General features: G+C 72.1%; 50 protein-coding genes and 1 pseudogene (1 of these 51 only partly in view). 19 read left to right on the top strand and 32 right to left on the bottom strand.

The window, feature by feature from the left end:
• The 3 genes from IEY17_RS10650 to IEY17_RS10640 all read left to right on the top strand — a co-directional run.
• Positions 1-874: the 3' portion of an ABC transporter permease gene (locus tag IEY17_RS10650; protein ID WP_229680022.1), read on the top strand. 116 nt of this gene lie to the left of the window's left edge; only the last 874 of its 990 coding nucleotides appear in the window; its start codon lies beyond the left edge, outside the window; its stop codon occupies positions 872-874.
• A gap of 111 nt (positions 875-985) precedes the next feature.
• Positions 986-1699, top strand: a complete 714-nt coding sequence (locus IEY17_RS10645) for a thioesterase II family protein (protein WP_229680021.1) — start codon at positions 986-988, stop codon at positions 1697-1699.
• A gap of 128 nt (positions 1700-1827) precedes the next feature.
• Positions 1828-4491 (top strand): sugar-binding protein, encoded by a 2664-nt coding sequence (locus IEY17_RS10640; RefSeq protein ID WP_229680020.1) that lies wholly within the window; start codon positions 1828-1830, stop codon positions 4489-4491.
• Positions 4492-4751: 260 nt separating this feature from the next.
• On the opposite strand, the gene IEY17_RS10635 is transcribed toward IEY17_RS10640, so the two are convergent.
• Entirely contained in the window at positions 4752-5096 is a 345-nt protein-coding gene (locus tag IEY17_RS10635) for a hypothetical protein (RefSeq protein ID WP_188987176.1), read from the bottom strand.
• 28 nt (positions 5097-5124) lie between these two features.
• On the opposite strand from IEY17_RS10635, the gene IEY17_RS10630 reads away from it, so the two are divergent.
• A complete protein-coding gene (locus IEY17_RS10630; protein WP_188987175.1) occupies positions 5125-5307 on the top strand; it encodes a hypothetical protein in 183 nt (60 codons plus the stop codon).
• A 223-nt stretch (positions 5308-5530) separates the two neighbouring features.
• Here the strand turns inward: IEY17_RS10630 and IEY17_RS10625 are convergent, their stop codons facing one another.
• From IEY17_RS10625 to manD, 5 genes and pseudogenes are all read right to left on the bottom strand, one after another.
• Entirely contained in the window at positions 5531-6553 is a 1023-nt protein-coding gene (locus IEY17_RS10625; protein WP_188987174.1) for an L-idonate 5-dehydrogenase, read from the bottom strand.
• Complete coding sequence (locus IEY17_RS10620) at positions 6550-7926, bottom strand: MFS transporter (protein ID WP_188987173.1); 1377 nt, start codon at positions 7924-7926, stop codon at positions 6550-6552. The genes IEY17_RS10625 and IEY17_RS10620 overlap by 4 nt, the downstream gene beginning before the upstream one ends.
• Positions 7871-8341 carry a mannitol dehydrogenase family protein gene (locus IEY17_RS25780; RefSeq protein WP_268240322.1) on the bottom strand — a complete coding sequence of 157 codons (471 nt, stop codon included), beginning with the start codon at positions 8339-8341 and terminating at the stop codon, positions 7871-7873. Before IEY17_RS25780 ends, IEY17_RS10620 begins: the two co-directional genes overlap by 56 nt.
• 37 nt (positions 8342-8378) lie before the next feature.
• Positions 8379-9452 (bottom strand): mannitol dehydrogenase family protein, encoded by a 1074-nt coding sequence (locus IEY17_RS25775; protein WP_268240321.1) that lies wholly within the window; start codon positions 9450-9452, stop codon positions 8379-8381.
• A 13-nt stretch (positions 9453-9465) separates the two neighbouring features.
• Positions 9466-10677: pseudogene (gene manD, locus IEY17_RS10610) on the bottom strand (D-mannonate dehydratase ManD).
• Positions 10678-10804: 127 nt separating this feature from the next.
• Between manD and IEY17_RS10605 the strand changes: the two are divergent.
• On the top strand, positions 10805-11515 hold the full coding sequence (locus IEY17_RS10605) for a GntR family transcriptional regulator (RefSeq protein WP_188987172.1): 711 nt from the start codon (positions 10805-10807) through the stop codon (positions 11513-11515).
• Between the two features lie 123 nt (positions 11516-11638).
• Here IEY17_RS10605 and IEY17_RS10600 read toward each other — a convergent pair whose 3' ends face one another.
• From IEY17_RS10600 to IEY17_RS10585, 4 genes are all read right to left on the bottom strand, one after another.
• Positions 11639-12835, bottom strand: coding sequence for an NAD(P)/FAD-dependent oxidoreductase (locus tag IEY17_RS10600; protein ID WP_188987171.1), 1197 nt, complete (start codon positions 12833-12835; stop codon positions 11639-11641).
• Positions 12832-13032 (bottom strand): ferredoxin, encoded by a 201-nt coding sequence (locus tag IEY17_RS10595; protein ID WP_188987170.1) that lies wholly within the window; start codon positions 13030-13032, stop codon positions 12832-12834. The genes IEY17_RS10600 and IEY17_RS10595 overlap by 4 nt, the downstream gene beginning before the upstream one ends.
• Before the next feature lie 358 nt (positions 13033-13390).
• Entirely contained in the window at positions 13391-14152 is a 762-nt protein-coding gene (locus tag IEY17_RS10590) for an SDR family NAD(P)-dependent oxidoreductase (RefSeq protein ID WP_188987169.1), read from the bottom strand.
• Positions 14153-14365: 213 nt separating this feature from the next.
• Entirely contained in the window at positions 14366-14809 is a 444-nt protein-coding gene (locus tag IEY17_RS10585) for an SRPBCC family protein (RefSeq protein WP_188987168.1), read from the bottom strand.
• Positions 14810-15150: 341 nt separating this feature from the next.
• Here IEY17_RS10585 and IEY17_RS10580 point away from each other — a divergent pair, with 341 nt between their 5' ends.
• Complete coding sequence (locus IEY17_RS10580; protein WP_188987167.1) at positions 15151-16020, top strand: glycerophosphodiester phosphodiesterase; 870 nt, start codon at positions 15151-15153, stop codon at positions 16018-16020.
• Between the two features lie 87 nt (positions 16021-16107).
• Positions 16108-16959, top strand: a complete 852-nt coding sequence (locus IEY17_RS10575) for a LysR family transcriptional regulator (RefSeq protein ID WP_188987166.1) — start codon at positions 16108-16110, stop codon at positions 16957-16959.
• A gap of 84 nt (positions 16960-17043) precedes the next feature.
• Here IEY17_RS10575 and IEY17_RS10570 read toward each other — a convergent pair whose 3' ends face one another.
• On the bottom strand, positions 17044-18342 hold the full coding sequence (locus tag IEY17_RS10570; protein ID WP_188987165.1) for an MFS transporter: 1299 nt from the start codon (positions 18340-18342) through the stop codon (positions 17044-17046).
• Between the two features lie 341 nt (positions 18343-18683).
• Here IEY17_RS10570 and IEY17_RS10565 point away from each other — a divergent pair, with 341 nt between their 5' ends.
• From IEY17_RS10565 to IEY17_RS10555, 3 genes are all read left to right on the top strand, one after another.
• A complete protein-coding gene (locus IEY17_RS10565; protein WP_188987324.1) occupies positions 18684-19424 on the top strand; it encodes an NPP1 family protein in 741 nt (246 codons plus the stop codon).
• Positions 19425-19554: 130 nt separating this feature from the next.
• Entirely contained in the window at positions 19555-20598 is a 1044-nt protein-coding gene (locus IEY17_RS10560; protein ID WP_188987164.1) for an alcohol dehydrogenase catalytic domain-containing protein, read from the top strand.
• A gap of 357 nt (positions 20599-20955) precedes the next feature.
• A complete protein-coding gene (locus IEY17_RS10555; RefSeq protein ID WP_188987163.1) occupies positions 20956-23709 on the top strand; it encodes a sensor domain-containing protein in 2754 nt (917 codons plus the stop codon).
• A gap of 130 nt (positions 23710-23839) precedes the next feature.
• Here IEY17_RS10555 and IEY17_RS10550 read toward each other — a convergent pair whose 3' ends face one another.
• Positions 23840-25276, bottom strand: coding sequence for an amino acid permease (locus IEY17_RS10550; protein WP_188987162.1), 1437 nt, complete (start codon positions 25274-25276; stop codon positions 23840-23842).
• Positions 25273-25962, bottom strand: coding sequence for a FadR/GntR family transcriptional regulator (locus IEY17_RS10545; protein ID WP_188987323.1), 690 nt, complete (start codon positions 25960-25962; stop codon positions 25273-25275). The genes IEY17_RS10550 and IEY17_RS10545 overlap by 4 nt, the downstream gene beginning before the upstream one ends.
• A 585-nt stretch (positions 25963-26547) precedes the next feature.
• Here IEY17_RS10545 and IEY17_RS10540 point away from each other — a divergent pair.
• Both IEY17_RS10540 and IEY17_RS10535 read left to right on the top strand, forming a co-directional pair.
• Positions 26548-27642 (top strand): hypothetical protein, encoded by a 1095-nt coding sequence (locus tag IEY17_RS10540; RefSeq protein WP_188987161.1) that lies wholly within the window; start codon positions 26548-26550, stop codon positions 27640-27642.
• A gap of 198 nt (positions 27643-27840) precedes the next feature.
• Positions 27841-28338, top strand: a complete 498-nt coding sequence (locus tag IEY17_RS10535; protein ID WP_188987160.1) for a TspO/MBR family protein — start codon at positions 27841-27843, stop codon at positions 28336-28338.
• A 101-nt stretch (positions 28339-28439) separates the two neighbouring features.
• On the opposite strand, the gene IEY17_RS10530 is transcribed toward IEY17_RS10535, so the two are convergent.
• Complete coding sequence (locus IEY17_RS10530) at positions 28440-29000, bottom strand: hypothetical protein (protein ID WP_188987159.1); 561 nt, start codon at positions 28998-29000, stop codon at positions 28440-28442.
• A gap of 322 nt (positions 29001-29322) precedes the next feature.
• Here IEY17_RS10530 and IEY17_RS10525 point away from each other — a divergent pair, with 322 nt between their 5' ends.
• Entirely contained in the window at positions 29323-30078 is a 756-nt protein-coding gene (locus tag IEY17_RS10525; RefSeq protein WP_188987158.1) for a dienelactone hydrolase family protein, read from the top strand.
• A gap of 362 nt (positions 30079-30440) precedes the next feature.
• Here the strand turns inward: IEY17_RS10525 and IEY17_RS10520 are convergent, their stop codons facing one another.
• The 7 genes from IEY17_RS10520 to IEY17_RS10490 all read right to left on the bottom strand — a co-directional run bounded on the left by IEY17_RS10520 (position 30441) and on the right by IEY17_RS10490 (position 37906).
• A complete protein-coding gene (locus IEY17_RS10520) occupies positions 30441-30599 on the bottom strand; it encodes a hypothetical protein (protein ID WP_188987157.1) in 159 nt (52 codons plus the stop codon).
• A gap of 454 nt (positions 30600-31053) precedes the next feature.
• On the bottom strand, positions 31054-31404 hold the full coding sequence (locus tag IEY17_RS10515) for a DoxX family protein (RefSeq protein ID WP_188987156.1): 351 nt from the start codon (positions 31402-31404) through the stop codon (positions 31054-31056).
• Between the two features lie 92 nt (positions 31405-31496).
• Complete coding sequence (locus IEY17_RS10510) at positions 31497-32966, bottom strand: xylulokinase (protein ID WP_188987155.1); 1470 nt, start codon at positions 32964-32966, stop codon at positions 31497-31499.
• A gap of 171 nt (positions 32967-33137) precedes the next feature.
• A complete protein-coding gene (locus IEY17_RS10505; protein WP_229680019.1) occupies positions 33138-33986 on the bottom strand; it encodes an SAM-dependent methyltransferase in 849 nt (282 codons plus the stop codon).
• Between the two features lie 221 nt (positions 33987-34207).
• Positions 34208-34432 (bottom strand): hypothetical protein, encoded by a 225-nt coding sequence (locus tag IEY17_RS10500; protein ID WP_188987154.1) that lies wholly within the window; start codon positions 34430-34432, stop codon positions 34208-34210.
• Positions 34433-34995: 563 nt separating this feature from the next.
• Positions 34996-36516 (bottom strand): molybdopterin-dependent oxidoreductase, encoded by a 1521-nt coding sequence (locus tag IEY17_RS10495; protein ID WP_188987153.1) that lies wholly within the window; start codon positions 36514-36516, stop codon positions 34996-34998.
• Positions 36517-36640: 124 nt separating this feature from the next.
• On the bottom strand, positions 36641-37906 hold the full coding sequence (locus IEY17_RS10490; protein ID WP_229680018.1) for a cytochrome P450: 1266 nt from the start codon (positions 37904-37906) through the stop codon (positions 36641-36643).
• Positions 37907-38153: 247 nt separating this feature from the next.
• On the opposite strand from IEY17_RS10490, the gene IEY17_RS10485 reads away from it, so the two are divergent.
• Positions 38154-38663: a MarR family winged helix-turn-helix transcriptional regulator gene (locus tag IEY17_RS10485; RefSeq protein ID WP_188987151.1), complete on the top strand. Its 510-nt coding sequence runs from the start codon at positions 38154-38156 to the stop codon at positions 38661-38663.
• A gap of 197 nt (positions 38664-38860) precedes the next feature.
• Here IEY17_RS10485 and IEY17_RS10480 read toward each other — a convergent pair whose 3' ends face one another.
• From IEY17_RS10480 to IEY17_RS10445, 8 genes are all read right to left on the bottom strand, one after another.
• Complete coding sequence (locus IEY17_RS10480) at positions 38861-40609, bottom strand: ABC transporter ATP-binding protein (protein ID WP_188987150.1); 1749 nt, start codon at positions 40607-40609, stop codon at positions 38861-38863.
• Positions 40606-42243, bottom strand: a complete 1638-nt coding sequence (locus tag IEY17_RS10475) for an ABC transporter ATP-binding protein (RefSeq protein ID WP_229680017.1) — start codon at positions 42241-42243, stop codon at positions 40606-40608. The genes IEY17_RS10480 and IEY17_RS10475 overlap by 4 nt, the downstream gene beginning before the upstream one ends.
• Positions 42244-42315: 72 nt before the next feature.
• Positions 42316-43347 carry an iron-siderophore ABC transporter substrate-binding protein gene (locus IEY17_RS10470; protein ID WP_188987149.1) on the bottom strand — a complete coding sequence of 344 codons (1032 nt, stop codon included), beginning with the start codon at positions 43345-43347 and terminating at the stop codon, positions 42316-42318.
• A 183-nt stretch (positions 43348-43530) separates the two neighbouring features.
• Complete coding sequence (locus IEY17_RS10465) at positions 43531-43815, bottom strand: DUF1540 domain-containing protein (protein WP_188987148.1); 285 nt, start codon at positions 43813-43815, stop codon at positions 43531-43533.
• A gap of 111 nt (positions 43816-43926) precedes the next feature.
• Positions 43927-44298, bottom strand: a complete 372-nt coding sequence (locus tag IEY17_RS10460; protein WP_188987147.1) for a CBS domain-containing protein — start codon at positions 44296-44298, stop codon at positions 43927-43929.
• Between the two features lie 93 nt (positions 44299-44391).
• Entirely contained in the window at positions 44392-45045 is a 654-nt protein-coding gene (locus tag IEY17_RS10455; RefSeq protein WP_229680016.1) for a phosphoribosyltransferase, read from the bottom strand.
• Positions 45046-45130: 85 nt separating this feature from the next.
• Entirely contained in the window at positions 45131-46360 is a 1230-nt protein-coding gene (locus IEY17_RS10450) for a diguanylate cyclase domain-containing protein (protein ID WP_188987146.1), read from the bottom strand.
• 92 nt (positions 46361-46452) lie between these two features.
• Entirely contained in the window at positions 46453-47841 is a 1389-nt protein-coding gene (locus IEY17_RS10445) for an alpha-amylase (RefSeq protein WP_188987145.1), read from the bottom strand.
• Between the two features lie 379 nt (positions 47842-48220).
• Here IEY17_RS10445 and IEY17_RS10440 point away from each other — a divergent pair, with 379 nt between their 5' ends.
• Together IEY17_RS10440 and IEY17_RS10435 are read left to right on the top strand one after the other, a co-directional pair.
• The gene (locus IEY17_RS10440; protein ID WP_188987144.1) at positions 48221-48982 is read left to right on the top strand and encodes a DeoR/GlpR family DNA-binding transcription regulator; all 762 of its coding nucleotides are present in this window, start codon (positions 48221-48223) and stop codon (positions 48980-48982) included.
• A gap of 85 nt (positions 48983-49067) precedes the next feature.
• Positions 49068-50579 carry a glycoside hydrolase family 32 protein gene (locus IEY17_RS10435; protein WP_188987143.1) on the top strand — a complete coding sequence of 504 codons (1512 nt, stop codon included), beginning with the start codon at positions 49068-49070 and terminating at the stop codon, positions 50577-50579.
• A 51-nt stretch (positions 50580-50630) separates the two neighbouring features.
• On the opposite strand, the gene IEY17_RS10430 is transcribed toward IEY17_RS10435, so the two are convergent.
• Together IEY17_RS10430 and IEY17_RS10425 are read right to left on the bottom strand one after the other, a co-directional pair.
• Entirely contained in the window at positions 50631-51815 is a 1185-nt protein-coding gene (locus tag IEY17_RS10430) for a site-2 protease family protein (RefSeq protein ID WP_188987142.1), read from the bottom strand.
• Positions 51816-51863: 48 nt separating this feature from the next.
• Positions 51864-52313, bottom strand: coding sequence for a universal stress protein (locus IEY17_RS10425; RefSeq protein ID WP_188987141.1), 450 nt, complete (start codon positions 52311-52313; stop codon positions 51864-51866).
• Between the two features lie 92 nt (positions 52314-52405).
• Between IEY17_RS10425 and IEY17_RS10420 the strand changes: the two genes are divergently transcribed.
• Positions 52406-52822 carry a universal stress protein gene (locus tag IEY17_RS10420; protein ID WP_188987140.1) on the top strand — a complete coding sequence of 139 codons (417 nt, stop codon included), beginning with the start codon at positions 52406-52408 and terminating at the stop codon, positions 52820-52822.
• Positions 52823-52825: 3 nt separating this feature from the next.
• Here the strand turns inward: IEY17_RS10420 and IEY17_RS10415 are convergent, their stop codons facing one another.
• A complete protein-coding gene (locus tag IEY17_RS10415) occupies positions 52826-54184 on the bottom strand; it encodes a glutamate-cysteine ligase family protein (RefSeq protein ID WP_188987139.1) in 1359 nt (452 codons plus the stop codon).
• Positions 54185-54670: 486 nt separating this feature from the next.
• Between IEY17_RS10415 and IEY17_RS10410 the strand changes: the two genes are divergently transcribed.
• A complete protein-coding gene (locus IEY17_RS10410; protein ID WP_188987138.1) occupies positions 54671-56089 on the top strand; it encodes a selenium-binding protein SBP56-related protein in 1419 nt (472 codons plus the stop codon).
• Between the two features lie 690 nt (positions 56090-56779).
• Positions 56780-56958: adenosylhomocysteinase (locus IEY17_RS10405; RefSeq protein WP_188987137.1), on the top strand; the 179-nt coding region annotated here is incomplete at its 3' end.

The following is a 56958-nucleotide window of genomic DNA, read 5'->3' as shown; positions in this document are numbered from 1 at the left end:
GCCGGTCGCGCCACAGCAGCCACCGGCCCGCTCCGGCCCGCCTCCGGCGGCGCCGCGCCGCGCCGAGCCACCACCGAAGCCGTCGCGGCTGCGGGAGGTGTCCGGCCGCGTCGGGCCGCGCGCGATGCTGCGCCACACCGGGGCCATCGCGCGGCGCAACCTGCTGCAGGTGGTCAACGACCGCGGCGCGATCCTGGACGCCACGTTGATGCCGATGATCTTCACGTTGATCTTCGTGTACGTCTTCGGTGGCGCCATCGCCAACGACCAGAACGACTACAAGCAGTACCTGCTGCCCGGGATCATGGTGCAGACGGTGTCGTTCGCGTCCAGGCTCACCGGGGTCACGCTGAACGTGGACGCCAGCCGCGGCGTGATGGACCGGCTGCGTTCACTGCCCATCGCCCGCTCCGCGGTGCTCACGGCGCGGATCTCCGCGGACATGTGCCGGATGCTGCTTGGCCAGCTGGTGATGTTCGTGTTCGCACTGATCATCGGTTTCCGGGTGCAGACCGACGTGGTGTCGGCGCTGGCGGCGATCGGGGTGCTGCTCGCCTACGGCTTCGCGCTGTGCTGGATCTCGGCGTTCATCGGCCTGGCCATCAAGAGCCCGGAGACGGTGCAGTCGGTGGGGTTCATCTGGACGATCCCGCTGCAGTTCGGCAGCTCCATGTTCGTGCCGCTGGACACGATGCCCGGCTGGCTGCGGGCGTTCGCGCAGGTGAACCCGACGACGCTGGTCACCGACACGTGCCGGGCGCTGTTCGTGGGCGGCCCGGTCGCGCCGTCGGCGCTGGGGGCGTTCCTGTGGATCGGCGGGATTGTGGTGGTGTTCGTGCCGCTGTCGGTGTGGAAGTACCGCCGGTACACCTAGTTCGCGGGCTGGCTTGCGGGTCTTGTGGCGAAACCGCGGATACCGTCTCGCTGCGCGAAGCCCGTTCCATGGCGTTGGTCGCGACCGGGAGCCGGTCGCGAGGAGGGAGTTGTGGTGCAACAGATCCGGCTGTTCTGCTTTCCGCACGCCGGCGGCGGCCCGTCCGCCTACCGGGGGTGGGTGGGCGCGCTGGGCCCGGAGATCGAGGTCGTCCCGGTGCCGCTGCCGGGGCGGGAGGCGCGGATCGCCGAACGCCCGCACCACCGCATGGACGAGCTGGCCGAGCAGATCACCCGCGAGCTGGCGCCGTCCCTGGACCGGCCGTACGCGTTCTTCGGACACAGCATGGGCGCGGGGCTGGCGTGGGAGCTGGCGCGCCGCACCGCACCGCTGGGCGTGATCGCCTCGGCCCGGCGCGCCCCGCACCTGCCCACCCGGCGGCGGCGTATGTCGGAGCTGTCCGACCAGGAGTTCGTCACCGAGCTGGGACGGCTGGACGGCACCCCGCGCGAGGTCCTGGAGAACCCGGAGTTGGTGGAGCTGTTCCTGCCCACGCTGCGGGCGGACTTCGCGCTCAGCGAGAGCTTTCTCGCTCCGGCGGGCCGCCGGTTGCACTGCCCGGTCGTGGCCCTGGCGGGGGAGGGCGACGCCGAGGTGGACCGGGAGGAGCTGGCGGCGTGGGCGGAGTCGACCACCGGGCCGTTCCGCAGCCGGTGGTTCCCCGGCGGCCACTTCTACCTGTCCGGGCCGAACCCCGAGGTCCTGGCGGAGGTCCGCGCCGCCGTCCTGGAGTTCGCGGCGCACCAACCGTCCGCGCTTCGCTGACCCCTGGCCGGACCACGGCGGCACAACGGGCCGCGCAGGTCGGCGTGGAGCTCGCGGCAGTGCCTTGAGTGGTGGAGCTGCGGTCGTGCCATCCTCGGCCCTGCAGTCGATCTTGCGAGGAGAGTGCGGTGGGACCACTGCGACGCGGCGGACCGGCGCTTGCGCTGGCGGCGCTGCTGGGCTTCGGGATCCTGACACCCACGGGATCGGCGCAGCCGGCCGATCCGGATCTGGACGTGCTGTTCGTCGGCGCGCACCCGGACGACGAGGCGTCGCTGCTGTCGACCTTCGGCCAGTGGCAGCACGACCATCAGGTGCGCATCGGGGTCGTGACCATCACCCGCGGCGAGGGCGGCGGCAACGCGGTCGGCCCGGAGGAAGGGCCGGCGCTCGGGCTGCTGCGGGAGAGCGAGGAGCGCCGCGCGGTGGGCGCCCTCGGCGTCTCCGACGTGTACAACCTGGACAAGCCGGACCTGTACTACACGGTGAGCGCGCCGCTGACGGCATCCGCGTGGAACCACCACGACGTCCTGGCGAGGCTGGTCCGCGTCGTCCGGCAGACGCGGCCCGAGGTGGTCGTCACCATGGATCCCGCGCCCACGCCGGGCAACCACGGCAACCACCAGTACGCCGCGCGCCTCGCGCTGGAGGCGTACCGGGCGGCGGCCGATCCGGCGGTCTTCCCCGAGCAGATCGGCGACGAGGGCCTGGCGCCCTGGTCGGTGCGCCGGGTGCTGTCCAACGCCGCCGGTGCCGAGGAGGAGGTCCACGGACCGGACTGCGAGCAGCGCACGACACCGGCGGAATCGCCGGGGCCGGAGTACTACGCGTGGGGTGGCCGCACGGCCCCGGGCGGGATGAGCTGGGAGCAGCGGGAACGGCTCGCCGAACGCGAGTACCGCACCCAGGGCTGGGCCGGTCGCCCGGACATCCCCGATGACCCCGCGCGGATCGGCTGCGACCATCTCACCGAACTGGCCAACCGCGCGCCGCACGCCCCGGGCGCGCAGGGTCCGGACGCACCGCTGCTGGGCGCACTGCTGCCGATCCCCGGCGGTCTGCCGGTCGGCACCGGCCTGGCGGCGGTGGCCGACCGGGCGCGGGTCGTTCCGGGCGAGGTCGTGCGGGTCGGCGTCGAGGTGACCGCTCCGGCGTCAACGCCGCTGCGCGCCGGGCGGATCGAGCCGGAGGTGCCGCCGGGGTGGGAGGTCCGCGGCGACGGCGCGTTCGGTCCGGTGGAACCGGGCGCGACCGCGCGGGCGGAGTTCGACATCGCCGTGCCGCCGGGCCGCGAACCCGGGCGGGTGCCGCTGCCGGTGCGGGTGCGATCCGCGCAGGGCGAAGGCGAAACCGAGCTGCGGGTCGACGTCGTGCCACCGGTCGTGGCGGAGCAGGCTCCGCTGCCCGGCGTCGCGGAGTTCCAGCGGTGGGCGTCCGCGGCGGGGCTGCCGTTGCTGCTGGACGCGGTGGACCCGGTGCAGACCGTTCCGGCGCTCGGTGCACGCGATGTCCAGGCGGTGGTGCGCAACAACAGCGCCACCGCGCGGTCCGGGACGGTGCGGTTCGAACCGCCGCGGGGCTTCGAAGTCGCGTCGGCGGAGCAGCAGTTCCCGGACCTCGCTCCGGGCGAGACCCGGGTCGTGGACTTCCGGGTGCGCAGCACCGATCCGCGGATGCCCACCGGAACGCAGGGCGGTGACCACCCGTATCAGCTGACCGTGCGAACCACCGATGGCACGACCCGGACGAGCACGGCCGCGCTGGAACTGGTCCCGGCCACGACGATCCCGCGGGCCGCCGCGGAACCGGTAGTGGACGGCGAGGCCGGGCCGGGCGAATACCCCGGTGCGGTGCTGGATGCGTCCGCGCTGTGGGAGGGCGAGCAGTGCGCCCCACCGGACTGCGCCGCCACCGCGCGGCTGTCCTGGCACGGCGACGCCCTGCACGTGCTGGTCGACGTGGTGGACGACCAGCGGGGCACGCCGCTGGCCCCGGAGGACTGCAAGCGGCACTGGCGCACGGACGCCGTCGAGATCGCCATCGACCCGAAGGGTGACTCCGAGAACACCTCGAGCACGTTCAAGCTGGCCGTGCTGCCGACCACGCGGGGCGACGGGCCCCCGTGCCATGTCCGGGACGCCGACAACCACCAGGGCCCCGGCGAGCAGACCGCACCGGGCGTCACGGTCGCCTCGAAGGTGCGTGCCGACGGGTACGCGGTGGAGGTGTCGATCCCGCTGCGGGTGCTGCCCGGCTCGGTGGACCCGCTGCGGATGGGTTTGGACGTGCTGGTGTACGACTCCGACACGCAGGACCAGACCGGCCAGTCGCGGATCGGCTGGTCCACGTGGGCAGGCGTGCAGGGCGACCCGTACCGCTGGGGTCGCGCGGTGCTGGCGGACCACCCGGCGGGCGATCCGGTCCCGCCGCCCGCCGCGGTCCTCCCGCTCGACGCGCTGTCCTCCGTGGACTCCGTGGAGTCGGTGGCGCAGGCGGTGCGGCTCGGTACCTCGCTGGGCGGGGCACCGCCCGCCGGTGCCAGGGCCACCCGGCTCACCGGTGCCCGCGCGGAGCAGGGTGAGGTCCTTGCGGGTCTGGCGGTGCACGGCCCGGGTGTGGTGCACCTGTTCGTCGTCGACCCGGGAGGTGCCGTGCTGGCCGAGCAGCGGATCGAGGTGGACGGCCACGGGAACCGCGAGGTCCGGCTGCCGGTGGCGGGAACCCCCGCGCGGCTGCTGGCGGGATTCGGCACACCGGCGGGTGCCACGGCGGCCTCGGCCGCAGATCTCTAGCGGGTCCGCCGGCACCCCACTTCGCCCCAGAGACCACCCCCGACACCAACTTTCGGAAAACCCCACCCAACACGCGAGGGCGTGTCGGTCTCCAGGTTTCGGCAAACCTGGGGGCTCGTTGTGGCGCGTGTGGGTGTGTGGGTTCAAGACTTCCGGGGGTTTGCCGCCTCGGCGTGCGTATCTCGGGACGTCATCGGGTGTCCATAGTGGTCGCGGCAGCCCGGTCTCGTGGGGACTGGTTCGTGGGTGCGGTGCCGCGGTCAGGATTCGGCAGCCAGTGCGAGCGCGGACTCGACGGTGTCGTCCAGGAAGGCGAGGGTGTCGCGGCGGCGGGCCAGCGGGTTGCGGTAGCTCCGGCGGCCCTCGGTGCCGCCGGTGCGCAGGTGCAGGCTCTCGGCGATGCGCCCGGCGGCGCTGGTGGGGCGATCGCGTGAGCAGCGCCGACACCGTGCTGACCGACTCCGGCCCGCTGCTGCCGCGCCGCTGAGCCCGCCGGCATCACCGCTGGTGGAAGCGTCAACCGCCCCCCGGTTGCGCGGGTTCGGGCGCGACGGGCCACACTGGGAAGGGCCGCGGCGGAACGCCGCGCGCCCGCTCGCGTTCAAGGATCAAGTCTCATTCGGGGAGACGACTGTGTCCAACGAGATCGACTTCGACGCGCACGAGACCATGCCCGCGCCGGTGGTGGGCGGGCGGGCCTGCCGGGTTCCGGTCGACGCGCTGGCGCCGCGCGGCCCGTGGGGCATGCGCCGGCCGAAGCGGGTCGTCGCCTCGACCGGTGTCGTGTCCGCCGACGTGGTGGTCGAGCCGGTCTGAGAGCTGTCTGCGGAACCCGTTCTGCGTATCCGCGGCGTCGGGCCTCCCCAGTCGATGTCCGAGAACCCGACCGGTGGTCACCCCGCGGGATGAGCGGCCACGCGCCGTGAAGATCGACAGCCCTCGGCGTCCACAGAGGACGCCAGATGAACGCGCCGGTCACCTCCGGGCGGACGCGCGTGCGGAACTCCGCGGGCGAGTTCCGCCCACCTGTTCGCCGCGGTCAGCCGCCGAGGCGCAGCAGCACCTTGCCGCTGCCGGCCCCGGGATCGGCGGCGACCCGCATCGCCTGCTCCGCCTCGTCGATGCCGAAGGTGTGCGTGATCAGCGGCCCCACGTCCAAACCTTCGGCGAGCGCCGCGATGGCGTCGTCGATCTCCTCCGCGAACCGGTAGGACCCGATCCAGGTCAGTTCCCTGGTGACCAGGTCGCCGAGCGCAGCCGGCGCGTCGGTCCCGGGGAGGTTACCGACCTGGACGACGGTGCCGCCCTTGGCGGTCGCGCGCAGCACCGACCCCAGCGCCCGCGTCACCCCGGACGCCTCGAACGAGATGTCGGCGTCCGCGGGCAGCAGCTCATCCGATCCCACGTTGACGGTGCGGTCGGCGCCCATGGCGCGCGCCACGTCCAGCGAAGCCGCGCGGACGTCCGCGGCGATCACCGCACCGGCCCCGGCGAACTTCGCCGCGGCCACCACCAGCGACCCGATCGCGCCGCACCCGTTGACCAGCACGGTGCGCCCGCGCACGTCCCCCGCCCGACGCACCGCGTGCAGGGCGACCGCGAGCGGTTCGGCGACCGCCCCGTGCCGGGTGCTCACCCCACCGGGCAGCGGCCGGACCTGGTCGACCGGGACCGCCTTCAGCTCGCAGAACCCGCCGTCGGTGTGCGGATCGGACGCCGCCGAGCCGAAATAGCGCACCTCCGGATGCAGGTTGCTGCGCCCGGCGAGGTGCTCCGGCAGCGGACCGACCAGCTTGGCCGGATGGAACGTCACCGGCTGGCCCGGCTCCAGACCCGTCACCCCGGCACCGAGCTCGCGGATCCGCCCGGCGACCTCGTGGCCCAGCACCATGGGGTGACGCAGCACCGCGGTCCCGGTCGACCCGTGCTTCCAGTACGACAGGTCGGATCCGCAGATCCCGCCCCACTCCATGGCGACCAGCACCTCGCCCGGGGCGGGCCGGGGATCCGGGCGCTGCTCGACTCGCAGGTCTCCCGCTCCGTGCACGACGACTGCCTTCATGCAGCATCCTCCAGTCGGACCAGATCCCGGCCGCGGACCTCCGGGGAGACCACCGCGGACACCAGGGTGATGAGCGAGTAGACCACGAGCATCGCGGCGATCGGCCACCAGTGACCGGTGAGCTCGGTGAACGTCGCGGCCAGCACCGGGCCGGTCGCCGTCGCGAGGATCCCGCCGAGCTCCTTGGCCAGGCCGAGCTGAGTGAACCGGGTGCGCGCGCCGAACAGCTCGGCCATCGTCACGCTTTCCAGCGAGAACAGCGCCAGCACGCCGATGTTGAGCCCGACCACCATCGCCAGGGTCAGCGCGACGACGCTGCCGCTGGCGATCAGCGCCATCATCGGGAATGCCAGGACGGCCGTGGCCGCGGTCAGCGCGAGGTAGATCGGGCGGCGGCCGAAGCGGTCGCCGAGCATGCCCACCAGCGGCACGGTGGCGAACCCCAGTAGCGAGCCGTACATGATCGCGTTGGTGCCCACGGCGCGGTCCATCAGCAGGAACGTCGCGATGTAGCCCAGCAGGAAGGTCTGCACCAGCCCGGAGTTCCCGGCCTGCCCGAACCGCAGGCCCAGAGCCACCAGGAACGCCCGGCCCTTGCGCTGGTGCAGCGCGGCTTCCAGCCCCTCGCCCGCGTCGGCCTTGGCGCGCAGCTCCTCGCGGGACAGCGCCACCCCGCCGGCCACGTCCGCGCGCTGCTCGAAGACGGGGCTCTCCCTGAGGTTCCGGCGCAGCCACACCGCGAAGACCATCAGCGCGAAGCTGAGCAGGAACGGCAGCCGCCAGCCCCACGACAGCAGCTGCTCCTCGGACAGCACCGCGAGCAGCACCGCCCACAGCGCGGACGCCGCCAGGGTTCCGGAGTTCGTGCCGAGGCTCACCAGCGAGGCGATCAGGCCGCGACGGCGCACCGGCGCGTACTCGGCGAGCATGGTGGTGGCCCCGGCGAGCTCGGCGCCCGCACCGAAGCCCTGCACCAGCCGCAGCGCGACGAGCAGCACTGGCGCGAGGATGCCGATCTGCTGATAGGTCGGCAGCACGCCGATCAGCGTGGTGGAGCCGCCCATCAGGGCGATGGTGAGAAACAGGACCTTCTTGCGGCCGACGCGGTCGCCCATCCGCCCGAAGTAGATGGCGCCCACCAGGCGAGCCACGTAGCCGACGCCGTAGGTGCCCATCGCGGCGATCAACCCGATGGCGGGGCTGACGTTGGGGAAGAAGATCTCGTTGAAGACGATCGCCGCCGCCAGCGAGTACAGCTGGAAGTCCATGAACTCCATGGCGGTGCCCAGCCACCCCGAGACGGCGGCTCTGGCGAGGTCACCGGTCGTTCTGTTGGCGACCCCCGGTGCGGTGGTCGACCCGTTGCGCGTCATCGCGTGCTCCTTTGCACCCGCAGCAGCGGACTGGTGTGGTCCCGTCGGGGACCGGGTTCTCAAGGTCGATCCGGCCTGCTTCGACCGCGGGGAGCCGGTCGGCCACCGCGGTCAGCAGCTGCTCGTCGTCGGCGAGGTCGGCGGCGCCCACCGCGCGCAGCAGCGCGGCGACCACGGCCCGCGGTCCGCCGGGTGTCGCCCAGCAGTCGGCGAGGCGCGCGGAAGCCGGGTCGGTGGTGCCGAACCACTGCCCACCGCCGGTGGCCGGTCGCGTCGCGTTGATCCACCCGGCGAGCGCGAGTTCCAGCATCGGCGCGGTGCTGCCCGCGCTCCGGAGTTCCCGCAGCGGGCCCAGCCACCGCTCCGGGATCTTCAGCGAACCGTCGGAGCCGATCTGCCGGAGCAGGTGGTGCATCGCGGGGTTGCTGAAGCGTTCGACGAGGTCGCCGAGGTTAGGACTGATGGTCCAGGCCCGCGCCGGGCAGCGTGGTCGCCACCTCGCTGCCGAAGCGGCGGACCAGGCGCTCGCCCCAGCCGGTGGCGAGCACGTCGGCGACCGTCCGGCAGCCCGCGGCCAGGCCGAGGTAGGCGAGGGCCGAGTGCGCGCCGTTGAGCAGCCGCAGCTTCATCAGCTGGTAGGGCGCCACGTCGGGGACGAACAACGCGCCGTCGAGCTCCCAGCGGGGACGTGGTGCGGCGAACGCGTCTTCGAGCACCCACTGCCGGTACGGCTCGCCGAACACGGCCATCTCGTCGCGAAGGCCGAGCGCGGCGCGGGCGGCATCGCGTTCCTGCCGCGTGACGGCCGGAACGATGCGGTCCACGACCGTGGCGGGGAAGGTGACGCTGCCGGCCATCCAGTCCAGCACCGCCGCCCGGTCCGGCCACGCCGAGGCGGCGACGAACCCGGTCACCGCGGCGGCGAGCGCCGCACCGTTGCCGGTCATGTTGTCGCAGCACACCACCGAGATCGGTGCGGCCGAGGCGCGGTGGCGGGCCACCAGGCAGGCGGCGAGCCGACCGATCACGGTGCCCAACGGCGCGCCGTCGACGGCGGTCGCGGCCAGGTCCGCGGCGATGCCGGGCGCGTCGAGGTCCAACGCGCCGGTGTCGGGGCGGCGACAGTACGCCTTCTCCGTGATGGTCATCGTCACCACCGAAACCTCCTCGCCGGCGAGGAGTTCGGTGAGGTGTGCGGCGTCCGGGCCCATGCGGAGGGCGTCGGCGAACGCGCCCACCACGCGGGTGCGCTGCGCACCGGGCTCCCGGTCGGTCACCGAGTACAGGAGGTCCTGCTCGCGCAGCGCCGTCACGGGGCCCTCGGACCGCGGTGCGACCGCGACGATCCCCCAGGGCTCGCCGGTGGCCGCCGCGGCGGTCTCGGTGTAGACGGCCTGGTGCGCCCGATGGAACGCGCCGAGTCCGAAGTGGACGACCCTGGGGCGGAGCTCGCCCGGGTCCACCCGGGGGCGCGCGTCAGCCGGCAGTCGGGCCGCGGTGGTGCGGTCCAGGCGTGGTGCGGTCACGGGTCGCTCCAGATCACCAGTCGTGGACGGAACCGTCGAGGCGGCGGGCGACGGGCAGGTAACGGGCCTCGTACGGGAAGCGGGACGCCGCCTGCTCGTCGAACTCCACGCCCAGCCCCGGTTGCTCGCCCACGTGCAGCATCCCGTCCCGGTACCGCACGCCGCTGCGGAAGACCTCGCCGGTGACCTCCGCGTGCGCCATGTACTCCTGGATGCCGAAGTTGGGCACCGCCGTGTCGACGTGCACGGCCGCGGCCAGGGTCACCGGCGAGAGGTCGGTGGCTCCGTGTGACCCGGTCCGCACCTGGTGCAGCGCCGCGAGGTCGAAGATCCGTCGCAGGTGCGTGATTCCCCCGGCGTGCACCACGGTGCAGCGCACGTAGTCGATGAGCTGCTCAGTGATCAGGCGCTGCACGTCCCAGATGGAGCTCAACGCCTCGCCGACCGCGATCGGGGTGGTGGTGTGCTGCCGGATCAGCCGGAACGACTCCTGGTCCTCGGCCGGGGTCGGGTCCTCCATCCAGAACAGCCGGCATTCCTCGACCTCCTTGCCGAAGCGCGCGGCCTCGATCGGGGTGAGCCGGTGGTGCACGTCGTGCAGCAGGTGGAAGTCGAAGCCGAACCGCTCGCGGACGGCCCGCAGGTACTTCGGTGCGTGGTCCAGGTACGCCTCGGTGGACCACACCTGTTCGTCGGGCAGCGCGGTGGCGGCGGGCTCGTAGGCACCGGTGCCCTTACGCACCCCGTAGGTGCCGCCGATGCCCGGCACGGCGGCCTGTGCCCGGATCGCCGACTAACCGAGGTCGCGCAGCCGGGCCACGTCGTCGAGCAGCGCGGGCACGTCGGTGCCGCTGGCGTGCGCGTACACCAGGACGCCGTCCCGGGACCGGCCGCCGAGCAGCTGGTAGAGGGGGAGGCCGGCGACCTTGCCCTTGATGTCCCACAGTGCCGTGTCCACGGCCGCGATGGCCGTCATGGTGACCGGGCCGCGCCGCCAGTACGCGCCCCGGTACAGGTACTGCCACATGTCCTCGATCCGCGCCGGGTCGCGGCCCACCAGCAGCGGCGCCACGTGGTCGCGCAGGTAGCCGGCGACGGCGAGCTCGCGGCCGTTGAGCGTGGCGTCGCCGAGGCCGGTGACCCCGTCGGACGTGGTGATCCGCAGGGTGACGAAGTTGCGGCCCGGCGAGCAGACGAAGACCTCGGCGCGCTCGATCACGCTCACGAACTCCAGCTCCTTCGCTTCCGCTCGACGCCGCGTGGCGGCGTTGGCAGGTGCCGATCACTGCCGTACAGGACTGGTATACAAGCACTTGTAGGCAATCGAGGTCAAGGCTGGCTAAGATGCGGTCATGCCCGACAGCAGCAAGCGCACCAACCGGCGCGCCGTGTACGAGACGCTCCGCCACAAGGTGGTCACGCTGGAGTACCCGCCGGGTGCGCCGCTGTCGGAGAACGAGCTCGCGGCGTCGCTGGGAGTGTCCCGGACGCCGGTGCGCGAGGGCCTGATCCTGCTGTCGCAGGAGGGTTTCGTGCAGATCTTCCCGAAGATCGGGTCGTTCGTGTCCCGGGTGGACCCGCGCAAGGTCGCCGACGCCCAGTTCCTCCGGGAGGCGGTGGAGCTGGCCTCACTGGAGGACGTCGGACCGGCCCCCGACCCGGAGGTCGTGGCGGAGCTGCGGGACAACCTGGCTCAACAGCGGCAGGCGGCGGGCGATTTGGCCGACTTCTTCCGCCTGGACGAGGCGTTCCACCAGGGCCTGCTGCGCCTGGGCGGACACGAGAGCGCCTGGCCGACGGTGGTGGCGGCGAAGGGCCACCTGGACCGGGCCCGCCGCCTCGGCCTGCAGGACGCCACCCCGCCGCAGGTCTTCATCGACCAGCACGAAGCGGTCCTCGACAGCCTCGTCTCGGGCGACGTGGCACAGGCCCGTCGCCTCCTGCGAGCTCACCTGCGAGCGGTCTTCGATGACATCGAGCAGATTCGCGAGCGCTCCCCGGAACTGTTCGCCTCGAACTCCGGCTCGGTACCGGTCCGCCGCAGCATCGCCGTCTGGCAGTGACCCGGCACGCCGCAGGGCGATGCGCGGGGTGACGCCACCCGAGTTCACACGCCCGCCTTGGGGTTCCGCCCGCGTTGGGATTCCCCACTCTGGGCAAATGTGCAATCCCCGGTTCTATCGCGCTCAGGGCTTCGCTCCTCCCGGCACCGGTTCGGGGCCTGCGGTGCCGATGTGCTGGCGGTGCAGCCGGGCCTGCTTGGCCATGTTCCACCCGAGGACGGCGGTGACCCGACCGCCTTCGCGGCACAGCGCGACGAACCGGCGCTGCGCCGGATCGCCATCCACGACGGTCACGTCCGCGGCCGCGGTGACCCGGCCGTGCACCTGGATCCGGGCGTCGAACTGGTCGGTCCAGAAGTAGGGGACCGGCGCGTAGGGCCGGTCCTCGCCAAGGATGGTGGCCGCGACGGCGAACGCCTGCTCGGTGGCGTTGGTGCGGTTCTCCAGACGCAGCGCGGTGCCCAGGCCCTCGTGGTGCCAGCGCGCGACGTCGCCGACGGCGTAGATGCCGTCCGCTGCCCGGCAGCGCGAGTCGCACACCACCCCGTCCGCCACGGTGAGCCCGCTGCCCGCCAGCCAGCCGGTCGCCGGGGCCGCGCCGACGGCCACCACGACCACGTCCGCGGGCACCACGCGGCCGTCGGCCAGCCGCACACCGGTGACCCGCCCGGCCTGCCCGACCAGACCGCTGACGCCGACGCCGAGCCGCAGCCGCACCCCGTTGTCGGCGTGGAGCTCGGCGAGCGCCCCGGCGACCAGCGGGCCGAGCTGGGCGGCCATCGGCGCGGCCTGCGGGCCGACCAGGGTGACCTGCGCGCCGAGGCCCCGTGCGGTGGCGGCGATCTCCGCGCCGAGCACGCCATCGCCGACGACCACCACCGCGTCGGCCGCGAGCAGGTCCTCGCGCAGCGCCAGCGCGTCGTCGAGGGTCCGCAGCACGTGCACCCCGGCCAGGTCCTCCTGCCCGGGCAGGGTGCGGGGCTGCAGACCGGTGGCGATCACCACCGCATCGGCGCGCAGCACCCGGCCGGACGCGGTGGTGACCTCGCGGGTCGCGGCGTCGAGCGACACCGCGGCGTCGCCGAGGACGAAATGCGCATCCAAAGAGGACAGTGCGGTATCGGGTCGCAGCCGCGCCCGCTCCGCCTCCCACCTGCCGGACAGGATCTGCTTGGACAGCGGCGGCCGGTCGTACGGCGCGTGGACCTCCGCGCCGAGCAGGGTCAGCGTGCCCCGGAAACCCCCGCGCCGCAGGGCTTCGGCCGTGGTCAGCCCGGCGGCGGACGCGCCCACGACGAGAACGCTCGAGGGCGCGCTCACGCTTCCTCGCTCACCGTGATGGCGGCCGCCGGGCACACCGCGGCCGCATCGCGAACGGCGGCGTGGACCTGCACGGGCGGCTCGGCGTCGAGCAGGACCACCACGCCGTCGTCATCGCGCTGGTCGAACACCGCCGGGGCCACGAGCACGCACTGGCCCGATCCGCAGCACCTGTCCTCGTCCACGCTCACGTGCATGTCGGTTCGTCCTCCACTTGCCCTGGGTTGCGACGAGGGGCGAGTCCGGGCGTTGGGAAGCGGTGGGCCACGGTTCCCCCTCGGGTTCAACTGGAAGGAGATCTTCCGATTAGTTCCCCACGGTACCCAACGGTGCCGACCGCCGTCCATGCGCCGGTCAACGGGCGGCTCGGGCAGCGGACGTCGCGGCGGACGCCGGGTCGGCCGTCCTGGCCAGCCGGCGCCCGCCTGCACCGCATCGTCTTCCCGGTCCTCGGCGCCAACCGCGGGCTCCCCGGGTGTCCACAGTGGTCGCAGGTGGCGGTCGGTGGTACCGGTGGTTGTCCGCCAGTTCCGCGATCCGTGCGACGCCGCCCGGTCAGCCCACCGCCGCCCCGCCGTCCACCGGGAGCACGAGCCCGGTGGTGAAGCCCGCTTCCGGCCGGGCGAGCTGCACGATCCAGAAGGCGACCTCCTCGGGGGTGCCGAGGCGGCGCAGCGGCACGTGCTCGGTCAGGGCGCGCCGCACGGCTTCGATCCGCTCGATGTCCAGGCCCTGGTCCTGGGCGATCGGGGTGGCGATCGGCCCCGGTGCCACGGCCACCACCCGCACCCCGCGCGGGGCGAGTTCCACCGCCCAGGTGCGGGTCAGTGACTCCAGCGCCGTCTTCATCGCGGCGTAGAACGCGGTAGCGGGCACCGGCCAACCGCGCTGCCCGGTCGACGTGCTGACGTTGACGACGACGCCACCGGTCTCGGCCAGGTGGTCGGTGGCGGCCTGGGTGAGCAGCACCGGGGCGAGCAGGTTCACCGCGAACATCTCCTCGGCGGCGGCCCGCTCGACCTGCCCGAGCGGCGCCTGCCGCGCCACCGCCGCGTTGTTGACCAGCACGTCGACCCGGCCGAAGAGCTCCACCGCGGTGCCCACCACGGTGTCGGCGGTCCCGGGGGCCGAGATGTCGGCCACCAGCGTCCGGATCCGCGGTGCGCCGGCGGCGGTCTCGGCGAGCCGGGCCTCGGTGCGCCCGACCACCAGCACGTCCGCCCCCTGCTCGGCGAAGGCCCGCGCGGTGACCCGGCCGATGCCGGTGCCACCGCCGGTGACGATCACTGCCCTGCCCTGGAACTGCGTGTCTGCCATGCCCCGAACCTAAACCCCGACGAGTTGTGCGGAGGCTGGTTTCGTCGTCGCCGATCGCGCGGGTGGGCCAGCCGACGTTCCGCGGGGTGATGGACGAGGTCGAGGCCGCGAAGGTCAGTGACCGCGTGGCGTTCGGCTCGGCGGTGCCCAGCGCCCAGTGGTGGCCGATGCCGGAGGGCGGGCCCGGCCGCCGGTGCGGCCGGGCGGGGACCGCTACTGCTCCTCCACGACGTCGGCGAGCTTGTTCAGCACGTCACCGTAGATGCGCTTCAGCCCGGCGGGTGCGAAGATCCGCTCGAAGAAACCGCCGATCCCGGACGCGCCCTGCCACGTGGTCTCGACCCGGACCACGCTGCCACCGGCGTCCTCGCGCACCGTCCAGGTCGTCACCATGCTGGAGTTGCGGTCGGTCTCCACCAGGGTCCCAGGGTCCGGCTGGGTCACCTCGGCCGCAACGTCGCGGACGCGCTTCGACGTCGCCTGCAGCTTCCACCGCGCCACGGTCCCCGCCCCAACGCCGCCTTCGAGCACCTGGTACTCGCGGAAGCGTTCGGTCAGGATCTTGGGCCTGCTTTCGGCGTAGTCGGCCACGAACTCCCGCACGGCGTCGACCGGCGCGGAGACGGTGCGCTCGGCGACCACGGTCAGTTTGCTCATCGCACTTCCTCGGTGTTCTGCGGGAAACCCGCCTCGGCTCGGACGGGCGGAAAGCCCCACCCGCCGCAGCTCCACGTTCCGCGCCCGATCGGCTGATCGGGCAGACGCCAGCACGATAGCTTCCACCCCCGGCCGACCCGATCAGGTGAGTCCAGCCCCACGAGGGCGGGCGACCGCAGTGGTCATCGACTCGTCGAATCCGGCTCGAACCGACGCCGGGGGCAATGTCGCAAGGATTCACGTCCGCGACACCACCCGGTCCGCTCGTGATCAGGTCCGGGACACCGGAGCTGAGCAGCCTCGTTCCGTCATTTCCGGACAAAGCTGCCGAGGGGACACCCATGCTGAACCGGGTCGCCGTTGCCGCCGCAACGGCGTTGCTGGCTTCGGCCGCCGCCGCACCGGCGGTCCACGCCGGGACCATCGCGCCCGCCGAGGTCGCCACCATCGCGCACCGCGGGGCCTCCGCGTACGCTCCGGAGAACACCCTGGCCGCGGTGCGGTGGGGCGTGGAGATGAAGGCGGACCTCGTCGAGGTCGACGTGCAGCAGACCAAGGACGGCCAGTTGGTCGTCGTGCACGACACCACGCTGGCGCGCACCACCGACGTGGCGCAGAAGTTCCCGGACCGTGCGCCGTGGCGGATCGCGGACTTCACCCTCGTCGAGATCCGTACGCTCGACGCCGGTTCCTGGTTCGACCCGCGCTTCGCGGGTGAGCCGGTCCCGACCCTGGCCGAGGTGCTGGACGTGCTGGAACGCAGCCGCTCCGGCCTGCTGCTGGAGGCCAAGGAGCCCGCGCGGTACCCGGGTGTGGCCGAGCGCATCGCCGACGAGCTGGCGCGGTGGCCCTGGTGGGTGCAGCCCGACCCGGCGGAACGGCGCCTGGTGGTGCAGAGCTTCGACTGGGCGTTCATCCGCCACCTCCACGGCCTGCTGCCGCAGGTGCGGGTGGGTGTGCTCGGCGCGCCGACCCTGGACCAGCTCGCCGAGGTGGCCACCTACTCGAACCAGGTCAACCCGCACTTCTCCGCAACCACCGCGGAGTACGTCGCCGCCGTACACCGGCACGGCATGCGGACCAACCCGTACACTGTCGACGACCCGGCCACGATGCGGACGTTGCTCGACCGGGGCGTCGACGGCATCATCACCAACCGGCCGGACGTGCTCCACGCGGAGATCCACAGCACCGTGTCCCAACCAGCCTGACAGAGCCAACGTCTTCGGCGTGGCGCAGGCATGAGTCCCGTGCAGCGATCGTGTTCGATCATGGTTTCGCGGTCGTACGCTGACCCCATGGATGTGGAGTTGCGGCAGCTGCGGTGCCTCGTGGCGATCGTCGACGCGGGCACGTTCACCGACGCCGCCATCGACCTCGGCGTGTCCCAGGCCGCGGTCTCCCGCACCCTGGCCTCGTTGGAGGCGTCGCTGGGTGTGCGCCTACTGCGCCGCACCAGCCGCGAGGTCGCGCCCACGGCCGTGGGCGCGCAGGTCGTGCGCCGGGCGCGTCGCCTGCTGGCGGAGGCCGAGGACCTCGTCCGGGAGGCAACGACCGGCCACACCCGGCTGCGCCTGGGCTATGCCTGGTCGGCGGTGGGGCGGCACACGGCGACGTTCCAGCGCCGCTGGGCGGACCTGCATCCCGACGTGGAACTCCGCCTGGTGCGGACGAACTCCGCCACCGGCGGCCTTGCCGAGGGCGCCTGCGACCTCGCGGTGGTGCGCACGCCGGTGGACGAGCGGCGCTTCGCCAGCGCGGTGGTGGGCCTGGAGCGCAGGTTCTGCGCGATGGCGGCGGACGATCCGTGGGCCCGCCGCCGATTCGTCCGCCTGGGTGACATCAGCGAACGCACCCTGCTCATCGACCGCCGCAGCGGCACGACGACAACGGATTTGTGGCCCCCGGAAAGCCGCCCGGAGGTCGAGCACATTCAGGAGATCGACGACTGGCTGACGCTCATCGAAGCAGGCCGCGGAATCGGCATCACGACCGAGAGCACGGTCCACCAGTACCCTCGAAAAGGAGTGGTCTTCCGCCCCCTCCGCGACGTGGACCCGGTCCCGGTCCGTGTGATCTGGTGGCGAGAAGACCACCACCCCGCGACCCCCGACGTGGTCACCCTCCTGACAGACCTGTACCGCTCCTGACCGGATGGTTGCCGAACACGTAGGGCACCGGCCCGCGCGGTGACCGCACATGGTGCCCAGCGGTCAAAAACCCCGCCGAGGTGATCAGGCCGGGCGCTCGGGGGCCCGCACCGGCAGCAACGCGAGCAGCCCGATGAGCAGGATCAGGACGATGCCGCCCATGCCCGCGCGCTGGGTGCCGAACAGGGCGATACCGCCGCTGAACGCCAGCGGTCCGAGAAAGCTCACCGCGCGCCCGGTGGTGGCGTAGAGCCCGAACACCTCGCTCTCCCGGCCCGGGGTCGCGATGCGCGCCAGGAACGTGCGGCTGGCCGACTGGGTCGGGCCCAGGAAGACCGCCAGGACCAGCCCGCCCATCCAGAACGCGGCCTTGCCCGGCAGCACCAGCAGCGCCCCGCCGACCAGCACCAGGCCGAGCAGGGCGGTGACGATCACCGCCTTGGACCCGAACCGGTCGTCGGCCCGACCGCCGAGAAACGCCCCGACCCCGGCGGTGAGGTTCGCGGTGATCGCGAAGACCACCACCTCGGTGGCGCTGAAGCCGAAGGTGCCCGCGGCGATGACCCCGCCGAAGGTGAAGATCGCGGCCAGGCCGTCGCGGTAGATGGCGCTGGCGACCAGGAAACCCAGCGTGCGCCGCTCGTCCCGCCACATCCGGGCCAGCCGTCGGCCGAGCAGCACGTAGCTGCCGACCACGCTGGTCCGTTGCGGCTCCCCGGCGGAGGGCACCTCGGGGACGAAGAAGAACAGCGGCAGCGCGAACACCCCGAACCACACCGCGGCGAACAGCGCGACGACCCGGATGTTCAACCCGTCCTCCGCGGTGACCCCGAACAGGCCCACCTGGGGTTGGACGAACGCGACGAGCACGATGACCAGCGCGATGAGCCCGCCGAAGTAGCCCATGCCCCAACCGAAGCCGGACACCCGCCCGATCGTCGCCGGGGTGGACACCTGCAGCAGCATCGCGTTGTAGTTCACCGTCGCGAACTCGGAGAACACGCTGCCGACGGCCACCAGCACCAGACCCAGCAGCAGGTACGACGGGTCGTCCCGGACGAAGAACAACCCGGCCGTGCTGGCCACGACCAGCGTGGTGTGCACCGCCAGCCACCGCTTCCGCCGCCCACCAGCGTCGCTGCGCTGACCGGACACCGGCGCCACCAGCGCGATGCACACCCCGGCGACGGTGAGCGCGACGCCGAGGGCCTGCGACCCGGCCTCGGGGTCGCCCGCCACGGCGTCGGACAGGTACACCGTGAACACGAAGGTCAGGATCACGGTGTTGAACGCCGCCGAGCCCCAGTCCCACAGGGCCCAGCTGAACACCCCGCGCCCGTCCTGCCGGGTGGTGGTGGACGGCGCGCTCGCAGACACAGTCACGGCACGATCAGACCAGCTCACGGCGACGGCAGCCAGTCGAGCGCGCGGAACTCGCTGAGGCGCGCGACATCTGGTGGGGAACCGCTGGCGACCGATGCCCCGGTGTCGAACGCCCGTCCGGACCCGAGGTCACCCCGGGACCGGCCGCGGAACGGCGGGTGAACCCGCCCGGCGGGAATCCGCCAATCGCCTCGCACGGCCGGTCGCACCCCATACGATCACGGCGCTCAACCGCCGGAGATCAGGAGGTGCCGGTCGTGGAAAGCATTGCGAAGCAGGAGGAACGGCAGCCACCGGTGTCGCTCGCCCCGGTGCGGGGCCGGTTCCGGCGCGCCCGGCGGGTGGCCGCGGGGTTGGCCGGTGCCGCGGTGCTCGCCGTCGTGCAGCCCGTGCCGGCCTGGGCCGAACCGCCGAGGGCGCTGCCCGGCAACGCCCCGGAAGCCGACGCCAGGTGGCAACCGGCGTTCGACTACGACGGCGACGGCTGCTACCCGACACCGGCGATCGGCGCGGACGGCACCGTGGCCGAAGGTCTGGAGCCTTCCGGCGCCCTCAACGGCAACTGCCACGACGCGTCCGATCTGGACAACACCAACTCCTACTCCCGCGCCACGTGCGACCCGAGCGGCTGGTGCGCGTACCTCTACGACCTGTACTTCGAAAAGGACCAGGCGGTCGCCGGGGTCGACCCGTTCGGCCACCGGCACGACATCGAACACGTCGTCGTCTGGGTGCACGACGACCAGGCCCGGTACGTCTCGGCGTCCGCGCACGGTGAGTACCAGACGCGCCCGGCGTCCGAGGTCGTCTGGGAGGGCACCCACCCGAAGATCGTCTACCACAAGGACGGGGCGAGCACGCACGCGTTCCGCTTCGCCAACGCCGACGAGCAGCCGGAGAACCACCACGGCAGCTGGCAGTACCCTGACCTGGTCGGTTGGGACGGCTTCCCCGAGGGCATCCGGGACAGGCTGACCGCCGCCGACTTCGGCAAGGCCAGCCTGGCGATCAAGGACGGCGCCTTCGAGGACAACCTCGAGAAGGCCAAGCCGGACGGCATCCCGTTCGACCCCCGCGGTTAGCCGGTTGTGTCACGGTCGCAGCGGCGCCCGGACTGCGACAGCATGGCTGTAACGCTGCGGAGTCGGGCCGGGGCAGGATGCATGCTCGCGGCCGGTTCGCGCCGTTGCGCAGACGCAAGGGAGGTGCGCCATGAAGGCCGCCACCGTGGTCCCGGGCCGACCGGAGTTGTCGGCGGTCAGCGACCTGCCCGAGCCCGTCCCGCGGCCGGGCGAACTGCTCGTGCAGGGCCTGCTGGCCGGATTCTGCAGCGTTGATCGCGATGTCACCGAAGGCGCGCATGGCCCACCGCCACCGGGGCGCACCCGCATGGTGCTCTTCCACGAGTCCGTGGGCCGCGTGCTCCACGCCCCCGCGATCAGCGGTTTCCAGGAGGGCGACCACCTGGTCGGCGTCGTCCGGCGCCCGGACCCGCAGCCGTGCGAGGCGTGCACCGCAGGGCAGTGGGACTTCTGCCTCAACGGCCGGTACACCGAGCGCGGCATCAAGGAACTGGACGGATTCGGTGCCCAGCGGTGGACCGTCGAACCCCGGTTCGCGATCAAGGTCACCGCTGAGCTCGGTGACCTGGGCGTGCTGACCGAACCGGCGTCGGTGGTGGTCAAGGCGTGGGAGCAGGCCGACCAGATCGGTCGGCGAGCCTACTTCGCTCCGCGACACGCGTTGGTGACCAGCGCCGGACCGCTCGGCCTGCTCGCCGCCCTGCTCGGCGTGCAGCGCGGCCTGGACGTGCACGTCCTCGTCCCCGTCGTCGGCGGGACGAAACACGACCTGGTGCGCGCGCTGGGCGCCACCGGCCACTCCTCGTTGGATGACCTGGGCTGTCAACCGGACGTCGTGATCGAGACGACCGGATCCACGGCAGTCGTGTTCGAGGTGCTGCGGCACACCGCGCGCAACGCCATCACCGTGCTGCCCAGCACCACGGGCCACCCCCGCACCCGAGCCGTCCCGGTGGAGGCGATCGATGAGGCATGGGTGCGCGACAACGACGTCGTCGTGGGCAGCGTGAACGCCAACCTGCGCCACTACAACCAGGCCGTGCGGGCGCTGACCGCCGCGGACCGGACCTGGCTGGAATCCTTGATCAGTCACCGGATCCCGCTGGACGACTGGACCGACGTCTTCGCGACCAGGCCCGACGAGGTCAAGGTCGTTGTCGACCTCCAGAAGTGACCGAGCGTTCCCGACGGCCAGGACCGGCACGGCGGCAGGACGGCGGTCGAATGCGTGCAGGCACGGACGCCGGTGCTGTTCCTTTCGGAAATCTGGCACCACCGGTGACTCCAGCACCTGGGTTTCACGAATGCCCGCGCTTTCGGCGTAGAGTTCTTTCCACATCAGGGGGATGGTTTCGGCGAACATCGGGAACCGGATCGGTCAGATCCGGACGCATCGAGAATCTGCCCGACGTGCACGCCGGAACACGTCCAGAAACGACGGACACCGCCAGAGCCGTGGGCTCGCGGCAGCGGGTCCTGCGAACGAGCCGCGGCAGAGTTCCCCCACCCTTCCCGGCAGATCCGGAGTTTCATGACCGAGCGGTATGACGCTGATGGGGGCGCGGCGCGTGAACGCGAACTGCTGGATGCGGTGTGGTCGTTGACCGCGGCGGTCCCCTGGTCGTTCAGCTTCGCCCACGACCAGCTGACCTGGGCGGCCGGCCTGGATTCCCTGCTCGGCATGCGCGGGGCTCCCCGGCAGGATCTCCGCGCCCGCCTGATTGAGCTCATCGATCCGCTGACCGCGACCGCCCGCTCGGCCCCGGCCGGGGAGGTCGTCGAGCGAGAACAGCGATGCACGACTGCGAACGGGCAAGAGCGGTTGCTCCGTTCCCGGGCACGCATGACCGGAGACGCCCGCACCGGGCGTCTGCTCGGCATCACCACCGACGTCACCCGGAGTGACGAGGACCGGCGGGACATGGCAGACCTGGCCGCCCGTTACCGACTCCTCGTCGAGCGCAGTCCGGAAGCAATCTGGGTGCACCAGGACCGGGTCGTCGTCTACGCCAATTCCGCCACCGCGCGCATGCTCGCGGCCGAATCCAGCGCGCAGATCGTCGGTCGTCCGATCACCGATTTCATCGCCGAACACGCGATTCCCGGCATCGATGAACGGCTCGCGGCGCTGACGCCCGCGGATGCGACCGCGATTCCGGCGGAGATCGAGATGCGGCGCTTCGACGGAAGCACACTGCGGGTGGAATCGATGGCGGTTGGCACCAACTGGCAGGGCCGACCCGCATTCCAGGTCATCCAACGCGACATCGCAGCCCAGCGGTGGACCGAGGTCGGGCTGCACCACCAGGCCGCGCTGGTCCAGCACGTCAGCGACGCGATCATCGCGACCACCCGGGACGGCCTGGTGACCAGTTGGAACACGGCAGCCGCGGCCATCTACGGGCGGCCCGCCGAGCGGGCCCACGGCCAGCACATCAGTGCGGTGGTCGGCGCGCCGCTGGACCCCGCGGTGCTGCTGGCGGCTGGTGGCATCACCGAAGCGCGACACCGGCACTCCGACGGGTCCGCACTGGCCGTCCGCGTGTCCGTTGCCGAGATGCCGTCCGGCTTCGTCTTGGTGTGCGCCGACGAGACCCCGAGACGACGGGCCGAACAGGACTACGCGACCGTGGTGAACGCGCTGGACGAGGGCGTGATCGTGGCGGACGCGAAGGGGCTCGTCCTGTCGGCGAACCCCGCAGCGGTGCACATCCTGGGCACCACCGGAGCGGAGCTGGTCGGTTCCCCGCTCGCGGCCTGGCCGCTGTTCGACGAGACCGGGGCGCCGATTCCGCCCGACGCTCGTCCGTCAGCGCAGACCAGCTCCACCGGAGTCGCGCAGAACGCCCGGATGATCGGGTTCCGGCGAAGCGACGGACGCCGCGTGTGGCTCGCGATGGCCTCGCGATCACTCACGCCGGACAGCGATCCGCCGCACCCCATCGTCGTGTCGTTCACCGACATCACCGAATCCCGAGCCATCCGGGAGCGGTTGGAGCGGGAGGCCACGCACGATCCGCTGACCGGCCTGGCCAACCGCACCCTGGTCCTGCGCCACCTCGAGTCCGCGATGCGGTCCATGCACCGAACGCGCCCCACCGGGGTGCTGTTCATCGACCTGGACAAGTTCAAGGTCATCAACGACTCGCTGGGCCACAGCGTCGGCGACGAGGTGCTGCGCATCGTGGGGGAGCGGCTGCGGAAGCTGGTGCGGGAAGGTGACGTGGTCGGCCGGCTCGGCGGTGACGAGTTCGTCGTCATCACCCACGACGAGGACAAGCGCGCGAAAATCCGTTCGCTCGCCGAACAACTGCGTCGGTGCCTCATCGATCCCATCGGCGCGAACGGCAGGAGACTGCACGTGGACGCCAGCATCGGGATCGTGCTGGTGCGGCCCGGCGACCCCAGGACCGCTCCGGACGTGCTCCGTGACGCCGATGTGGCCATGTACCACGCCAAAACGCTCGGCCGCGGCCGAACGGCGTTCTTCGACGTGCAACTGCGCGAACGCATGCAGCGGCAGCTCCACCTGCAGCAGGACCTCCGGGCGGCGGCGCACAAGGACCAGCTCTGGATGGCCTACCAGCCCATCATCGACCTGGGCACCGGGCAGGTGGTGGCGGTGGAAGGCTTGCTGCGCTGGACCCACCCCCTGTACGGCACGGTGTCGCCGGGGGAGTTCATCCCGTTGGCCGAGGAGAGCGACCTCATCCACGAGATCGGCGCCCACATGCTCCGCATGGCCAGCTCGGAACTTGCCGCCCACCGCTCCCGGCACCAGCTCGACCTCCGGCTCAAGGTCAACCTCTCCGCGCGCCAACTCGAGGACCCCCACCTGTACACCGACGTGCACGCAGCGCTCGGTGAAGCCGGGCTTCCCGCCAGCGCCGTCTGCCTCGAGGTGACCGAAAGCGCCCTCATGCACGACCCGACAGCGGCCGCGCAGGTGCTCAGCGGTCTGCGCCGACTGGGTGTCAGGCTCGCGATCGACGACTTCGGGACCGGTTACTCCTCGCTCGCCCAGCTCCAACGACTGCCCCTGGACACCCTCAAGATCGACCGATCGTTCATCACCGGGATCGACGAGAATCCCGACGCCGAGGCCATCGTGAGCAGCATCATCGCCATGGCGCACGCGGTCAAGCTCACGGTCGTCGCGGAAGGCGTCGAAACCGCCCAGCAGCTCGAACTGATCCACCGCCTCGGCTGTGACCAGGCGCAAGGCTTTTACATCGGCAAACCGGCCCCCGCCGGGCAACTCGCCGCCAACTGCTGGACGCAGTAGGCGAGGGCACAGCCCTCCCGCCACCCCAACTCTGGGTGCGGCGAAGAGGTGACTACTGTGGACGGTAGACCGTCCCGCAGCACGTGCCCGAGCGGCGCGTGCTGCGGGACGCCCACCGGTGCCGGAGGCCTTACACCCCGGTCTTCTCGAACACCGCCGTGTTGATCTGCCTGCGCACCCGGAACCAGCCGATGACCAGGGCCAGGATGATCACCGGCAGACACAGCAGGGTGATGCGGCCCACCTCGTCGAAGGCCATCAGCACCACCACGGAGGCCAGGAACGCGAGGGTGACGATCTCGGTGTACGGGGAGAACGGCAGCCGGTAGCTGGGCCGGGTCACCTCGCCGCGCTTGGCCTTGCGGACGAACAACAGGTGGCAGAGCAGGATGATGGCCCAGGTGGCGAGGATGCCGATCGAGGCGAAGTTCAGCACGATCTCGAACGCCTCGGCGGGCACCAGGTAGTTCAGGCCGACGCCCATCACGCACACCGACGCGGTCAGCAGGATGCCGCCGTAGGGGACGCTGTTCTTGTTCATCGCGGCGGCGAACTTCGGCGCCGACCCGGCCATCGACATCGAGCGCAGGATGCGGCCGGTGGAGTACAGCCCGGAGTTCAGGCTGGACAACGCCGCGGTGAGCACCACCAGGTTCATCACGTCACCGGCGGCCGGGACGCCGATGTGGGACAGCACGGTGACGAACGGGCTCTCGTTCCTGGTGTAGGCAGTCCACGGCATCAGCATGGCCAGCAGCACCACGGAACCGACGTAGAACACCCCGATTCGCCACATGATCGAGTTGATCGCCTTGGGCATGATCTTCTGCGGGTTCTCCGTCTCGCCCGCGGCCACGCCGACCAGTTCGACCGAGGCGTAGGCGAACACCACGCCCTGCATGATCAGCACCAGGGGCAGCAGGCCGGCCGGGAAGACCCCGCCGTGGTCGATGATCAGCTGCGGACCGGGCAGGTTGCCGTCGATCGGGTGCTGGGTGACCAGCAGGTAGATCCCGATGGCCATGAACAGCACCAGGGCGGCGACCTTGATGATGGCGAACCAGAACTCCAGCTCGCCGAACAGCTTCACCGACACCATGTTCAGGGTCAGCACGACCGCCAGGGCGATCAGCGCCAGCACCCACTGCGGGATCGGGGTGAACGCGGACCAGAAGTGCGCGTAGAGAGCGATCGCGGTGATGTCGGCGATACCGGTGGTGGACCAGTTCAGGAAGTGCATCCAGCCGGCGGTGTAGGCGCCCTTCTCGCCCATGAACTCGCGGGCGTAGGAGACGAACGCGCCGGAGGAGGGGCGGTAGAGGATGAGTTCGCCGAGCGAGCGGACCACGAAGAACGCGAACAGGCCGCACACCGCGTAGGCGATGAACAGCGCCGGGCCGGCCTGCGCGAGCCGCCCGCCGGCGCCGAGGAACAGACCGGTGCCGATGGCGCCGCCGATGGCGATCATGTTGATGTGGCGCGCCTTGAGCGACTTCTGGTAGCCGGTGTCCCCGGCGTCGGAAGGCCCGTGCTGGTGCTCGGGGGCCTGCAGGGTCTGGTCGGTCATGGGTTCTCCGAGTCCCCGTTCTTCTCGGCAGCATCCGCTGCGTTGCGGAATCCGACGATGTTGGTCAGCGCGCTCTCGACGTGCGCCAGGTGTTCGGTCATCGCTTCGGTCGCGGCGTTCTCGTCACCGCTGCTGATCGCCTCGACGAGCACCCGGTGCTCGTGGTTCGAGGCGGGGCGGCGGTCGCCGAGCTGGTTGAGCAGCGCCGACTGGCGGGCGAGCGCGTCCCGGATCTCCTCGATGACCTTGCCGAAGACCGGGTTGCCCGACGCCTGGGCGATGGTGATGTGGAACAGCGAGTCCAGCGCCACCCAGGCGGTGTTGTCGGTCTCGCGGTCCATGCGTTCCAGCAGCTCGGTGAGCACGTCGAGGTGGTCCGAGGTGTGGCGGCGGGCAGCGTACCCCGCTGCCGGGACCTCCACGTGACGGCGCACCTCGAGCAGGTCCCGCGCCGAGTACGGGCCGAAGGTGGGGTTGTCGACCGGCTCGTTGGACACCACGAAGGTGCCCTTGCCGGTGCGCGACACCGTCAGCCCGAGGGCCTGCAGACCCCGCAGCGCCTCCCGCACGACCGAGCGGCTGACCTCGAACTCCTTGCTGAGGCTGGCTTCGGCGGGCAGCTTGTCGCCGATCGCGTACTCGCCCCGCTCGATGGCACCGCGCAGGTGGGCCAGTACGGCCTCCATCGCGCTGACGCGCCGGACGGCTCGTCCGGCTGTCCGGCTGTCAGACAGGTCCATGGCCCGAAAGAGTGAACGTCAGCTGCACACCGTGTCAAGACTTCGGAAATACCGAACGGTGTTACGTATCGGTGGTGAACGTCACAGCAACGAGGCTTGTGATCGTGCGCGTCGCCACGACGACCTGGTCGTGCGCCATGCCGACCGATCCGGTCGCGCTCCACGACGCTCCAGGTCGGGGCTGACCCGGCGCCGGTCCCGACGGCCACGTGGTCGTGGAGCCGGAAGCGGTCCAGGAGCACGCGATACCGGTGCCGCACCGGGCGCACCGAACGCAACAGGGCCTGGTTTTCGCCCGAGGCCGTCCAGCGCGGCGAAAGACCTTCGGGTGCGCGGAGTTCCGCCGGTGTCCGGATGGTGGGATCCGCTGGCGGGTGTCCCACGAAATGATCAACAAGGCCCTCGTCTCGTGTGAATTCGGCAGTTCCGGCATGAGCCGCCCACGGCGTGCGGCCATGCTCCGAGTCGAGCGGGCCAGTGCCCACTATTCCCCCCCGCGCCATCGGCGCGCAGCACTCAGGAGGTCGGAAGATGGCTTCCCAGCTCGACATTGGCGCACCGCAGGCCGACGCTGCGCGGAAGCGGCCCACGACCCGGGAACGCGGCGTGCACCTGGTGGGTTCGCTGCCCAGCAGCCTCGCGCCCGACCTGCCGACCGGCATGCGCTGGGTCCTCGCCCACGCCGGCGACGCCCGGCTGGTCGCCGTGCCGTGTGACGTCGACCCGTACTGGATCACCGGGTACGTGCAGTCCCGATCCCAGCATCCGGGATTCGTCGTCGTCAAGGCGGGCGAGTGCACCAGTTACACCGACATCCCCACCCACCGGGTGCGGCGCGGCCACCGGCTCACCATCGAGGACGTCGCCCTCGGCCGACCGCGGGAGGTCGCGGCGGCGTTCGCCGTGCGGCGGTTGCTGGAAGCCGAGTTCCCGAACCTGCCGCCGGTCCAGGTGAGTGTTCCGTCCCCTGTGGACCTTTCGCTGTTCACGTTCGGCCATCCCGGGCGGGCCCTGCGGCACTACTCGGTGTTCGAGCGGATGATCCGCGCGGAGGTGGCCGAGGTGGTGCACCGCCACGGCGCACGGGAGGTGACCTTCCAGCTGGAGTCCCCGGCTGCCCTCTACCTCGTGCACCGGGCACCGAGCGCGGTGCGGACCGCGGTGGCCCGGGCCGTGGCTCGCCAGCTCGCGCGGGTCATCTCCGCCACGTGTGGTGCGGTGCGGTGGACGGTGCACCTGTGCCACGGGGACCTCGGGCACACGGCACTGTTCCGCCCGCACGACTTCGGTCCTGCGGTGGTGCTGGTCAACGCCCTCGCCGAACAGGTGCGCGCGCTCGGACGTCCCGTGCCCGCGGTGCACATCCCGATGGCACACGGCGACCAGCCCCCGCCGGCGGACCCCGCCGCGTACGCTCCGCTGCGCCGCCTGACGCGCGGTGTCGACGTGATCGCCGGTTGCGTCGACGAGCGGCATCCGGACCGGTCGGCCAAGGCGCTGGTGCTCAGCGAACTCGCGCTCGGGCACCGCGTCCTCGCGGTCGGTGCGGCCTGCGGCTACGGGCGCCGCACCCCCGCGGAAGCCACCGCCAACGTCGAACTGGCCCGTGACCTCGCCCGCAGCTGACCGTCGGACCGATCACCGCGGAAGGGCGCTGTCCCGGCTGGTGGCCGACCAGCTGCGCCGCTGCGTGTCACCGCTGACCGACCGGCAACGCGAGTCGGTCGTGATGACCTGCTACCGCGGGTACACCGATAACCACGACTCCGGTCATGTCCGTGCCCGGCGTGCACGTCGTGATCGCAGGCTCCTCGGGGAGGTTCCATGACGAATGCGTGGCGTCTCGGGTGCACCAGGGGGCAGGCCATCACCGCCGCAGCGCTGTTCGCGGCGGCGGTGGCGGTCACCGCAGCCGTCGGATCGGTGGCGGCCGCGTCCTCCGCTGAGCAGTACGCACTGTTGCAGCGGCCGGGATGGGCGCCGCCCCCGTGGCTGTTCGGTCCCGTGTGGACGATCTTGTATGTGCTGATCGCGTTCGCGGGATGGCGGGCGTGGTGTGCTGGTCCGGGCACATCGCGGCGCACCAGCACGTCCTGGTACGCGCTGGGGCTCGTGCTGAACGCGCTGTGGACCCCGCTGTTCTTCGCCGCCGAGCTGTGGACGTTGGCGCTGCTGGAGATCATCCTGCTCGACGTGGTGGTCGCCGTGACAGCCGTGCTGTTCTGGCGTCGCGACCGGCTGGCCGGGGCGCTGCTGGTTCCCTACCTGGTGTGGACGATGTTCGCGACCGTGCTCAACGGGGCGATCGTCGCGCTGAACTGACCAGGCGGTCCGCGAGAGGCCCCTGCGGGCGGGCAGAACCGCGTAGCGGCCATCCACATGAGACTGCATCGCCATGTTCGGGCTCGAAGGGAGTTCGGCAGTTACGTGCTCCGTCGGGCTGTTCGGTGAGTGACGTGGTGCAGCGACTCGTCCTCGGCTTGTCCCCGATGCGGACCTGGCCGGCTGGCGGTTGCCGCCTGGTACTGCTCGTACCAGTAATCCATGAGGTCGCTCATCGTGCGTAGCGCCCGGCAGTAGACCTTCGCCGCCTCCCAGAACGATGGCGTGCTCGGGGGTGTTCGCGTCGGGCGGTGGTGAGGCTGGTGCTGCACCCGGGCCACCGCCGCCGACCCGGCACGCGCCTCCGCCGCCCGGCCGCGGGAGCGGATGCGGCCGTCCGGGTGACCCAGCCGCAACGCGAGGTCGGCGAGCGGCTGCCGGGGCCAGCCGCGCACGGCGTCGGAGGGCACCGCAGCCGGTGCGGACCCGGGCGGGTGGGTCAGGGATGACCACCCGCCGTCGATGGTCCTGATGAAGCGGCGGGCGGCGGGATCGGCGGGGTCGTCGTCTGGGTGCACCCGGACGGTGCCGGTCGGGTCGGTGGCGGGCTGGTCGGTGGCTTCGGTGGTGCTCGGCGTCTCCTTGCGGTCATCGGTGCTCATGCCAACGGCCTCCCGGGTCAGCTGCGGTGGGGCGTGCTTCGCCCGCTTCCAGGATGATCGATGCCGGGCGTACCGCCGAGCCGCTGATCGGATGGCTCCGACCGCGAGCACCGTCCTCGGTCGCGCGGCCCGTTGCGGATCCGGCCCGGCCCCCGCTGACGGCGCACCGGCACGGGCAGCCCCGGCGGCGCGGCACCCGGTTCCTCGCCGTCCGTCCGGTTTCCACTGTGGACGCTGGTGCGATGTCGCCGGGGCGGCCCCTGGCGGACGGGCGGCGTGAGTAGGCTGGGTTCGCGCGACCCCGAGTCGATGGGAGGCAGTGATGACCGCTGTGCGCGGCAGTTCCGTGGACGTCCCAACCCAGGACGGCACCGCCGACGCCTACCTGGCGCACCCCGACGACGGGCAGTCCCACCCCGGCGTCCTGCTCTACATGGACGCCTTCGGGCTGCGGCCGCATCTGGCGAAGATGGCCGACCGCCTCGCGGAGGCCGGTTACACCGTGCTGGTGCCCAACGTCTTCTACCGGCACGGGCGGGCTCCGGTGGTCGATCTGCCCGAGTTCATCGACCCCGGCAGCCGACCGGAGATCTTCGTGAAGCTCGGGCCGATCATGCGGTCGCTGACGCCGGAGCTGGCGATGCGCGACGCCGGCGCCTACCTGCGCTGGCTGGCCGACAGCCCGCTGGCGACCGACGGGCCCGTCGGTATCACCGGCTACTGCATGGGCGCCGCCCTGGCGCTGCGCACCGCGGGCACCTATCCGGAGCGGGTTGCCGCCGCGGCCGGGTTCCACGGCGGGAACCTCGCCACCGAGGCCCCCGACAGCCCGCATCTGGTCGCCGACCACGTCACCGCCGAGCTGTACTTCGGCCACGCCGACCAGGACCACGCCCTGCCGCCCGAGCAGATCGACCGCCTCGAGGAGGCCCTCACCCGCGCCGGTGTCCGCCACCGCTGCGAGGTCTATCCGGGCGCGCGCCACGGCTACACCCAGGCGGACACCGCCGCCTACAACGCCGAAGCCGCGGAACGGCACTGGACGGTGCTGCTGGAGCTGTTCGGCCGCGCACTCTGAGCCGCCCCGCCCGCACGGGCCGGACCAGCGGAGGGGACACTGCGGACGCCGACGCACGCGGCGACGGTGCTCGCGTTATTCCCGGTGGTTGTCACCTTCCTGCAGGACCGCTTCGTCGACAAGGAACCACGCACCTGCTGACCGCAGGCGTCCCCAACCGTCCGCAGTGGACAGTCATCCACGGGGTGAGCTCCGTCAACGTACCGGATCCACCAGCCGCGACGCATGTGCATCGTCGTTCGTAGGCCGGGGTGGCGTGCCGTGCGCTGCGGGCACAGCAGTAGCTCCCGTCCTTGGTCGGACGGGAGCTACGCGGTACTGCTTCCTCGGTGGGGTTTCGATTCAGCCGTCAGCGCAGGGCGTCACCAGCCCCGACGGCCCCAGCCGCCCCAGCGGCCCCAGCGGCCCCAGCCGCCGCCCCAGCCCCAGTGGCCCCAGCCCCAGCGACCCCAGCGGCCCCAGTTGTCATCGTCTCCCCAGCCGCCGCCTCGGTTGCTGGAGAAAATGGTGCTGATCTTCATGGTGGCCCCTCTCGCCTTCGCGAGTTCGGTGGTGTTCGCGGTTCGCGGTGTTGCCCGTGCGACAACACCAACAAGCCTCCCGAACCAGGCCCGGAGGGGCCGCATTCGAAAGGCGCATATCGTGTGCTAACCCGTACTACGCTTCAGCGCACCATCAGGTGTTCCGCGTTATGCCGCACTACCGACCCTAGTCCGGCTCACGGATCTGACCAGGGCCTTTCGCCCTGAGCACCATCCGTCGACCCTCGACTACGCACCGCGAGCACCCGTCGGTCCGCTTTCGTCGCCGACGAATCCTGTGTGGAAATCTCCGCGCCATGGTTTCTGGCATTGCTGGGCGCGCATCGGACGAGCCGAAAGTGACCACAGCGGACCGAAAAGCTCCGGGCGTGTCGACCATCCGGGGCGGGCCGGGTGCTCGACGCCTGGTTCCGGCCCGCCGTGGAGCGACCGGTCACGCGGTGACCGCGAAGGCGAACGCGGCGCCGCACAGCACGAGCATTCCCGTGCAGTTCAGGAACAAGTTCCGGCCGAAGTCCCGGGCGCGCACGTGCGTGGCGAAGGCGAGCACGAAGTAGCACACCAGGGCGGCGGTCGTCAGCACCGCCAGCGGCCGGTACCAGATGCCGATCACCAGACCGGCTGCGGCCGCCAGCTTCAGCGGCGGCAGCACCCACCAGAACCGGCGGGGGAAGCCGACGTCGACCAGGCACTGCCGGATGAACGCCACGGGTTTGAGGCACAGGACCGCGTCGCCGAGCTGGATGAGCGCCAGCGCGGCGAGCGGCCACCACGGTTGGACCACGATTCCGCTCCCTGCTGTGGTTTGTCGTTGCACAGACAGGACGGGGCGGCGGCTCGGGACGTGACAAGATGCGTCCCGCGCAGTGACGCGGTTCACCGCGGCTGGTGTACGGCACGCCAGTCCGCGAGCCTGGCGTGCACGCCCCGCAGGGCCGCGTGAGAGTCCCGGTACGCCTCGAACAGCGGAGTCAGGCGGTCCGCGTCGGGGGAGGGCGGGACAACCCGCTCCACGGCGACGGTCGCGGCCGCCGCTGACTCGACGTCGGGGAAGACGCCCGCGCCGACAGCACCCAGCAACGCCGCGCCCAGGGCCGCGCTGTCGTGCACCCGCAGCCGTTCCAGCGGTCGTCCCAGCACGTCCGCGTGGATCTGCGTCCACACGTCGCTGCGCGCGCCGCCCCCGGAGAACGCCAGCGACGACAGCGGGGAACCGCACGCGCGCTCCACCGACGCCAGTACGTGCCGCCCCGACATGGCCACGCCCTGCAGGACTGCGAGGCACAGGTCGGCGGTCGTGGTCGCCGAGCTCAGCCCGAAGAAGCTGCCGCGGATGTCGGCATCCCACAGCGGGGCGCGCTCGCCCGCCAGGTGCGGGGTGAACACCACACCCGGCACGCCGTCTGCCGCCGAGCGCAGCACCTCCTCGATGCCCAGCCCCGACACCCGGGACCACCAGCGCAGCGCGTCCCCTGCGGCCTGCGTCGGCCCGGCGTGCACGAAGAGCCCGTTGCGGGGCGGGAACGTGACGACCTCCCCGACCGGCACCGCCTCGCGGGAGGCGCCGGCGACCACCAGCGACGTCCCGCACGACACCATGCCGCGGCCCGGCTCGGTCGTCCGAGTGCCGAACACCGCCCCGTAGGCGTCCATCGTCGCCACCGCCACCTCGGCGGAGCCCAGCTCAGGCAGGTTCGCCGCACCCACCGGCACCTCGGGGTCCAGGATCTCCGGCAGCTTCCCGGCGAGCCCGTCGACCAAGCCCACCGCCTCCGGCAGGTAGCCGTCCGGGCCAGCGACCCGCACCCCGGACAGCGGATCGGTGGCGATCCGGCCGGTCAACCACGCCACCACGAAGTCCTTGGGGCTCAGTACCCACCGCGTGCGCGCCCACTTCGCCGGCGCGGTGCGGGCGAACCACTCGGCGCGCGCCCCGACGAACGACGCGTCCAGCACCACCGGCCCACCCCAGATGCGCTCCTTGTCCTGCGCGGTGAACCGGGAGTCGAGCTCCCGGGCGACCTCGGCGCAGCGCTGGTCCTGCCAGATGATCGCCGGAGCCAGCGGTCGCAGCTGGTCGTCGACGAACACGTGGGTGTTGACCTGGCTGACCACGCCGACCGACCGCACCGCCCCCGCCGGCACCTCGGAGAGCACGGTGCGCAGCCCCGTCACGCAGCCGTGCCACCAGTCCAGCGGGTCCTGCTCGGCCCACCCCGGTCGCGGCCGGGAGATCGGGTAGCCGGTCGTGTGCGCGCCGAACGGTTCGCCGTCGAGCCCGAACGCGGCGACCTTGACCGCCGTCGTGCCGACGTCGATGCCCACCATCAGCTCCGGAGTGCTCATGGGCGCCAGTATTCAGCGCGGATCAGCGCCGACCGCCCACGGCCTCGCGGCGGCGTCGAGCAGTAGCGCCACCGCCTGGTTGCGGTGGCCGTCCGCCAGGCGCGCGGATCCGAACCATGGCGTGCACGGCGCGGTGATCGCGGGTCAGACCAACCGACCAGCGTGCCGGGCTCAGGGCTTGCGCCCGACACCACCGATGTGCATCGCGTGCGCCGGGTTGTCCGGGGCGGGGAAGTCGGGGCCGGGCCGCCACCGGTTGTGCGGCACCAACCCCGGTTCGACCAGCTCCAGGCCGTCGAAGTAGCGGATCTGCTCCTCCCAGGTGCGGAAGCAGCGGGTTCCCATCCCGCTCTCGGCGAAGACCCGGGTCAGTTCCCGGGCCCGCGGTTCGCCGGTGTCGCAGGTGTTGGACACCAGCAGGTACCCGCCGCTGGGCAGCCGGCCGCGGATGTCGGCCGCCACCCCCTCGGGGTCCTCCTCGTCCTCCAGGTGCATCAGGACGCCGCCGAGCAGCACCGCGAACGGCCGGGAGAAGTCGATGAGCCGCGCGGTCTCGGGATGCCCGAAGATCGCGTCCGGCTCGCGCAGGTCCGCGTTGATGACCGTGGTGCGCGCGTCGGTGGCCAGCAGCGCCCGAGCGTGGGCGAGCACGATCGGGTCGTTGTCGACGTAGACCACGTGGGTCGCGGGGTCGATCTCCTGCGCGATCTCGTGCACGTTCCCCGCGGTCGGCAGGCCCGAGCCGATGTCCACGATCTGCCGGATCCCGGCCTCGCCGACCAGGAACCGCACCGCCTGCCGCAGGAAGCAGCGGTTGGCCTGGGCCAGCAGGGGCGTCTCGGGGACGACCTCCATCATCGCCGCGCAGGCGGCGCGGTCCACCGCGAAGTTGTCCTTGCCGCCGAGGCAGTAGTCGTAGACGCGGGCGATCGAGACCTCGTCGGTGTTGACCTCGACATCGGACAGCACCTTGACCCTCGAGTCGAGCAGTCTGTCCAGCGGTCCCGTGCCCTCAGCCACCGTCCCCAGTCCCTCCTGTGGTAGTGCGACACGTACGCACCGTCACCATACAACATCAGCTTCGCTGTCCGTCGCCTGTTCTGGCGAACTTCGGCTGATCGGTGTCCCCCGGAAAGCCGTGAAAATTTCATGAAGACGCCCGTTCGGGGACCTCCGCGGCCGGGGCGGTCGCGGCGTGGTGACTCCGCCGCGCGGGACGGCGTCCGGATGCGGCGCTGACCTCAGCTGCCGCGACCCCGACCGTCCGGGTTCGCGGCGCCGCCGCCGTCCGGTTCTCGCCGTGTTCGGGCGAACAACTGGTCGAGGTAGTGGTTCATCATCCACTCGGCGGCGTCCGCCAGCTCGCGATCACCGTCCCGCTGGGCGGTTCGGCGCTTGCGCAGGGCGAAGCTGACCTCCGCGCACAGGTCGGCACGCTCGAGTTGCGCGTGGTCTTCCCACGCCATCGGCGATCACCTTTGCTCCGGCACTGATCGGAATTCGGGATGTGACTCACGATCTCCTGGGCGCGCGGGCTCGGCCTCCGCCGGCCGCGACTCGTCCCCGGGCGTCTCCTCGGGGCCGAAGTCGTCGCGCCACCAAGGTAATCGCAGGGGTTCGGGTTCGACGGCGACCATGTCCCCATTCTGGGCTCGAGCGGTTCGTCCCGCAGCGCCGGGAGAAGAAGCGGGGCGTACGTGAACCGCGTTGCGGTTGATTCGCGTTGGCCGCCGCGCCGCCCCGATCCGGTAGCCGTCAGCGGGCGCGTGCCGCGGTCCTCTTCGGACTCCGGCACGCGCGTGCCAGCAGGGCCTGCTCGAACACAGCGACCCACACCCGTTCGTGAAGGACGCGCTACACCTGCTCACCCGCCCGCCGGCCCGGGCCTGATTTCCAGTGTTGCCTCAACCTGGGAACTTTCGGGGTTCCAATTTTGCCTGAAGTTGGGGATTTCCCGGTTCTCGGGAAGGTGTGCTTCTTCGGTGCTGGGCGCTGGCGCGGCCTTCGCCGCCCGAGCCCAGCCGGGAGGTCAGGTGCAGGTGATGCGGACCTGGTGCCATCCGGTTGCGCCGTCGGGTAACACGGGGCGGCGCTGCGCCGTCTGCACCTGGCCGGCGCGGTCGGTGGCACGGCACTCCAGCACGTGCTCGCCGGGCCGCAGGTCCAGCACCGCCCGCCACATCCGCCACGTGTCCCGGCTGACGTCGGTGGCGAGTTCCGCCGTGCGCCACGCGCCTCCGTCGGCGCGGACCTCGACCCGGTCCACCCCGGTGTGCTGCGCCCAGGCGATCCCGGCCACCACGACCCGACCCGCGGGCACCGACGCGCCGGGGCGCGGCCGGTCGATGCGGGACTGGGTCTTGACCGGCGCCTGCCGGGCCCAGCCGCGCCGCGGCCAGTAGGGCACCCGGTCGAACGTGGTGACCTCGGCGTCCACCAGCCACTTGGTCGCCGAGACGTAGCCGTACAGGCCGGGCACCACCAGTCGCACCGGGAACCCGTGCTCGGCGGGCAGCGGCTCACCGTTCATCCCCACGGCCAGGAGCGCTCCCCGGTCCGGTTCGAGCAGCACGTCCAGCGGGGTGCCCGCGGTGTAGCCGTCGGCGCTGGTGGTGAACAGCTGCTGCGCACCCGGCCGCACCCCGGCTTCGAGCAGCAGATCCCGCACCGGCACGCCCACGAACGTCGCGGTCGAGATCAGATCGCCGCCGACCTCGTTGGACACGCAGGTCAGGGTGATTGGGCGAGCCTCCAACCGGCGCCGGAGCAGGTCGTCGTAGCCGAGCACCAGTTCCCGCCCGACCATGCCGTGCAGCCGCAGCCGCCAGTCCTCGGCGCGCAGCTGCGGGGCCACCAGGGCGGTGTCGACCCGGTAGAAGTCCCGGTTGGCGGTCAGGAACGTCGGCGTCCCGGACGCGGTGAAGTCGGCGCCGGGTGGCACCGGCGGGATGGGGACCGCGGGGATGCGCGCCGCGGCGGCCTGCCGCGACAACGCCGCGTCGCCGCCCCGCTGCAGGAACCCGCCGCCCAGCCCGGCGGCGCCGGCGCCCAACAACACCAGCGCGGAGGTCACCAGGAACCGGCGCCGCTCGCCGTCCACGGCCGCGGGTTCCAGGAACGCGAGCTGATGCAGCCAGGCGAACACCACGACCCCGACCACCAGCGACGCCAGCGGTGCCACCACCGCGTCCGGGCCCAGGTCCGGGCGGGAGAGGACCGCGCCGACACCGAGCAGACCGAAGGCGCCGATCACGACCGCGCCCGGCCACCAGCTCCGCCGGGACAGCAGCCCGGCGACGACCGCCAGCACCGCGATCACCAGGGTCATCCCCGCCAGCAGTACCACCTTGTCCGCGGTGCCGAACAAGCCGATCGCGAGTTCCTTCACCGGCTCCGGAACCAGGTCGATCACCGTGTTGCCGACCGCCACGAGCGGCGACGTGCGGGCGGAGAGGACCCCCGCCACCAGTTGCCCCGTGCCCAGCGCGGCGGCGGTGGCGAGCAACCCGACGGCGGCGGCCCGGGGCCGCGGCAGCAATCCGGAACTCATGCACCTATTCGACTCCCGGGGCCCCGGATTGGCCACCCCCGATCGCCGGCGCGAGCAGTGTCACCCGCGGGCATTCCAGGGGAGATCGGCACGTCGATTGCACCGCACACCCCTGCGCGGCGGTTCAGTCCAGCAGGACGGGCAGCGATTCGAGGCCGTAGACGATCGATGCCCGCCGGAACTCCAGGTCCTCCGGTGCGATGGCCAGCCGGATGTTCGGGAACCGGCGCACCAGCGCCGGATAAGCCTGCCGGAGCTCCATCCGCGCCAGTTCGGCTCCGATGCAGCGGTGCACGCCGTGGCCGAAGGCCAGGTGCGAGGTGGGGTGGCGCTCCAGGTCCAGCTGCTCCATGCCCGGCCCGAGCGCGTCATCCCGGTTGGCGCCGCTTAATGAGCACACCACGACGTCGCCCTTCGCGATGGTGGTGCCGCCGATCTCGACGTCCTCGCGGGCGAAGCGGGGGAACGCCACCTGCACGACGGTGAGGTAGCGCAGCAGCTCCTCGACAAAACCGGTTACGGCGTCGTCTTCTTCGCGGAGGCGCCTGGCCGCCGCCGGATCCTGCAGGAGGACCAGCGTGCCGAGCGCGAGCATGCTGGCGGTCGTCTCGAAACCCCCGGTGAGCACGCCGTCGGCGAGTTCGGCGAGTTCGCGGTCGGTGATCTCGTCGCCGTGCTCCTTGATGAGCGCGCCCAGCAGGCCGTCGCCCGGGCTCTCCCGCTGCCGCCGGACCACCTCGTGCAGGTACGCCAACGACTCCGACATCGCACCGAGCGAGGCGTCCACGCCGCTGAACAGGTCGAAGCGGGCGACGCTCAACTGCTGGAAGTCGCCGCGCTCGTCGTAGGGCACGCCCAGCAGCTCGCTGATCACCAGCGACGGGATGGGCATCGCGAACTCTTGCACCACGTCGACCGGTCCGGTCGCGGCAGCCATCGCGTCGAGCCGCTGCTCCACGATGGCGGTGATCTCGGGCGTCAGCCGGGCCAGCCGCCGCATGGTGAACTCCGGGGTGAGCAGGCGGCGCAGCCGGGTGTGGTCCGGGGGATCGGTGAAACCGAGACCACCGGGGTTGTTGGCGGCGGCGATACCGAGCCGCTCCAGGTTGGTGAAGTCGTTGCTGAACCGCTTCGCGTCGCCCAGCACGGCCTTGCTCTCCTGGTAGCCGGTGACCAGCCACACGTTCACCCCGAACGGCAGCGGCAGCCTGCTGACCGGTTCCCGCTCGCGCAGCTGCGCCAACTCCGGCACCGGGTCCAGGCCGGTGCGCGTCAGCGGCATCAACGCAGCCTTCGGCACGAACGAGCCGGAGTCGAGGCCCTTTTTCCGGATGCGCGCCACGTACCGGCGCGCGACCCAGGACCTGAGCTGAGTGCGAAGACCTGCCACCGCTGAACCCCCAACAGTACGAGTGTTCCCGAGTTGCCCGCAGGCGGACACCAGTCGCGTTGCGGGCGCGAGCGGCGCCGGCATCCGCCCGGGTGAGGCGAAATCGTCCGGCTACTCTACTATGCACCGAGCAAGTGTTGCCAAAGGCAATGATCGGCGGGCTGATGTCCTGTTTGGAGGGTGTGCCGGACTCGTGGGGCGGGTTGCTCGTGTCGTGGTGCCGCGGCCGCTGAGGTACAACAAGGGCATGCCTCCCACCAGGACCGCCGGCCGTCCGGCCGCTGAGGACGTGGACGCCGTGACCGACGCCGTGCTGACGGCGTCGCGGCTGCTCGTGGCCGTGTCGGCGCGAGCGGTGGCCTCGGTCGCGGAGTCGTTGACCCTGCCACAGTTCCGGCTCCTGGTGGTGCTCGCCGGTTCGGGTCCGCGCAAGTTGGCGACCGTGGCGGAGGAGCTCGGGGTGAACCCGTCCACGGTGACGCGGATGGTCGACCGCCTGGTCGCGGCGGACATGGTGGACCGGCGGCCGAACCCGGCGTCACGGCGGGAAAGCGTGCTCGCCCTGACGGCGGCCGGGGCGGACACCGTGGCAAGGGTCACCGCCCGCCGCCGCGCGGAGATCGCGCGGATCGTCCGCCGGATGCCGACGGCGGCGCGACGCGCCCTGGTCAGCGCGCTGACGGCGTTCGCCGAAGCCGGCGGCGAGCCGCTGAACAGCGGTTCCCCGTACCGCGCCCCGGCCGCCCAGTGGCGCTGACCCGCTCGGGCCGGATCGAGCCCACGAATGGGTTCTCGGGCGCCGCCGAGCAGGCGCCGGGCGCCGGTTTTCGTCGTTGTCGAACCGTGATCGTGTCCGGCTACGCTGGGGCGGTGCGCCACGACCAGCGCTGACCCTGCGGCGTGACCCGCATCCTGCTCACCGGCGGAGCCGGTCGGCGTGCCGCGGTCGGCTCATCAGCGCTGACGGCTGCCCGACCACGCCGCCCACAACGCCGCGTACCGGCCGTCCGCGGCGACGAGCTGGTCGTGGGTGCCGATCTCCACGATCCGCCCGGCGTCGAGCACCGCGATCCAATCGGCGGCCGCGGCCTGCGCGAGGCGGTGCGCCACGACGATGCCGGTGCGCCCGCGCAACGCGTTCGCGGCCGCCGCCTCCAGTTCGCGGGCGCCGGCGCTGCCCGCTTCCGCCGTCGCCTCGTCCAGGATCGCGATCGGCGGGTCGGCCAGCACCAGCCGGGCCAGGGCGAGCTGCTGGGCCTGCGTGACGGTGAGCCGCCGCCCACCCTCGCCGACCACAGTGGACAGTCCGGCTGGGAGTGCCTCGACCCAGCCGAGCGCGCCGACCTCGGCCAGGGCGCGGCGCAGCTGCTCGTCGTCCGCGTCCGGCTGGGCCAGCCGCAGGTCGTCGGCGAGGGACCCGGCGAAGACGTGCACCTCCTGGCTGATCAGCGCCACGGCTCGCCGCGTCGCGTCCGGCCCGAGCTCGTCGAGGGCGACGCCGCCCAGCGCGATCGAACCCCGGGTCGGGCGGTGGACGCCCGCGACGAGCTTGGCCAGCGTCGTCTTCCCGGCTCCGCTGGCGCCGACCAGCGCCACCCGCTCCTGCGGGGCGATCGAGAGGTCGACGCCGTGCAGCACCGGCTGGCCCGGCAGGTACTCGTGGCCGACGTCGGCGATCTTGACCGACGCGTCAGCCGGGGCGGCGGGGCGCTCGGGTTCCGGTTCGGCGGGCAGGTCGGCCACCCCGACCAGCCGGGCCAGGCTCGCCCCGGCGGACTGGGCGTCGTCGACCAGCGCCAGCGCGGCGTTGATCGGGTTGAACAGGCTGTGGAAGTACAGCGCCGCGGCGGTCGCCGTGCCGATTGTCGCGCTGCCGTCGCGGACCAGCCAGAATCCGGTGACCACGACCGCGGACAGGCCGAGGAACTCGGCCAGGTTCAGCCGGGCGAAGAAGCGCGTCGCCAGCCGGATGCCCGCCAGCCACAACTCGACCGCCGCGCGGGACCGCTCGCGCACCCGGGAGAGGTGCTCGTCACCGAGCCGGAACGCCCGCACGGTCCGCGCACCGCCGATGGTGTCGAGCAGCTGGTGCTGCTGCGCGCCGACCGCTTCGCGTTGCGCCGCATACACCGGGATCGCCCGGCGCGCGTACCAGAGCACCGCGCTGGCCTGCACCGGAACCGCGACCAGTGCGGCGAGCAGGAAGCGCCAGTCCAGCACGGCCAGGCCGACGAGGGTGAGCGCGATGGTCAGCGCCGAACGGCTCAGTTCCGGCAGCCCCTCGCGCACGGTCCGGGCGACCACCGAGACGTCGTTGGTGACCCGCGAGGTCAGGTCACCGGCACCGGCTGCCTCGACACGCTCCAGCGGCATCCGCAGGGCCCGCTCAACGAACCGCTCCCGCAGCGCGGCGAGCGCGGTCTCGCCGAGCCGGGACATCAGCGCCAGACCCCAGGCGTTCGTGGCGCCACGCACGACGGCGACGAGCCCCAGCAGCGCCACAGGTGCCGCGAAGTCCGCGCGTCCGGCGGCCGCGGTGTCGACCAGGCGTCCCAGCAGCGGCGCGGTGAGCAGCCCGACGCCGGTCGCCGCGACCATCACCGTCAGGGCGCCGGCCGCGAGCGTCCGGTGTGGACGGAGCAGGTCGACGACCGCCCGCAGGGTGCGCCTGCCGGACGCGGTGGGCAGCAGTTCGCGGGTCACGACAGCACCACCGACCGGTACCCCGCGTCGGAACGCACCAGAGCGGCATGGCTGCCCTCGGCGGTCACCGCGCCGTCCGCGACCACCACGACGCGGTCGGTGGCGGCGAGCAGCGCCGGGGAGGTGGTGACCAGAACCGTCGTGCGTCCGCGCCGGAAGTCGGCCAGCTGCTCGGCGATGCGGGACTCGGTCACCGCGTCAACCGCGGTCGTCGGATCGTGCAGTACGAGCACCGGCGGGTCCGCGGCGAGCGCGCGGGCCAGCGCCACCCGCTGCCGCTGCCCACCGGACAGCGACTGGCCGCGTTCGGCGATCAGCGAGTCCGCGCCGCGGGACAGCGTCCGCGCCACCTCGTCCGCCGCCGCGGCCCGCAGCGCCCGCTCGACGTCGCCGGTGCCACGAGTGTCCACATTGCTCAGCAGGGTGCCGGCGAACAGGTGCGCGTCGTGGGCGGCCACCAGGACGGCCTCGCGCAGTTCGTGCGGATCGAGCTCGGTGAACCGCGTGCCGTCCAGCAGCACCGAGCCCGACGTCGGATCGACCTCCCGGCCCAGGCAGTCCAGCAGGTCGGCCGCGTGCGCCGGGTCGGCGACCACGCCCACCAGCTCGCCGGGCGCGACCTCGAGGTCCAGTCCCCGCAGGCTGCCGTGCGTGACGCCGCGCAGGCTCAGTCGACCGGCGACCTCGCGCGGTCGGCCCGAGCCGGACGCGACCGCGGGCGGCGCGGCCAGCACCTCGGCGACCCGCCGGGCCGAGGCCCGGGCCTGCGCCAGTTCCCCGTTGCCCCACGCGAAGATCTGGAACGGCGTCAGCAGGAACTGGGCGAGCCCCACCGCGGCCACCAGCTCGCCGACGCTGATCGACCCGGCCGCCGCCAGTTCCGCCCCCACCAGCGCCACGAGCGCCAGGAACAGGCCGGTGAGCGCCAGGATCGCCCCGTCGTGCCCGGCGTGGGCGCGAGCGGCCCGCAACGTCGCCCGCAGGGACCGGCGGCTGGTGTCACGGTACCGGGCCACCGCGGCGGTTTCCGCACCGATGCCCTTGATGACGCGCAACCCCGCCACGAGGTCGGCGGCCACGCCGGAGGCGTGCGCCGCGCGTTCCCGCTCCACCTCGCTGCGGCGTTCCAACGGCCTGCCGACCAGGTGCGCCACCCACAGCAGAGGAGGCGTACCCACCAGCACGAGCAGCCCGAGGGGCACGGAGATCCGCAGCAGGGCCACCGCGCTCACCAGCAGGCCCGCCAGTCCGGCGGCGGCGAACGGCAGCACTGCACCGATCCGGCCGACGCGCTGGGCGTCGTCGATCGCGACGGCCGCCAGAGCACCCGGCAGCCGACCGGCTTCGGCGCCGCCTCGCGGGTCGAGCACACGTTGGGTTACCACTGACCGCAACCGGTGCGCGGCGTGCTCGGCGGCGCCTTCCGCGGCCCGCGCGGCGAACCGGTAGCTGAACGACAGGACCGCGAACACGACCCCGAGGATCACCAGCCAGCGCACCAGCGCCGCACCGTCCCCGGTGGACACCGCCGCGTCGATGAGCACGCCGATGACGACCGGGACGAGTGCCTCGCCGCCCTGGTGCGCGCACGCCAGCAGCGACGCCCCCGCAACCCGGCCCTTCTGGGCTGCCACCGATTCCCACAGCACACTTCGCGCCGTTGGCACGAGTACCTCCGATCCAACGCACCCCCGAGCCGTGCGGGGTCAGGCCGGCGTCGCCGGGTCGCCGTCCAGGGCGGCGACCAGCCGCGGCGTGAGCCGGTCGAGCAGGTACGGCAGGCTCAGCACCGACGCGAACGAGAACGCCCGGCCGTCGTCGGTGGTCTCGTCGACGAACACCTCCCGCCCCTCCCGGGCGACCCGCAGGCTGCTGTGCACGCTGTCCCGGCGCAGCTGCTCGCCGCCGTCGGCGACGATCCACACGATCGCATCGGTGTCGAGCAAATCCGCGCGCTCCCGGCTGATGTTCGCGCCGAACCGGCCGCCGACCGCCTGGTCGAGCCCCGGTGGCAGCGTGAAGCCGAGCCCGGTCAGCACGCGGGAGCGCGGGTCCTGGGGGCCGTAGACGAAGTACCCGTCGTAGGTGGTGGCGACGAGACCGCGGGCACCGGCGAGTTCGGGGTGTCGGCCGCGCAGGTCGGCGAAGCGCCGCTCGACGTCGGCGACGAGCCGCTGCGCCTGGGCTGGTCTGCCCACGGCCCGGCCGATCGTGGTCGTCTGCTCCTGCCACGGGACCCCGTAGTCGGGGAAGGCGGCGGGCTGGGCGATCGTCGGTGCGATCCGCGACAGCGTGTCGTAGTCCTGTCGCGTCAGTCCCGAGTACAACGCGACGATCAGGTCCGGCCGCAGCGCGGCGATCCGCTCGAACTGGACGCCGTTCTCGGGTCGCAGGACCACCGGGAGCGGTGCGCTGCCGAGCTCGTCGCGCGCCCAGGGGCCGACGGCTCCGGGGTAGTCGCCGACCCACTGCGTGGTGGCGACGGGGACGACCCCCAGGGCCAGCAGGGCGTCCTGGTCGGACAACCCGACGGCCACCACGCGCTGCGGCGGTTTGGTAACCGTCGTGGTGCCGTACTTGTGCGCGATGGTCGCCGGGAAGGCACCGGGTTCGGCAGCGGTCGGCCCGTTCGCGCTGCCTGCCGGGCCGGGGCTGCCGGAGCAGGCGGTGAGCAGCAGGACGAGCGCGGCGATGCAGGCGGCGGAGCGCTGCCGGAGGCCGTTCAGGAAACCGGACATGATGATGAGGTTTGCCTAACCAAAGGGTCGAGGTCAAGTTCGGCGCCTGCGGAGGTCAGGGCGGCGCCGGCCCGACGATCTCCGGATGTGACCCGGACCGACCGTAGTGGTGCCGGATGGCAGCGGGCCACCCCGGGTGTGTCCCCGAGGTGGCCCGCCGGTGGTGGGATCAACCGGACCGCGTCACGCGGGCTGGTAGGTCAGGCAGTCCACGATGTCGTCCTGGTAGCCGACGGTGATGCCCGGTGCCCGGCACTCCAGGTCGACGTTGTGCCGGCAGTCCGCCATCTTGCAGGCGCCGACGTGCCCCACCGCGTCGGGGCTGCCGCCGCGGACGGTGGCGCTGGTGAAGGTGTCGCACTGGGCGTGGGCGGGATCGCCGACGGTGATGGCCAGCGCGTGGCAGGCCAGGTCCTGGTTGTAGGCGCAGTTCTCGGCCGTGCATCGGTTCACGACGGGCATGTCCATGGGGTTCGCCTCCGCGTTCGGGAATGTCCAGGACGTCACTGTGCCGCCGCCCCGGCGGTCCTTCCACACGAAGCCCGCCCGCTGTCATCCGATCCGGTGGGTGCGCTGCCGTCACAACCAGGTCTCGACCGCCAGCAGGTCGCGCATCGAGATCACACCGACCACCGCATCGCCCTGTTTGACCGGCAGATGGCGGATTCCGGCGTCGAGCATCCGCCGCGCCACCTCGCGGGTGTCCTCGCCGAAGGTGGCCGTGTGGACCTGGTGGGAGGCGAAGGCATCCGCGGTGGCGGTGCGCGGGTCGGCGCTCTGCGCGACGGCCCGGACCACGTCCCGCTCGGAGATGACGCCGACGATCCGGTCGTCCTCGAGCACGGCCAGCACCCCGACCTGTTCGGCGGTCATCCGGCTCGCCACCTCCTGCAGCGAGTCGGACGAGCGGCACGTCAGCGTCCCCGGGTGGAAGACCTCTTCGACCTGCATGGCTCCTCCTCGGCTGCTCCTTGCCCTTGGCTGGGGACCGTTGTGGACCTGCTCGGGACGCCTTCTCGCGGTGGGCGGCACGACGCCACGGGCCTAACCGGCGCGAGCGCTCCGGGCGCGCCGGAGCAGTTCGACCACCTCGGCGTCGGACGTCTGCGCGAAGTCGCGGTACCACTGGCCGATTGCCGCGAACCACTCCGGTGTCTCCAGACACACCTGTTCGTCGGTGACCTCCGCCAGCCGCTCCAGCGCGTGCGGCGGCGCGACGGGCACCGCGAGGACCACGCGCCCGGCACCCTGCTTGTGGGCCACGCGACACGCCACGTGCGCGGTGGAGCCGGTGGCGATGCCGTCGTCGACAACGACCACCGTCCGCCCGGTCACGTCCAGTCGCGGGCGCTCGGCCCGCAGCAGGCGCGCCCGCCGGTCCAGCTCGGTCCGCTCGCGGCGCTCCACCTCGGCCAGGTCGCGCGGGCTGACGCCGGTCTTCCACAGCACCTCGTCGTTGATGATCCGCACGTCGCCCTCGCCGATCGCCCCCATGCCGAGTTCGCGGTGGCCGGGTACGCCGAGCTTGCGCACCACGATGACGTCCAGCGGGGCGTCCAGGGCGCGGGCCACCACGAAGGCGACGACCACCCCGCCCCGGGGCAGCCCGAGGACCACCGGGTCCTCCCCGCGCAGGTGTTCCAGCTGCTGCGCCAGCCGGCGGCCGGCGTCCTCGCGGTTCTCGAACGGCACGTCCACGCACCCCCTTCTGCGCGCAGGTGCTCCAGGGCCATGGTCCCACTGCTGCGGCCGGGGACGCGCAGAACGAGCCGCGTACCGGCGGTTACACGCAGCGCCGCTTGCGGGTGTACATGTCCTGGTCGGCGGCGTGCAGGAGGTCCGCCGGGCGCGTGGTGGCGTCGGCCGTGGTGGCCAGCCCCACGCTCGCCCGCATCGGCAGCCGCTTGCCCGACACCAGCACGTCGGTCCGCAGGAACCGCTCGACGCGGTCCCGGAACGCCCGCGCGGCCCGGAGGTCCGCCAGGCGGCTGAGCACCGCGAACTCGTCCCCGCCGAGGCGCGCCACGGTGTCGCCCGGGCTGGCCGAGCGCAGCAACGCGTCCCCGGCCGCCATCAGCATCCGATCCCCGACCGCGTGCCCGTGGAGGTCGTTGACACGTTTGAGCTCGTCGAGGTCGACCAGCAGCACGGTGAGCACGCCGCCCAGGCGCGGCAGTTCCGCGAGGTGCTGGTCGAGCCGGTCGCCCAGCAGGACGCGGTTGGCCAGCCCGGTGAGCGGGTCGTGCAGCGCCAGGTGCGCCAGGTGTGTGTCGCTCATCCGCCGGGCGCCGAGCTCCTCGTACTGGCCGACCAGGTGCGCCGGGCGGCCGTCGGCGCCGAGCACGCCGCTGACACGGACGAACAGCCACACCGGGTACCCCGCCTTGTGCCGGAGGCAGCTGCGGAAGCTGGCGCTGTCCACCCGGCCGTCGAGCACGTCGGTGAGCGCGGAGTCCCCTGGCGCGCCCGGGTACGTCAGGCGGGTCGGCGGGGTGCGCAGCAGTTCGGCGCGCTCGTAGCCGAGCAGTTTGCAGAACGCCGCGTTGACCTCGGTCCAGTAGCCGCGGGTGTCCAGCAGGGCCATGCCGATCGGGGCGTGGGCGAACGTGCGCTGCCAGCGCAGCGCGGTCTCGCGCCGGTCGGTGATGTTGTGCGCGACCGTAGCCACGCACAGCGCTCGGCCGCAGTCGTCGCGGATCACCGACGCGGACAGCAGCAGCCAGATGATCTCGCCGTCGCAGCGCACCACCCGGAACGCGTGGGCTGCCTCCCCGGAGGGGTCCGCCAGCACCTCGTCGAACAGCGAGGGCGCACGCACGTCGTCGGGGTGGATGAGGTCGGTCTGGTGTCGCCGGAGGAGTTCGTCGCGGTCGTAGCCGAGCAGGTCGCAGAACGCGTCGTTGACGAAAATGAAGCGCTCATGCTGGTCGAGCAGCGTCATCGGGGACGACGACTGCTCGCAGACGATCCGCCACGGGATGAGGTCGGCGGCGCCCGGTCTCGGCGTGGGCATGGCACCGACGTTAGGCTCAGCACCCCCGCCCTCGATGACTGTTAACACGGATGGGTGAACCCGGCGCCGGCTCGGGGCGACCAGCGCCGAGGTCAGCAGGAGCGCACGCCGACGTGCAGGGCGAGTGCGGTGTTGGGTGCGAGGGTGGCGGTGAAGCGGCCCGCGGAGTCGACGGCGACCGCGCGGCCGCTCTGCACGTCGCAGTAGTCGCCGGCGGGCAGGGAGGTCTGGAAGGTCTGCGTCAACGCGGTGGCTTCGTGGTTGATGACCACGAACCCCTTGTCGCCGCGACCGAACGCGATGGCGTCCGCGCCGTTGTCCCACCAGTTTGTCACCGCCTGGCCGCGGGTGGCGTTGCGGAAGCCGACCATCGAGCGGATCTCGGGCCAGGCGTGCTGGCACTTCCAGCCGTCCTGCCAGCACGCGCGCACCACCCCGCCGTTCGGCGGACCGGCGTCACGGTCGCTGAACTCGTAGCCGGAGTGCACGTCCGGCGAACCGTAGGGCCAGGCCAGCATGAAGACGTTGGCCAGCGTGTAGTTCGCGCCGTCCTTGTAGCTGAGCGTGTCGCCGCCGCGCTCGGTGTCGTGGTTGTCGACGAACACGTCCGCCCGGCCGGACTCCAGGTAGCCCCAGCCCTCCCCGTAGTTCCGGAGGTAGGCCAGGTTCTCGGCGGTGAAGACCCGCTTCAGGTCGCGGGCATAGCGGAACTCCTGGACGTCGCCGGTGCCCAGATACTCGGCGGGGGAGACGACCTCGCCTTCGCCGTGGATGACCTCCTGCTTCCAGTAGGCATGGGGGTCGCCGAGCCGGGATTTGATCGCGACCAGGTCCTCGGGGCTCATGTGCTTGGCCGCGTCGATCCGGTAGCCGTCCACGCCGAGCGAGCGCAGGTCGTCGAGGTAGGCCGCGATACGGCCGCGCACGTGGTCCTCGCCGGTGTCCAGGTCGGCGAGACCGACAAGTTCACAGTTCTGCACCCGCCAGCGGTCGCCGGTGTAGTCCGACGGGTTGATCGAGGTCGTGCAGTTGTCGAGATCGGGTGGCGAGTAGATCCCGGGGTAGGAGTACTTCTGGTAGCTGGAACCGCCCGTGCCGGTGCCGTCCCCGGCGGCCATGTGGTTGATCACGCTGTCGACGACGACGCCGACCCTCGCGGCATGGCAGGTGCCGACCATGTTGCGGAAGGCCGCGCGGTCGCCCAGCCGCGAGGCGATCTGGTAGCTCACCGGCTGGTACGAGGTCCACCACTGCGGGCCCTGGATGTGCTCCTGCGGCGGCGACACCTGCACGTAGCCGTAACCGGCGGGGCCCAGCGTGGTGGTGCACTCCCGCGCTACCGAGTCGTAGTTCCACTCGAACAGCACGGCGGTGACGTCGCGGTCCCCGGGCGGCGCGGCCTGTGCGGTGCCGACGGGCGGAACGAGCGCGAACGCGGTACCCGCCGCGAGCATGGCGGCGACCGCGGACCTGCGGACCATGTTTCCTCCAACCCCGTGCATGCCGCGGAGTGCTCCGAAAATTCTTGCAATGTTCATCCGGTGATTCGGATGACAAGTGGCGACCAGGGTTCAGCACCTCAGTAATCCAGTCAAGATCTACCGCCGCTCGTTGCGCGTCCCGTTGCAAAAGATTGCGCCGTTGTTCCGTCCGGCGCTGCGCCCGAGCCGCCGAACGCGCGGGTCGGCAGGGATGTGCGGACGTGTCGCGCCGCATGCCGCCATTCCGTGCAGCGGCATGCGGCCAGACCGACCAGCCAAAACCAACTATTCGGAAGCAATACCAACGAAACCTGTTGTGATGCCACGTTGCCCATGGTTAATCTCACCCAAAACCAACCCGAAACACAGGCGGTGCCACATGTATGCGGAGGAGCGGCAGCGGGTCATCCTGGAGCGGGCGCGGGCCGCGGGGCGCGTCGACGTCGCCGCGCTCGCCGCCGAGTTCGGCCTCACCTACGAGACGGTGCGGCGCGACCTGACCGCCCTGGAACGCCACGGCGTGCTCCGCCGGGTGCACGGCGGCGCCATCCCCATCGAGCGGTTGGGCTTCGAACCCGGCTTCGCCACGCGGGACGCCACGCTGACCGCGGAGAAGGAACGCATTGCCAAGGCCGCGCTGGCCGAGGTGCCGCAGGAGGGCGCGATCCTGCTCGACGCGGGTAGCACCACCGGCCGGTTGGCCGAACAACTGCCCACCGACCGCGAACTCACCGTGGTGACCAACTCGCTCACCATCGCCTTCACTCTCAGCGCCCGGCCCAACATCACCCTGATGCTGCTCGGCGGTCGGCTGCGCGGCCGCACACTGGCCACTGTGGACGACTGGGCGCTGCAGGCGCTGCACGACACCTTCGTGGAGGTCGCCTTCGTCGGCACCAACGGCGTGTCCGCCGAGCGCGGCATGACCACACCGGACTCCTCGGAGGCCATGATCAAGCGCGCCAGCATCCGCTGCGCGCGGCGCACCGTGCTGCTCGCTGACCACACCAAGGTCGGCAACGACCACTTCGCCCGCTTCGGCAGCCTCGACGAGGTCGACACCTTCATCACCGACAGCGGCGTGGACCAGCGCCTCGTGCACGACATCGAGGCCGCCGGGCCGCGCGTGATCGTCGTCTGACCCGATATCGACCACCACGCGCCGCGAACCACCGGCTCGCGGTGCCGATGCCGCACGCCACCAACACCCGGAGGAGGAAGTCCGGATGCGCCCATCCCGAACCGCGGCCCTGGCCGCCGCCCTGCTGCTCCCGTGGACCCTGGCGCTGGCCCCGCTGCCCACGTCCGCGGCCGCCACGAAAACCGTCTACGACGAGCCCCACCGTGGCCAGTTCCACTTCAGCCCGGCGGAGAACTGGATGAACGACCCCAACGGGCTGGTGTATTACGACGGCGAGTGGCACCTCTTCTACCAGTACCACCCGGACGGTGAGGTGTGGGGCCCGATGCACTGGGGCCACGCGGTCAGCACGGATCTGGTGCACTGGCGGGAACTGCCAATCGCGCTGGCTCCCGACGACAAGGGCCACATCTTCTCCGGCAGCGCGGTCGTGGACGCCAACAACACCAGTGGTTTCTTCGCGCCCGGCACCGGTGGCCTGGTTGCGGCCTTCACCTACCACGACCCGGTCACCGGTCGGGAGAGCCAGGCCATCGCCTACTCCAGCGACCGCGGCCGCACCTGGACCAAGTACGAGGGCAATCCGGTCATCCCGAACAACGGTGCCAAGGACTTCCGCGACCCGAAGGTGTTCTGGTATGAGCCGCAGCAGAAGTGGGTCATGATCGTCGCCGGCGGCCAGGTCGAGTTCTACTCCTCGAAGAACCTCCGCGAGTGGACGCACGAGTCCACTTTGGACGGTGTGTTCACCGAGTGCCCCGACCTGTTCCCCATCCGGGTCGGAGACCGGACCCGCTGGGTGCTCTCGCACGGCGGAACCCACTACACCGTCGGCGATTTCGACGGGCACCGGTTCACCCCCAGCCAGCCGACCCGGCAGGTCGACTTCGGTAGGGACTTCTACGCCGCGCAGTCCTGGGACGGCGCGCCCGACGGCCGGCGCTACTGGCTGGGCTGGATGAGCAACTGGGCCTACGCCGAGCAGGTGCCGACCGCACCGCCCTGGCGGGGGCAGATGACCGAGGCCCGGACCGTCAACCTAATTCCCGACCCGGCGCGCCCCGGCGAGTTCAGCCTTGCCCAGCAGCCGGTCCCGCAGCTCACCGAGCAGCTGGGCGGCGAGCCCGCCACGATCACCGACACCCCGATCCCGCCGAAGGGCAACCTGCTGGCCGGCCAGCGCGGCACGAGCTACGAGATCCGCGCGGTGGTGGACGTCGGCAACGCGCAGGAGGTCGGTTTCGACGTCCGCACCGGATCCGGCGCGCGCACCCGCATCAGCTACTCCACCGCGCGGCAGGAGCTGTCGCTGGACCGACGTGAATCCGGTGACGTGGACTTCTCCCCGGAGTTCCCGGCGGTCACCGCGGCGCCCCTGCCGCTGCCCGCCGACCGGCTGCTCGACCTGCGCATCCTGGTGGACCGCTCGTCGGTGGAGGTCTTCGCCGAGGACGGCACGGTGGTGTTCACTGACCAGGTCTTCCCGAGGCCCCACTCCGACGGCATGGCCGTGTTCGCCACCGGCGGCCGGGCCGTCGTCAAGTCCCTGACCGTCACCCCGCTGCGCTCGGCCTGGCCGCGGCAGCGGGGCCGGTGACGGGGCTCGCGGAGAGCGGTTCGCGCGCGAGACCGACCAATCCCGGCACCGTCATCCCGGACGTGGCTGGCCCGGGTACCACCAGTCCGGCGGCGGTGGCCGCGGGTCGTCGCGCACGCGCGGGACGAAAGAGGCGCCGTGTTCGGCCAGGCTGCGGCTGATGTCGGACGGCGACACGATCCCGCACAGCCGCCCCGCGGTGAAGACCAGGACGCGCCCCTCGGCGAAGCCGCCCAACCGGGGCAGGACGTCGGCCAGGGGTTCGTCCGGTTCCGCCGCGGGCACCTGGTCGACCGGGCAGGCGGCCTCGCGCAGCGTGGTCCGCTCCCGCTCCGCCGCGGTGAGGGAGCGCAGACGCCGGAGGGAGACCAGCCCGTCGACCGAGCCGTCCACGCCGCGCACCGGGTAGGCGGCGTGCTCCGTCCTGAGCTCCCGCAGGAACTGCTCGGCGGTCCGCGCGCCGTCTGCGGTCTCGACCGGGTGTGACATCACGTCCCGCACCCGGACGTCCCGCAACGCCAGCCCCGCGCGGGCCTGCCGCTCCTCGGCGACGGCCGTGCTGGTGATGAACAGGCCCAGCACAGCCCACCACAGGCCCTCCGCGCCCTGCGCCACCAGTTGGACGAAACCCCCGGCGATGAGCAGGTATCCGAGCCCGAGCCCGGCGCGCGCCGACCACACCGCCGCCTGGAACCGGTTGCCGCGCCACCGCCACAGCGCGGCGCGCAGCACCCGGCCGCCGTCCAGCGGGGCCGCCGGAACGAGGTTGAACACGGCCAGCACGGCGTTCAGCACCGCCAGGTAGCTCAGCACCGCCACCGCCAGCGCACCCCCGAACCGGGCCACGCCCAGCGCCAGCAACCCGAAGATCACCGCGAGCGCCGCGCTGGTCACCGGACCGACCACGGCGATACGCAGCTCAGCCCCGGGACTGCGCGCTTCGCCGCGCAACCGGGCGAGCCCGCCCAGCAGCCACAGGGTGATGCCCTCCACCGCCACGCCGTTGCGGCGGGCGACGACCGCGTGTGCCGTCTCGTGCGCCAGCAGGGAACCGACGAGCAGCACCGCGGTGGCGGTGCCGGAAACGCCGTAGCCGAGCGCGGAATGGCCGGGCAGTGCCCGCGGCAGCTGGTAGGCGGCCAGCCCCGCGGCGACGAGGACGACGATGCCGAGCACGCTCCAGTGCAGCTCGACCCGCACCCCTGCGACTCGGCCGACCGGGACAGCGCCGTTCATCCCTGCTCCTGCTTCCACTTTCAGTGTGCCGTGGTTTGGGCAGCGCGGTCACCCGGTGCGCTGCTGGGTTTCCCGGACCACGACGACGGGGCAGCGTGCGTGCTGGACGACGTGCTGGCTCACCGAACCGAGCAGGGCACCGGTGAACCCGCCGTGCCCGCGGTTGCCGACGACCACCAGGTCCGCCCGGTACTCCTCCGCGGCGTCCAGCAGGGCGCGCGCCGGGTGGCCCTCGGCGACCTCCTTGCGCCCGGGGACGGCCGAGGCTTCGCCGAGCACCTCGTCGAGGGTGCTGCCCAGCGCCGCGGCGGTGCTGTGCGCGAAGTCCTGCGGCCCGGGGACCTCCCAGTTGTAGATCATCGGCATGTTCCAGGCCATGATCGCGACGATCTCGCCGTCCACCAGCCCCGCGTGCCAGGCGGCCCAGCGCAGGGCCTCCTTCGAGGACGGGGACCCGTCCACCCCGACCACGATCGTGTAGCGGTGCCCGCCGTTCATACCGACCTCCTCGATCGTGCGCGGCTGCGGCGCTCAGTGGGGTACCCGGGCGGTGGCCGTTCCAGCCGCCCGAGGTGTCGTGGAGGTGGGGCATGTCGCGGATCGTGGTCGGCGCGGACGGATCACCGGGTTCCCGCGCGGCGCTGCGCTGGGCGCTCCGCTACGCCGAGCAGAGCGGCAGCCAGGTCACGGCGCTGATCGCGTGCGGACTTCCACCGCTGATCGACATGGTGCTTCCGGCGACGGAGGACGACGTGGCCGCGCAGGCGGCGCGGGAGCTGCGCGAGACCGTCGATGAGACCACAGCGCTGCTGGGCACGCGCATCCCGGTGGAGTGCCGGGTCGCGCGGGACCACGCCACCCGGGCGCTGCTGGAGGCGGCCCAGGATGCGGACCTGCTGGTGGTGGGGCACCGCGGGCACGGTGGTTTCGTCGAAGCCCTGCTCGGGTCGGTCAGCCAGCACTGCGTGCACCACGCGCCGTGCACGGTCGTCGTGGTTCGCCGCTGACCGCTACACCCGGTAGGCGGCGACGTAGCGCGCCGGGTCGCGGCCGAACTCACCGTCCCAGCGGCGCAGGACCCGGTCGGCGAACGTCGTCCCGGTCTCGAGGATCTCCTCGACCGGGTCGAGGTACTCCAGCACGACCGCGCGTTCGGCGCCCGCCGCGACGCGGGCCGCCAGCCCTTGCCTGGCCAGCCGCAGGAGCTCGCGGCCCAGCTCGCGCACCGGGACGTCGCCGAGCCGGGCCGCCAGGCCCTTCGCGGGCACCTCCGCGGCGGTGCGCCGCAGGGCGTCCACCGAGTGTTCGCGCAGCAGGTCCCAGGCGGCGAGCCGGGACGGCCGGTGGTAGGTCAACCCCACCCACAGCGCCGGGACCGCGGGGATGTGCGGGTAGGACGGCCCGTCGGCGGCGCGCAGTTCGAGGGTCCGGCGCACCCGCACGTCGGTCCACACCTGCGACAGGTGAGAGGTCCAGTCGTCCCAGGTCGGTCTCGTGCCATCGGGGAAGCCACGGTCCAGCAGCGAGCCGAACGAGCGGTCGCCGACCAGCCGGAAGCAGCCGTCCGCGGTCCGCCGGTAGATCATCGGCACGCCCAGCGCCCACTCGACGAAGTCCGCCGGGGTCATCTTCTCCCGCACCCCGGTGGGCAGCACCCCGCAGCGCCGCGCGTCGGTCCGCAACCAGCACTGGCAGCGCCGGGACAGCACGCCCGCGGGAGCACCGCCCTCCAGCGGCGAGTTGACGAACATCCCGGCCACGACGGGCGAGGCGGCCACCTGCATGCGCACCTTCTCGGCCAGGTCGCTGTCGGAGGTGTAGTCGAGTGTGGTCTGCGTGGACAGCGCCAGCGCCATCACGGTCGGCCCCCACTCACCCGCCTCGCCGAGGCCGCCGAAGTACCGGCGCATGAGCGCGCCGCGCGGTTTGGGCACCCACGCCGCGTTCTCGATGCGGTTGAAGGGCACGTTGCCCCCGGGCACGATCGCCAGGCCGAACCCGCGCGCCAGGTCGGCGAGGTGTTCCATCGCGCGCCGCAGGTCCTCGACCGCGGTCGCCAGGTCGTCGGTGGGCGCGGAGGAGTACTCGATGGCGCCGCCGTGCTCCAGCGAGACGATCATGCCGCTCGGGGTGCGGATAGCGGTCAGGAGCTCGCCGTCGCGCAGTTCCTCGCCACCAAACTCGGTGGCGACGGCCCGCAGGAGGTCGCGGACACCGCCGCGGCCGGCGTACGGGGCGGCCAGGCCGGTGGTGGGGTCGACGACGGCGCTCTCCACCTCCAGCCCGATGCGCTCCCGGCCGTCACCGGGCGCGGCGAACAGGGCCAGGAGCCCGTCCCGGCGGAGCGGTTCGGACGCGCCCGCTTGCATGCGACCTCGCTCTCCTGGGGACCGATCGGGCAGTGCACGCCGCCTGCGGCCACCGGCTCGCGGCTTCCGCCGCGGCCAGGACTCGGAGTGTAGAGAGGTGCCGGGCGGCCTGCGATCCAGATCAGCGGGGCGGAACCCGGACGGAGCAGTGCGGTCCCCGGCTGGCTGGTCGCGGCCGCCGCCCCGGCACCCGCTGGCGGATGCGCCGCGGCGCACCCTCCACTGTGGTCGGAATCGATCAGTGTTTGTCGACGGCCACGTGGTCGACCAGCATCGGGTGGCCCGGCTCGGTGGTCGCGGTGGGGGTGCCTTGCCCGACGGCGGCTTCCACGCCCCCCGGCGCTCCCGACCACCGCGTCGTGACTGCACGGCTGGTCTGGAACGCGCGCGACGGGCTGCAGGGCGCAGCCACCGTCCTAGGATGGGCGGTGTCGACGCTGCGCGGTAGGCCGCCGGGTGCCGATGCCGTGCTGTCGAGGAGTCGTGATGAGCTCCCACGAACACCAGCTCGATCCCACCTTCTACCGCAGTCCGGGCGAGGCGATCGCCGCCCCCTCGGAACGCCTGGCCTATGTCGTCGCGTACGACCGCGACGCCGCCGTATCCGACGCGCTCACCGTTGTGGACACCGATCCGGACTCGCCGGACTTCGGCCGGGTGGTCGGCTGGTCCGATCTGCCGACGTTCGGCGACGAGCTGCACCACTTCGGGTGGAACGCGTGCAGCAGCGCCTTCGCGCACGCCGGGCACCGCACCAGCGGGCTGCGCCGGCGCTACCTGCTGCTGCCCGGGCTGCGGTCGTCGAACATCCACGTCTTCGACACCCACCCCGACCCCCGGCGGCCCCGGCTGTCGCGCACCGTGACCGCCGCCGAGCTCGCCGCGGCGGCGGGCTACTCCCGGCCGCACACGCTGCACTGCGGACCGGACGGGATCTACCTGTCCTGCCTCGGCGCCGCGAACGGCGGCGACGGCCCCGGCGGGATCGCGGTGCTCGACCACGACACGTTTGACGTGGTCCGTGCCTGGGAGACCGACCGCGGACCACAGCACCTGGCCTACGACGCGTGGTGGCACCTCAACCAGAACACCCTCATCACCAGCGAGTGGGGCACGCCCGCGATGATCGAGAACGGCCTCGACCCCGAGCTGCTGCTGGCCAACCGGTACGGCCACGCCCTGCACTTCTGGGACCTGGCCGAGGGCCGCCACGTGCAGCGCGTCGACCTCGGCGCGCAGCACCAGATGGTGCTGGAGCTGCGCCCCTCGCATGACCCCGGCGCCACCTGGGGGTTCGTGGGCGTGGTCGTCAGCACCGAGGACCTGTCGGCGTCGGTGTGGCGGTGGCACCGGGAGGACGGCAACTGGCAGGCGGAGAAAGTGATCACCATCCCGGCCGAACCGGCACCCGCGGAGCAGCTGCCACCCGCGCTGCAGCCCTTCGGCGCCGTGCCGCCGCTGGTCACCGACATCAATCTCGCCGTCGACGACCGGTTCCTGTACGTGTCGTGCTGGGGGACGGGCGAGCTGAAGCAGTACGACGTCGGCGATCCAGCGCGGCCGCGCGAGGTCGGCTCGGTGCGGCTGGGCGGCATCACCGGGCGCGTGGCGCACCCGTCCGAACCGGCCGAGCCGCTGTCCGGCGGGCCGCAGATGGTGGAGGTCAGCCGCGACGGCCGCCGCGTGTACGCGACCAACTCGCTGTACGGCGCCTGGGACGACCAGTTCTACCCGGACGGTGTCGGCGGGTGGATGGCGAAGTTCGACACCGATCCGGACGCCGGTGGCGGCCTGGTGGTCGACGAGCGCTTCTTTCCCCACGGCGAGGACTTCCGGGGACTGCGCGTGCACCAGGTGCGCCTGGAGGGCGGCGACGCCTCGTCGGACTCCTACTGCTTCCCCTGACTCCCGGGTCAGCGCGCGGTGAAGTTGAGGTCACGCGGACGCAATGCCACCGTCGCAGCCGTGCCGGAGGCCCCGGGCGGCGACCCGGCGGCCCGTGGCGTGTCAGCCACCGACCCTCTGTCCATTGCGGACTTCTGGTGTTGGTGCCGGGCTTGGTGGGCGACCGCATCGGCTGGTCCGCCACGGTTCGCCCGGCGGGGCGCTGCGGAGAGCGGTCCGGTGGTGGGGCCGGTCGAGCCTCGCCGGCGCATCATTCGGCATCTGGGCATTCCGACACCTCACGAGCACGGGTGGCCGCGCGGTGTTGATCACCATCGCATTGACAAGTGGCTCGGTTGGTTACAGAATGTGCGGTCGCCGGGTTTGACCGACACGATGCGCCACCCATGGCGCGGCCGTCGGCCGAGAGGCGCTGCAACGGACCTCGGGTCCGCCACGCTCGGTCGGCGGTAGGACGACCAAAGGGCGCCTCCCACGGGAGGTGTTCTCCATGTCCGGCTCCAGATCAACAGACCGGGGCGACGCTTCCCGATCGGTGCCCGCCTGACTGCGCGGCTGGCACCGGACCAGGTGGGACTCCGCGGGCGCCGCGTTCCCCGGCTGAAGCCCCCTTCCGCCGCGACGGCATCCCGGGTTCCGCCTCGGACATCCAGTCGAGATGACAACACGGGGATTTCGAGGAAGGAAGTTGTGAGCGTGCAGGTGCAGAGGGTGAATGGTGTGGAGTTTGCTGTTCGGGATTTGTCGTTGGCGGAGGCGGGGCGGCATCAGATTCGGTTGGCTGAGCATGAGATGCCGGGTTTGATGGCGACGCGTAGGGAGTATGCGGGGTCGCAGCCGTTGCGGGGGGCGCGGATTGCGGGTTCGTT

Source organism: Saccharopolyspora thermophila, assembly GCF_014646075.1.
In the GTDB taxonomy this organism is placed as follows: domain Bacteria; phylum Actinomycetota; class Actinomycetes; order Mycobacteriales; family Pseudonocardiaceae; genus Saccharopolyspora; species Saccharopolyspora thermophila.
The sequence above is the reverse complement of the archived record's forward strand: the minus strand, read 5'-3'. Positions and strand labels throughout refer to the sequence as shown.

Bases quoted from the DNA above. Each gene is read 5' to 3' on its own strand.
- IEY17_RS10625 (WP_188987174.1), bottom strand. From the start codon at position 6,553: ATGAAGGCAGTCGTCGTGCACGGAGCGGGAGACCTGCGAGTCGAGCAG.
- IEY17_RS10620 (WP_188987173.1), bottom strand. From the start codon at position 7,926: ATGACGCGCAACGGGTCGACCACCGCACCGGGGGTCGCCAACAGAACG.
- IEY17_RS25780 (WP_268240322.1), bottom strand. From the start codon at position 8,341: ATGCACCACCTGCTCCGGCAGATCGGCTCCGACGGTTCGCTGAAGATC.
- IEY17_RS10605 (WP_188987172.1), top strand. From the start codon at position 10,805: ATGCCCGACAGCAGCAAGCGCACCAACCGGCGCGCCGTGTACGAGACG.
- IEY17_RS10595 (WP_188987170.1), bottom strand. From the start codon at position 13,032: ATGCACGTGAGCGTGGACGAGGACAGGTGCTGCGGATCGGGCCAGTGC.
- IEY17_RS10590 (WP_188987169.1), bottom strand. From the start codon at position 14,152: ATGGCAGACACGCAGTTCCAGGGCAGGGCAGTGATCGTCACCGGCGGT.
- IEY17_RS10585 (WP_188987168.1), bottom strand. From the start codon at position 14,809: ATGAGCAAACTGACCGTGGTCGCCGAGCGCACCGTCTCCGCGCCGGTC.
- IEY17_RS10580 (WP_188987167.1), top strand. From the start codon at position 15,151: ATGCTGAACCGGGTCGCCGTTGCCGCCGCAACGGCGTTGCTGGCTTCG.
- IEY17_RS10575 (WP_188987166.1), top strand. From the start codon at position 16,108: ATGGATGTGGAGTTGCGGCAGCTGCGGTGCCTCGTGGCGATCGTCGAC.
- IEY17_RS10560 (WP_188987164.1), top strand. From the start codon at position 19,555: ATGAAGGCCGCCACCGTGGTCCCGGGCCGACCGGAGTTGTCGGCGGTC.
- IEY17_RS10555 (WP_188987163.1), top strand. From the start codon at position 20,956: ATGACCGAGCGGTATGACGCTGATGGGGGCGCGGCGCGTGAACGCGAA.
- IEY17_RS10550 (WP_188987162.1), bottom strand. From the start codon at position 25,276: ATGACCGACCAGACCCTGCAGGCCCCCGAGCACCAGCACGGGCCTTCC.
- IEY17_RS10545 (WP_188987323.1), bottom strand. From the start codon at position 25,962: ATGGAGGCCGTACTGGCCCACCTGCGCGGTGCCATCGAGCGGGGCGAG.
- IEY17_RS10540 (WP_188987161.1), top strand. From the start codon at position 26,548: ATGGCTTCCCAGCTCGACATTGGCGCACCGCAGGCCGACGCTGCGCGG.
- IEY17_RS10535 (WP_188987160.1), top strand. From the start codon at position 27,841: ATGACGAATGCGTGGCGTCTCGGGTGCACCAGGGGGCAGGCCATCACC.
- IEY17_RS10530 (WP_188987159.1), bottom strand. From the start codon at position 29,000: ATGAGCACCGATGACCGCAAGGAGACGCCGAGCACCACCGAAGCCACC.
- IEY17_RS10525 (WP_188987158.1), top strand. From the start codon at position 29,323: ATGACCGCTGTGCGCGGCAGTTCCGTGGACGTCCCAACCCAGGACGGC.
- IEY17_RS10520 (WP_188987157.1), bottom strand. From the start codon at position 30,599: ATGAAGATCAGCACCATTTTCTCCAGCAACCGAGGCGGCGGCTGGGGA.
- IEY17_RS10510 (WP_188987155.1), bottom strand. From the start codon at position 32,966: ATGAGCACTCCGGAGCTGATGGTGGGCATCGACGTCGGCACGACGGCG.
- IEY17_RS10500 (WP_188987154.1), bottom strand. From the start codon at position 34,432: ATGGCGTGGGAAGACCACGCGCAACTCGAGCGTGCCGACCTGTGCGCG.
- IEY17_RS10495 (WP_188987153.1), bottom strand. From the start codon at position 36,516: ATGAGTTCCGGATTGCTGCCGCGGCCCCGGGCCGCCGCCGTCGGGTTG.
- IEY17_RS10485 (WP_188987151.1), top strand. From the start codon at position 38,154: ATGCCTCCCACCAGGACCGCCGGCCGTCCGGCCGCTGAGGACGTGGAC.
- IEY17_RS10470 (WP_188987149.1), bottom strand. From the start codon at position 43,347: ATGTCCGGTTTCCTGAACGGCCTCCGGCAGCGCTCCGCCGCCTGCATC.
- IEY17_RS10465 (WP_188987148.1), bottom strand. From the start codon at position 43,815: ATGGACATGCCCGTCGTGAACCGATGCACGGCCGAGAACTGCGCCTAC.
- IEY17_RS10460 (WP_188987147.1), bottom strand. From the start codon at position 44,298: ATGCAGGTCGAAGAGGTCTTCCACCCGGGGACGCTGACGTGCCGCTCG.
- IEY17_RS10450 (WP_188987146.1), bottom strand. From the start codon at position 46,360: ATGCCCACGCCGAGACCGGGCGCCGCCGACCTCATCCCGTGGCGGATC.
- IEY17_RS10445 (WP_188987145.1), bottom strand. From the start codon at position 47,841: ATGGTCCGCAGGTCCGCGGTCGCCGCCATGCTCGCGGCGGGTACCGCG.
- IEY17_RS10440 (WP_188987144.1), top strand. From the start codon at position 48,221: ATGTATGCGGAGGAGCGGCAGCGGGTCATCCTGGAGCGGGCGCGGGCC.
- IEY17_RS10435 (WP_188987143.1), top strand. From the start codon at position 49,068: ATGCGCCCATCCCGAACCGCGGCCCTGGCCGCCGCCCTGCTGCTCCCG.
- IEY17_RS10430 (WP_188987142.1), bottom strand. From the start codon at position 51,815: ATGAACGGCGCTGTCCCGGTCGGCCGAGTCGCAGGGGTGCGGGTCGAG.
- IEY17_RS10425 (WP_188987141.1), bottom strand. From the start codon at position 52,313: ATGAACGGCGGGCACCGCTACACGATCGTGGTCGGGGTGGACGGGTCC.
- IEY17_RS10420 (WP_188987140.1), top strand. From the start codon at position 52,406: ATGTCGCGGATCGTGGTCGGCGCGGACGGATCACCGGGTTCCCGCGCG.
- IEY17_RS10415 (WP_188987139.1), bottom strand. From the start codon at position 54,184: ATGCAAGCGGGCGCGTCCGAACCGCTCCGCCGGGACGGGCTCCTGGCC.
- IEY17_RS10410 (WP_188987138.1), top strand. From the start codon at position 54,671: ATGAGCTCCCACGAACACCAGCTCGATCCCACCTTCTACCGCAGTCCG.